This window comes from Chryseobacterium flavum, assembly GCF_003385595.1.
Classification (GTDB): Bacteria; Bacteroidota; Bacteroidia; order Flavobacteriales; family Weeksellaceae; genus Chryseobacterium; species Chryseobacterium flavum.
Map to the genome: position 1 here is coordinate 230,687 of NZ_QNUE01000007.1, position 44,328 is coordinate 275,014.

General features: G+C 36.7%; 43 protein-coding genes and 1 pseudogene (1 of these 44 running past the window's edge). 36 read left to right on the forward strand and 8 right to left on the reverse strand.

The annotated features are described in order from the left end of the window. On the reverse strand, positions 1–1,349 hold the 5' portion of the coding sequence (locus DRF59_RS11215) for a flavin-containing monooxygenase (protein ID WP_115959692.1). 307 nt of this gene lie to the left of the window's left edge; the window shows 1,349 of its 1,656 coding nt (coding positions 1–1,349); the start codon lies at positions 1,347–1,349; its stop codon lies off the left edge, out of view. A 30-nt stretch (positions 1,350–1,379) separates the two neighbouring features. Next, positions 1,380–2,303, reverse strand: coding sequence for an alpha/beta hydrolase (locus DRF59_RS11220; RefSeq protein ID WP_115959694.1), 924 nt, complete (start codon positions 2,301–2,303; stop codon positions 1,380–1,382). Between the two features lie 174 nt (positions 2,304–2,477). Here DRF59_RS11220 and DRF59_RS11225 point away from each other — a divergent pair, with 174 nt between their 5' ends. The 4 genes and pseudogenes from DRF59_RS11225 to DRF59_RS21115 all read left to right on the forward strand — a co-directional run bounded on the left by DRF59_RS11225 (position 2,478) and on the right by DRF59_RS21115 (position 4,524). After that, positions 2,478–3,365 (forward strand): helix-turn-helix domain-containing protein, encoded by an 888-nt coding sequence (locus DRF59_RS11225; protein WP_115959696.1) that lies wholly within the window; start codon positions 2,478–2,480, stop codon positions 3,363–3,365. Between the two features lie 13 nt (positions 3,366–3,378). Beyond that, positions 3,379–3,896: pseudogene (locus DRF59_RS11230) on the forward strand (DNA polymerase III subunit alpha); the annotation flags it as partial. Between the two features lie 29 nt (positions 3,897–3,925). Further along, positions 3,926–4,150, forward strand: a complete 225-nt coding sequence (locus DRF59_RS21110) for an alpha-ketoglutarate-dependent dioxygenase AlkB family protein (RefSeq protein ID WP_241505555.1) — start codon at positions 3,926–3,928, stop codon at positions 4,148–4,150. A gap of 83 nt (positions 4,151–4,233) precedes the next feature. Then, complete coding sequence (locus tag DRF59_RS21115) at positions 4,234–4,524, forward strand: alpha-ketoglutarate-dependent dioxygenase AlkB (RefSeq protein ID WP_241505564.1); 291 nt, start codon at positions 4,234–4,236, stop codon at positions 4,522–4,524. On the opposite strand, the gene DRF59_RS11240 is transcribed toward DRF59_RS21115, so the two are convergent. Continuing rightward, positions 4,521–5,687: an NUMOD4 domain-containing protein gene (locus tag DRF59_RS11240; protein WP_115959698.1), complete on the reverse strand. Its 1,167-nt coding sequence runs from the start codon at positions 5,685–5,687 to the stop codon at positions 4,521–4,523. The two genes, DRF59_RS21115 and DRF59_RS11240, sit on opposite strands and share 4 nt — an antisense overlap. A gap of 284 nt (positions 5,688–5,971) precedes the next feature. Between DRF59_RS11240 and DRF59_RS11245 the strand changes: the two genes are divergently transcribed. From DRF59_RS11245 to DRF59_RS11280, 9 genes are all read left to right on the forward strand, one after another. Beyond that, a complete protein-coding gene (locus tag DRF59_RS11245; protein ID WP_115959700.1) occupies positions 5,972–6,595 on the forward strand; it encodes a hypothetical protein in 624 nt (207 codons plus the stop codon). Beyond that, positions 6,585–6,716 (forward strand): hypothetical protein, encoded by a 132-nt coding sequence (locus DRF59_RS21190; protein WP_262510622.1) that lies wholly within the window; start codon positions 6,585–6,587, stop codon positions 6,714–6,716. The genes DRF59_RS11245 and DRF59_RS21190 overlap by 11 nt, the downstream gene beginning before the upstream one ends. 1,333 nt (positions 6,717–8,049) lie before the next feature. Then, the gene (locus tag DRF59_RS11255) at positions 8,050–9,675 is read left to right on the forward strand and encodes a T9SS type A sorting domain-containing protein (protein ID WP_115959704.1); all 1,626 of its coding nucleotides are present in this window, start codon (positions 8,050–8,052) and stop codon (positions 9,673–9,675) included. 3 nt (positions 9,676–9,678) lie between these two features. Continuing rightward, positions 9,679–12,777, forward strand: coding sequence for a hypothetical protein (locus tag DRF59_RS11260; RefSeq protein ID WP_115959706.1), 3,099 nt, complete (start codon positions 9,679–9,681; stop codon positions 12,775–12,777). A gap of 6 nt (positions 12,778–12,783) precedes the next feature. Further along, positions 12,784–16,131, forward strand: a complete 3,348-nt coding sequence (locus tag DRF59_RS11265; protein WP_115959708.1) for a DUF6443 domain-containing protein — start codon at positions 12,784–12,786, stop codon at positions 16,129–16,131. Positions 16,132–16,133: 2 nt separating this feature from the next. Further along, positions 16,134–16,856, forward strand: coding sequence for a DUF4262 domain-containing protein (locus tag DRF59_RS11270; protein WP_115959710.1), 723 nt, complete (start codon positions 16,134–16,136; stop codon positions 16,854–16,856). Positions 16,857–17,260: 404 nt separating this feature from the next. After that, positions 17,261–17,398, forward strand: coding sequence for a hypothetical protein (locus tag DRF59_RS20780; protein ID WP_157967452.1), 138 nt, complete (start codon positions 17,261–17,263; stop codon positions 17,396–17,398). 63 nt (positions 17,399–17,461) lie between these two features. Beyond that, a complete protein-coding gene (locus tag DRF59_RS11275) occupies positions 17,462–18,049 on the forward strand; it encodes a hypothetical protein (RefSeq protein ID WP_115959712.1) in 588 nt (195 codons plus the stop codon). A gap of 1 nt (position 18,050) precedes the next feature. Then, positions 18,051–18,602, forward strand: a complete 552-nt coding sequence (locus DRF59_RS11280) for an Imm26 family immunity protein (protein WP_115959713.1) — start codon at positions 18,051–18,053, stop codon at positions 18,600–18,602. 633 nt (positions 18,603–19,235) lie between these two features. Here DRF59_RS11280 and DRF59_RS11290 read toward each other — a convergent pair. Both DRF59_RS11290 and DRF59_RS11300 read right to left on the reverse strand, forming a co-directional pair. Then, positions 19,236–19,670, reverse strand: coding sequence for a transposase (locus DRF59_RS11290; RefSeq protein ID WP_115959717.1), 435 nt, complete (start codon positions 19,668–19,670; stop codon positions 19,236–19,238). 455 nt (positions 19,671–20,125) lie between these two features. Then, a complete protein-coding gene (locus DRF59_RS11300) occupies positions 20,126–20,767 on the reverse strand; it encodes a hypothetical protein (RefSeq protein ID WP_123873677.1) in 642 nt (213 codons plus the stop codon). Positions 20,768–21,370: 603 nt separating this feature from the next. Here DRF59_RS11300 and DRF59_RS11305 point away from each other — a divergent pair. The 6 genes from DRF59_RS11305 to DRF59_RS11325 all read left to right on the forward strand — a co-directional run bounded on the left by DRF59_RS11305 (position 21,371) and on the right by DRF59_RS11325 (position 26,695). Next, a complete protein-coding gene (locus DRF59_RS11305) occupies positions 21,371–22,804 on the forward strand; it encodes a tetratricopeptide repeat protein (protein WP_115959721.1) in 1,434 nt (477 codons plus the stop codon). A gap of 128 nt (positions 22,805–22,932) precedes the next feature. Then, complete coding sequence (locus DRF59_RS21285) at positions 22,933–23,097, forward strand: bacteriocin-like protein (protein WP_407643391.1); 165 nt, start codon at positions 22,933–22,935, stop codon at positions 23,095–23,097. Between the two features lie 162 nt (positions 23,098–23,259). Continuing rightward, positions 23,260–23,967 (forward strand): hypothetical protein, encoded by a 708-nt coding sequence (locus tag DRF59_RS11310; protein ID WP_241505566.1) that lies wholly within the window; start codon positions 23,260–23,262, stop codon positions 23,965–23,967. Positions 23,968–24,209: 242 nt separating this feature from the next. After that, entirely contained in the window at positions 24,210–25,145 is a 936-nt protein-coding gene (locus DRF59_RS11315) for an alpha/beta fold hydrolase (protein WP_115959723.1), read from the forward strand. A gap of 163 nt (positions 25,146–25,308) precedes the next feature. Further along, a complete protein-coding gene (locus DRF59_RS11320) occupies positions 25,309–26,097 on the forward strand; it encodes a PhzF family phenazine biosynthesis protein (RefSeq protein WP_115959725.1) in 789 nt (262 codons plus the stop codon). 376 nt (positions 26,098–26,473) lie between these two features. Then, a complete protein-coding gene (locus tag DRF59_RS11325) occupies positions 26,474–26,695 on the forward strand; it encodes a hypothetical protein (protein ID WP_115959727.1) in 222 nt (73 codons plus the stop codon). A 95-nt stretch (positions 26,696–26,790) separates the two neighbouring features. On the opposite strand, the gene DRF59_RS11330 is transcribed toward DRF59_RS11325, so the two are convergent. Both DRF59_RS11330 and DRF59_RS11335 read right to left on the reverse strand, forming a co-directional pair. Beyond that, entirely contained in the window at positions 26,791–27,078 is a 288-nt protein-coding gene (locus DRF59_RS11330; RefSeq protein ID WP_123873678.1) for a hypothetical protein, read from the reverse strand. A gap of 187 nt (positions 27,079–27,265) precedes the next feature. Next, positions 27,266–28,321 carry an SDR family oxidoreductase gene (locus DRF59_RS11335; RefSeq protein ID WP_115959731.1) on the reverse strand — a complete coding sequence of 352 codons (1,056 nt, stop codon included), beginning with the start codon at positions 28,319–28,321 and terminating at the stop codon, positions 27,266–27,268. Between the two features lie 89 nt (positions 28,322–28,410). Here DRF59_RS11335 and DRF59_RS11340 point away from each other — a divergent pair, with 89 nt between their 5' ends. Both DRF59_RS11340 and DRF59_RS11345 read left to right on the forward strand, forming a co-directional pair. After that, positions 28,411–29,199, forward strand: a complete 789-nt coding sequence (locus DRF59_RS11340) for a helix-turn-helix domain-containing protein (protein WP_115959733.1) — start codon at positions 28,411–28,413, stop codon at positions 29,197–29,199. A 327-nt stretch (positions 29,200–29,526) separates the two neighbouring features. Then, a complete protein-coding gene (locus DRF59_RS11345; protein ID WP_115959735.1) occupies positions 29,527–29,895 on the forward strand; it encodes a hypothetical protein in 369 nt (122 codons plus the stop codon). A 37-nt stretch (positions 29,896–29,932) separates the two neighbouring features. Here DRF59_RS11345 and DRF59_RS11350 read toward each other — a convergent pair whose 3' ends face one another. Further along, positions 29,933–30,568 carry a hypothetical protein gene (locus DRF59_RS11350; RefSeq protein WP_115959737.1) on the reverse strand — a complete coding sequence of 212 codons (636 nt, stop codon included), beginning with the start codon at positions 30,566–30,568 and terminating at the stop codon, positions 29,933–29,935. A gap of 160 nt (positions 30,569–30,728) precedes the next feature. On the opposite strand from DRF59_RS11350, the gene DRF59_RS11355 reads away from it, so the two are divergent. The 15 genes from DRF59_RS11355 (at position 30,729) to hisIE (ending at position 44,109) form a co-directional block, all read left to right on the forward strand. Then, positions 30,729–31,301, forward strand: a complete 573-nt coding sequence (locus DRF59_RS11355) for a C40 family peptidase (RefSeq protein WP_115959739.1) — start codon at positions 30,729–30,731, stop codon at positions 31,299–31,301. An 86-nt stretch (positions 31,302–31,387) separates the two neighbouring features. Next, positions 31,388–32,005 carry a methyltransferase family protein gene (locus DRF59_RS11360; RefSeq protein WP_241505568.1) on the forward strand — a complete coding sequence of 206 codons (618 nt, stop codon included), beginning with the start codon at positions 31,388–31,390 and terminating at the stop codon, positions 32,003–32,005. Positions 32,006–32,080: 75 nt separating this feature from the next. Beyond that, complete coding sequence (locus tag DRF59_RS11365; protein ID WP_115959745.1) at positions 32,081–32,893, forward strand: 2,3,4,5-tetrahydropyridine-2,6-dicarboxylate N-succinyltransferase; 813 nt, start codon at positions 32,081–32,083, stop codon at positions 32,891–32,893. 25 nt (positions 32,894–32,918) lie between these two features. Further along, complete coding sequence (locus DRF59_RS11370) at positions 32,919–34,082, forward strand: glycosyltransferase family 87 protein (protein WP_115959748.1); 1,164 nt, start codon at positions 32,919–32,921, stop codon at positions 34,080–34,082. A 3-nt stretch (positions 34,083–34,085) separates the two neighbouring features. Continuing rightward, positions 34,086–35,015, forward strand: coding sequence for a glycosyltransferase family 2 protein (locus DRF59_RS11375; RefSeq protein WP_115959751.1), 930 nt, complete (start codon positions 34,086–34,088; stop codon positions 35,013–35,015). A 1-nt stretch (position 35,016) separates the two neighbouring features. After that, the gene (locus tag DRF59_RS11380) at positions 35,017–35,793 is read left to right on the forward strand and encodes a polysaccharide deacetylase family protein (RefSeq protein ID WP_115959753.1); all 777 of its coding nucleotides are present in this window, start codon (positions 35,017–35,019) and stop codon (positions 35,791–35,793) included. Then, entirely contained in the window at positions 35,790–36,887 is a 1,098-nt protein-coding gene (locus DRF59_RS11385; RefSeq protein ID WP_115959756.1) for a glycosyltransferase family 4 protein, read from the forward strand. Before DRF59_RS11380 ends, DRF59_RS11385 begins: the two co-directional genes overlap by 4 nt. Before the next feature lie 248 nt (positions 36,888–37,135). Then, on the forward strand, positions 37,136–37,993 hold the full coding sequence (gene hisG / locus DRF59_RS11390) for an ATP phosphoribosyltransferase (RefSeq protein ID WP_115959759.1): 858 nt from the start codon (positions 37,136–37,138) through the stop codon (positions 37,991–37,993). 11 nt (positions 37,994–38,004) lie between these two features. Continuing rightward, positions 38,005–39,285, forward strand: coding sequence for a histidinol dehydrogenase (hisD, locus tag DRF59_RS11395; protein WP_115959762.1), 1,281 nt, complete (start codon positions 38,005–38,007; stop codon positions 39,283–39,285). A gap of 67 nt (positions 39,286–39,352) precedes the next feature. Next, entirely contained in the window at positions 39,353–40,378 is a 1,026-nt protein-coding gene (gene hisC / locus DRF59_RS11400; protein ID WP_115959840.1) for a histidinol-phosphate transaminase, read from the forward strand. 1 nt (position 40,379) lies between these two features. Next, a complete protein-coding gene (gene hisB / locus DRF59_RS11405; protein ID WP_115959765.1) occupies positions 40,380–41,474 on the forward strand; it encodes a bifunctional histidinol-phosphatase/imidazoleglycerol-phosphate dehydratase HisB in 1,095 nt (364 codons plus the stop codon). Between the two features lie 2 nt (positions 41,475–41,476). Then, positions 41,477–42,055 carry an imidazole glycerol phosphate synthase subunit HisH gene (hisH, locus tag DRF59_RS11410; protein WP_115959768.1) on the forward strand — a complete coding sequence of 193 codons (579 nt, stop codon included), beginning with the start codon at positions 41,477–41,479 and terminating at the stop codon, positions 42,053–42,055. Between the two features lie 2 nt (positions 42,056–42,057). Further along, a complete protein-coding gene (gene hisA, locus DRF59_RS11415) occupies positions 42,058–42,780 on the forward strand; it encodes a 1-(5-phosphoribosyl)-5-[(5-phosphoribosylamino)methylideneamino]imidazole-4-carboxamide isomerase (RefSeq protein WP_115959771.1) in 723 nt (240 codons plus the stop codon). Continuing rightward, the gene (hisF, locus tag DRF59_RS11420) at positions 42,773–43,525 is read left to right on the forward strand and encodes an imidazole glycerol phosphate synthase subunit HisF (protein ID WP_115959774.1); all 753 of its coding nucleotides are present in this window, start codon (positions 42,773–42,775) and stop codon (positions 43,523–43,525) included. The genes hisA and hisF overlap by 8 nt, the downstream gene beginning before the upstream one ends. Further along, entirely contained in the window at positions 43,522–44,109 is a 588-nt protein-coding gene (gene hisIE, locus DRF59_RS11425) for a bifunctional phosphoribosyl-AMP cyclohydrolase/phosphoribosyl-ATP diphosphatase HisIE (protein WP_115959777.1), read from the forward strand. The genes hisF and hisIE overlap by 4 nt, the downstream gene beginning before the upstream one ends. Positions 44,110–44,328 lie beyond the last annotated feature (219 nt).

Sequence of the window (44,328 nt, forward strand, 5' to 3'; positions counted from 1 at the left end):
GAAGGGCTTCCGGCTCCGGCTATCATAAACATATTCGGAAAATTATTGCTCATCAGCCCGAGATATGTTCTTGGCCCCTGACTCCATTTTTCTTTTAAGATTTCTCCCTGTTTGCCTGCAATGTCGATCTTATTAATTGCTCCCGTCATGGCATCAAATCCTGTAGCACAGACAATGACATCATATTCATAATCTCTCTCTGTTGTTCTTATTCCATTTTCATAAAATTCAGTGATGGGTTCTTGATTGACATCCACTATATCGACATTTTCCCGGTTAAAGGTTTGGTAATAGTTGGTGTCAATGACAGGTCTTCTGTCTGCATAATGTTTTGACTTTGGAATCAGTGCTGCAGCTTTTTTTGGATCTTTTACAAGCTTTCGGATTCTTTCGTTTAAATATTCGCGCAATCGGGCATCTGTGTTTTCGTCATATTGGATATCAGGAAAATTGGTTACAAAGCCCAGACCAGTTCCCAGATACTTTTCTTCCATCATCTGATGCACTTCTTCTTTCGAAAACGAGCCTAATGTTCTGTCCGGTTCTTTTTTATTTTCAGTCAGCGCCTCGGTTACAGATTCCACGGTAGGGTTTGAATTAAAAAGTATTCCACCCCAGGTTTCACGGGCTTTTTTCCGGATTCTGGAATAGTTCTCTTTCACTGCTTTTGTAAATGGTGGTGTCAGAAGCTGATTTCCGGCCGGAAGAGTGTAATTGGAATCCTTGATAAATACTGTTAGCTTTTCAGCATCTTGCGCAATGACAGGAATGGACTGAATCCCTGAAGAACCTGTACCAATGACAGCGACTCTTTTTCCTTTAAAATCTACCGGTGTAACAGGCCAGTCACCGGTATGATAAAATTCGCCTTTAAAGTCATTCATATTTTTAAAATCAGGGAGCCGCGGAACCGATAAACTTCCAGTGGCCAGGATAAAGTATGAGGCTTCAAAGATCTTACCGTCGTCGGTGTGCACTGACCATATTTTTTTCTCTTCAAGATATTCTGCCTTTACAACTCTGGTGTTGAAAAGAATATTCTTTTTAACATCAAAACGATCTGCTACATGCTGGATATATTTGAGTATTTCCGGCTGGGCCGAATATTTCTCCGACCAGGTCCATTCCTGTTCCAGCTCCTTAGAAAAAGAATAACTATATTCCACACTGGGCACATCGCAGCGTGCTCCGGGATATCTGTTCCAGTACCAGGTTCCTCCTACATCCTCTCCGGCCTCTATTGTCTGAACGGACAATCCGTTTTCTCGAAGTTGATATGTTAGATAGACACCGGCAAAGCCTGCGCCAACAACCAATACGTCAATTTTTTTCACATTTAGTTCATCCATGATTTGTTATGTTTTATTATTAATGACAATTCATTTAATATTTAATATCTGACTGGAAATAATGTCATGGGCATTTTGGCTTGAAGGAGAAATATCTACCCATGTAAAAAATCCGTGCATCTGTCCCTCAAACCTCTTATAAGTTACAGGAACCCCTGATTTTATGAGTCTTACGGCATAATCTTCACCTTCCTGACATAAAGGATCGTACTCAGCTGTGATAATAACCGTTTTAGGCAGTCCGCTCAGATTCTTCGCATAAATGGGAGAAACATAGGGGTCTTTCCGCTTGTTTGGATCAGGAACATAATGATTCCAGAACCATTTCATATCTTCTTTGGAAATGAGAAGCTGGGCTCCATAAGCGTTGTAAGATTCATTGTCAAAATTATCTCCAGTAACGGGACATGCCAATATCTGACAGGCAATTTCAGGGCCTCCTGAATCTCTGGCCCGAAGAGCAGTAACGGCAGCCAGGTTTGCACCGGCGCTTTCGCCACAGATAATTAGGGGAAGAGTTTCTCCGGCAATCTTTTCCATATTTTCTGTTACCCATAAAAGAGCGTTATAGGCGTCATCAGCAGGAATAGGATAAGGGTTTTCAGGGGCTTTACGATAATCAGCCACAACAACAATGCTTTTTGTTTTTTTTGCCAGATACGAAGCATAGGAAATATAACCTGAAGCCTTTCCAACGACCCAACCACCGCCATGATAGAAAATAATTACGGAAGTGGGCTTTTCAAAAGGTGTAATGACGTAAACTTCATTCTGGCCGCCAGATACAGGAATAAGATGTTTTTTGACTGTTTTTATCTGGGACTCATGATCTACTGCTGATGAATTGGAGTCGTAAATGAGCCGTGCCTGCTCCGGCGTACATGTATGGAAGGGAACAGCTCCATATGCTCTCATTTGAGCCAGCACATTTTGGGAAATAGTGTCTAAGTTCATAATTCAATCTGTATTAATATCTGATACAAATTGAATCAATTAATCCTCTTTTTGTTTGACATTTTTTCCTCAATTTTTGATATTTCCTCCTCAATTATCCTTCATTTTTTTTTACTATTTTTAATAGTACAATCCGTATATCCATATGAGAAATAACAATTTAAGTAATCAATTATGAATAATGTAAGAAAAATTCCTTCCCTGAAAATGGATGATTTTATAATGCGATTGATGAAACGCTGGAACACGAAAGGCTTTTTTATCAATTGTCAGGATATTCATGATACTTTTAATCCGCGTCCTTTCAGAGCTGAGTACTATGCAATTGGGGTCTGTACAGCTGGGTTTGCCAGGGTTATGATTAATGGGGAAGAATTGCTCTATGATAAAAACTCATGTGCTGTACTTTTACCCAGTACGGTCTCAGAAGTACTTGAAGTCTCGGGGGATTATCAGGCAATGAGTGTTTATTTCGAAAAGGAATTTCTGCTGAATGATACAAACGGATATTTGTTTGACAAATACCAATTGATGAACAGAAAAGGAATTCCATATATAAAAATTGAAGATCAGGAAACTCGTCTGGTTACTGAATATCTTCAAAGGTTACGCTCAAAAATGGAGGATATTGATCATCTCTTTAGGGATTCTATCATCAGGAGCCAGCTGGTGAGTTTGATAAGTGAACTGGAACACATGTATCTGTTGAATGATATGTCGGCTCCCAGATTAAATCCCCGGATAGGAAGGGAGAAAATTTTATCGGACTTTAAGAAACTCTTAAAAGAATGTTTCAAAAAAGAACATCACACTTCTTTTTATGCAGATGCTCTAAACATCAGTACAAAATACCTGAATGAAATACTTAAAGAGACGACAGGGAAAACAACCAAGAACCTGATCAGTGAGGCCCTGTTAACAGAAGCTAAAATTCTTCTTCGTACCGGACGCTTTAATGTATCGGAAGTAGCAGTCGCCCTGGAATATGATAATCTTGAAGTTTTCAGCCGTTTCTTTAAAAAGCATACCGGGATGAGTCCTTTACAATATAAAAGGTCTTAATCTTTCCAGTGATCTAAAACGGGAACAGTTTGAGGATGCTTTTGATGAAATTGAACTCATTGGTTTTCCTGTTTCATGCAGCCCTTTTGATCTGTTAAAGACCCGATACAGAGGTTCTGTTTTTGTAAAAGATTTATTGAAATTTCATAAGCAGCAGGTTAAAATGCTGGCTTACCTGATCTCAAGAAAGCATGTTCCGACAAAAAAGGGGACTATGTATTTCGGAACCTGGATTGATGTGAACGGAGATTATTTTGACACGGCTCATTTCCCTGACAGCCTGAAGCAGTATGACTTTCAGGGCGCGGATGTTATTTGCTTCTGGGAACCGTGGAAGTCGATTTTCATTTTCCAACCGTTACCATTCATAAAATGGCAAAGATGTCTATGTTTCCTGATCCCCGTTATGCATATGATAAAGAAAAACAATACGATATCCACAGGCAGATTAAGGAAGATGTAAGCATGACTTATAGAAAATCTTATCCGCAGGCGCATGAGATTAGGCTGCCAAGACATAGGATACAATAATAATTGTAAAATTTTTGAGAGTAAGAAGTATGAATCAGTTGAGTTTATTTGATACAGAAGAATTCTATGAATTTCCAAAAAACCTTTTGGAATATAAAGAACATTTTCTAAGTAAGACAGAAGCCGATCAGTTAAAAGATAAGCTGCTCAATACCGCTCCCTGGGAACAGCGTACACAGAAAATGTATGATAAAACGGTATTGACACCACGATTAACAACTTGGTACGGAGATTCAAAAGATTATGGATCTTGAGAAGAGAAAAGACCAACGAATCTGTGGACTCCTGAACTGTTATCACTGAAGAACAGGAGTTTGGCTGTCAGTTTAATGGAGTCTTGCTGAATCTCTACAGAAATCAAAATGATTCGGTGGCATGGCACAGGGATAAAGAAAGCAGATATGGAAAACGGTCTGTTATTGCCTCTATTAGCCTCGGACAAACCAGAAGTTTTGATTTTAGGAAAAAAGACCACCATGCCAGTAAATATAGCTTACCGCTTCCTCACGGTTCACTGCTCATTATGAAAGGTGATTTACAGGAAAACTGGGAACATCGGATTGCCAAATCACCAATACCCATGAAAGAGCGGATTAATCTGACATTTAGATTAGTTCTTAATTCTTAGTTTTTTGATTTGAGTACTGAATAAATTGTTTGCAATGTAAGTTTTGACGGATCCATATTCCATAAAGGCTGGCTTTTATTAACAATGACCCATGTTTTACTATGGATGTCAAATTGCTTAATAAAGCAGTAATATACCCATTTGGTAATAGTTATGCAGGTATTCTTTCCTTCATGGCGCACTAAACAATAAAGCGAGTAGGTCGTTTCAGTGTTTGGTGACAACATTTGAGAAAGAATCTGCTCCCTAAGGTAAACTGTTCTTCCGTAGGAAGTCCATCCAGCCAATCGTTTGACACGTCCTTTATTGGAGATAACAAATCGGTTGTCAAAGCCCGGAATAGTTTTCCAGTGTTCACCCGGAAGGTCTTTCAGAGACAAATTCAAACATGCAGGAGGCATATTCTGATCAATAGCGGGCTTCCCTAATTTTTTCCATAGAGAAGTATTAAGCAGCTTGGCTGTAATATCTGGTTTACCTGTTACCACAAAATCCTCTTTGGTTGGAGTGTAGGATTTTAAAAACCAGCGATATCCGCCTGCTGTTAAAAATTCTTTATTGATAACATCCATAATGCTCTCCGGAGCAATACCCAGCTTTTTTTCTGCTGCATACATGTTTTCAAAATCAGAAAGCAACTTTCCTTCAATATTATACTGGCTGACGGCCTGCATATAGATAACTTTACGATTTTTTGTTCTGTTCTTCTCAAACTGTTTGAGCCGCAACTTATGGGATGAAATTTTCTTTAAATTCCGGTAATGTGTATGAAGTTTGTTTTCATCTTTGGTGGTAATAAGAATAGAACGGTCATAATAATCAAATTTTTCTATAAAATGATAATAGACAAGCCGAATTACAGACTTTCTATGTTTGTGGCCGTCTAATGATAGAGAGCAATGGACACTATAATTATAATTCTGTAGGTAATTATTGGTATGCTTTACAAAAATCAGTTTCATGATCAGTTCCGGCAGTTTCCATTCTTTACCACTAGGAAGAGAAGTAAACCGTTCACGACTTTTTATACGGCCATAGTTAGAAATCATATAATTTTCGTAGTTCTCAATAAGCTTCCATTCTTCGTCCGGGAGATCTTGTAGAGAAGTATTGTATAAAACTTCTTCTACGTATTGATCCTCAAATTCAGCAGGTAATGTCATATGCAAACAATTATAGGGAAAATATTGTGATAATATCTATTTAATAACAAAAATAAAAAACAAATGTAAGCTCCTTTTTTTGGAATTGTGCGCATATTTAAAAATGAGCTTTTTACATTAAGTAAATTGTCAGTTTTACAAAATCTACAGCTAAATCAGTAGATGTAAATGAATACCGTTTCAGGAAAAAACTAAACATACAACTTAGTGTGAATTATTTTGTTTTATTTCAACATTTTAAATTATTATATTTGTGGAAACTAATACTACGTTTATTAATAAGAATGAAAATATTTGAAGTTGAAAGTAAACTAGAAACTAATTTAAAACAGTTGGAGTTTTATTATGAACTGTTCGATAAACTTGAAAGTAAATATTCCTTTTTGATTGTAATTTATTCCTTCATATTTCTGTACACAATTGAATTATTTAAATTTTTTATTGAAGTTAAATTTCTTGATATAAATATAATATTTACTTTATTATTTGCGTTGTTTGTAATTTTGTTAACAGTATCATTAGTCCTCACATACCAATTACAGAAACCGATTGATATTTATTATACTCATGAACCTAATTATTATTATAATGATATTTTAAATGAATACAAAAAAAAATTAAATATCGGAGACGACATAAATGAAGATCAGGAATATTTATTGAATGAGTATGTAAATATCACATACCTTCAAGAGCAAGAAATTGCGCTTTCAAAGAATATTAAAGCTTATAGAAGTAAACGAAAAAAGTATTACCATAACTTCAATGTAATTTTAGTTACATTGATTCTATATGTTATTACATCGAGTTTTGTTATATTTGAAAAGAGAAAAGAAAACAATTCATTTGATCTTAAAAATTATAAAGAAATTATTAACTATTTAAATTCAAGTAAAGATGGCAGATAAACCAAAAGTGGATCCTAAAATGATTATTACAAGTGATCCAATAGCAATAAAACAAGGTGGTGTAACATCTACTCCAAAGGAAACTATTAGACAAATTCCTAAAATTCCTAAAACAAAATAATAAAAACAGCCTTTAGTTAAAGGCTGTTTTTATTATTTTGATAGTTATCGGAAACTGTTTTCCAAATATGTTCTTACCTTCATTATTTAATGGAAGTTTAAATGATGTTAAATCGATGCCATGTGTATGGTTTATATTTTTAATTCTTCATTGATCTTGGCTCTCCGAAATAGATCTTTATATTATCACTTAAAAAGTTTAATTCATGAGGTTTCTCAATGCCGATTAAGTACTTCTTAAATCAATGTGTTCATTGTCTTGGACAATAATGGTTCTATTTCGAAGTTAACTCTTTTCTTTAAGTGCAAACTAACGTACTTTATACTAAGAAAATAATCAGAATAATCTTAAATAATCCCATTGATAGGATAGATAATAATCTTGAAATTTCAAAATCATTAATGTAATTGCCCGAAATGCAAAATAAAATCATCCTCAAATTTAATACTATAAAATATCATTCATTAAAACAAGATATTTATATAACATTCTGATTTTCAGATAATAATGTAATGGTTTAATCAATTGTTTTTCTTATTTTTGAAAAAAACAAGAACATGAAAAACTTTAATGTTGCAGATTTGTGGAGCAGGGATAAAAGGAGCTTGATCATTTTATTCTATATTCCTGCTTTAAGTATGGTTTACCATATCTCTGCTATTTCATTTAAGGTATATACCTTCTTTTTTATTATGGGAATGTTATGCCTTACTGTATTAAATCTAAGTAAGAATACTACTTTTAAAAGACTTGCATTTTCATTTATAGGTGGATTATTCTTATTTTTGCTAGGATTTTTACTTTATAGTATGTAAAAGTTTATGTAAAGTATTGATAGGCTGATCTGAATAGATCACTGCTAAAGCCAATAATGAATTTCCGTAAAAATACGGTGACTAATGTCTTTAAGGATTCATTACTTTTGGTTCATGATTTTAACGATACACAGCGTAAGCTATCATATTGGTTACTGAAAACCGCTAATTTTCAAAAGGAAACCCAATAGATAGACTTACGCCCGTGCCCTCATATGGGCGTGGGCTGAGTCTTTCTGGTTTCCTGGTTCTTAGCGGTACCACAGTAACAGATTGGCTTCAGTTCCACGCCTTTCGTTTTTGATCATAAAATTTGTAGGATGCTAAGCAATTATATTTAAATGCGACACAATTTGTCGCTATGCGTTAGTAGTTTTGTATTAGATCACATTTAAAAACTATTTCTATGAAAACACATTGTTTATTATGGTGGAACCGGCCACCTTAAAGCCCATACATACAAATGGTATTCCCGTTTTTGGGAATTAAATCTTTTTAATCACATTAAATTACAGACAATGAAAAAAATTTATCTTGGTGCATTGACGTTATGCACAGCCCTGGGTATGTCTGCCCAGGAAACGATCTGGCAGAAAGACATCAAATCCTCCACACAGGATTTTTTGAGCCAGGTAACCACGACCATTGACCAGCAGTATTTAATTACAGGAAGCAGCATTCAAAGCGATAAGCTTCAGGCTCCGGGAAGTAAGCAGAATAACGGCTATGACTTCCACCTGGTGAAACTGAACCAGCAGGGCGAACAAGTCTGGGAGAAATACTTTTCCGGCCAGAACCATGACTATTTATCCGCAACAGTAGCCACGCAGGATGGTGGATTTTTAATTTCAGGAACCTCCTATTCCGGGAAAGGACTGGATAAGAAAGAAGCATCCAAAGGTGGTTCAGATATCTGGCTGATCCGTTTGAATGAATTCGGGGATGAACTCTGGCAGAAAACCTTGGGCACATCTTCAGATGAAGAAGCCAGGGCAGTAATCCAGACTACAGATTTAGGCTTTTTTGTAGCAGGAAACGTACACAACTCACCCAAAGGCTATGGTTCCAAAGATGCCTGGATCATCAGATTGGATAAAGATGGAAAAGAACTGTCACAACTTATTTTAGGAGGAAAAGGCCTGGATGAGGTAGAGAAAATGATTCCCACGAAAGACGGTGGAGTCTTATTAGGAGTGTATTCCAGAAGCTCCGGGATCCGTGATTCGGAAGTAAGGAATCCGGCTGATCCATCTGCCCACCGGAACTTGTCCTCTGCAGCTTCTACAGCCATAAGCTATTTGCCAAAATCCAGCAGCAACTTCGGTGAAGGGGATTACTGGATCATAAAGTTAGATAAGAACGGAAAGGTGGAATGGGAAAAGAACTATGGGGGAGCCGGAGATGACCATTTACGGACCCTTTCTCTGAAATCCGATGGATATATTATCGGTGGCGAATCAAGATCAGAGAGATCCGGTAACAAGACTACAGGAATAGAAGAAGGCACGGACTTATGGCTGATTGCCCTTGACGAACGTGGCAATGAACAGTGGCAGAAATCTTACAATTTTAAAAACCGTGATATCCTGATGGGAATGAATGTTCTTCATTCAGCAGATGATAAAGGAACCAAGGGAATTCTTTTAGGAGGCTACACCCAGGCAGAAGGAAGAATAGAAACCGGGGATGAAACCTTCTGGATGCTGTACCTGGATGGCAATGGCAATGAACAGTGGAGAAAGCATGTAAAAGAGGAATCTAAAAAGAAGGAGGAAAGGCTTTCAGATCTGAGGCTTAACCGGGATGGCTCGATAATCCTTGCAGGAACCAGTGCAGAAGAGCTGGGGAAAGAAAACTGGAAGATTGTAAAGCTTGGTGACAGACAGGTAGACCAGCTGATCGAGAAACGTGACATTAAGATCTATCCGAACCCGGTATCTGATTATGCTTATGTGGAAATAGGTTTTGCCTTTAAAGATGCTCAAATTACAGTTTACGATATGAGCGGAAGACAGCTCCAAAGCCTCACAACAAAGAATTCTGTAACCAAGATCAATACTCAGGCTTTGATACAGGGAGCTTACCTGGTGACTATAAAAACAAATGATAACAAAACAGCGAATGCTAAACTGATTAAGAAATAACAAATGAAAAAATATTTTACTTTTTCCGCATTGACTTTAGCGGTGTATTTTCTGCATGCACAGATCAACAGCGGAAAACCATACAGTCCTATAATTTTTAGCAACAGTCCTATTGCGGCGAGCTTAGGACAGTATAATCCGACCTCAATAGATTTATTTTCCGGACAACCCAATATCAGCTTTAATCTTTTTAGCTTTTCGAGAGAAGGATATGATCTGAGCCTGGATCTCTCCTATAACCTGGCATCAATAAAGCCTGATATTTTACCTACATGGACAGGCGCGGGATGGAACCTTAATGCAGGTGGAGTGATCACCCGTTCCGTGAACGGCGGAGTGGATGAAGTGATGGTGGGAATGAATGGTGAGACGGTACCAAACAGATATTCTTATTATGATAATTTTAGCTCACTGGATAATGACCAGTGGGATTCCACCACAGCACTAGCACAATTTATCAATAACAACCGTTCCATTGGAGGTGGAACCAGGACAGCATATCCTGCACCTGATGAATTCAACTTCAATGTGAATGGAATGTCAGGGTCTTTCTACAAAGACCATAAAGGAAAATGGGTGATCGCATCCGGAGATTTTAAAGACATTAAAATTGAAGATGAACTGGCCACAGACTTTTCTTTATATGAAGATGGACGCCATGCCATTAATAGTAAAACCCATAAAATCAAAAGGATTATTTATGGTTTTACATTGACTGACCAAAAAGGAATCCGCTATATCTTCGGTAAAACGCCTCAGTCCATTGAATTTTCCGCAACACCTTATATTTCGCCCGCAGATCCCTATAATCCACATTTTATCGCTAATTCATGGTTTTTGACAAAGGTTATCCTGCCAAGTAATTTTGAGATCACCTTTAATTATTTGCGGGAAAATAAAGCCTTGTTTAAAATGCACCATACTTTTGCATCAATGGATTATAAGGTAGGCAATGTAAATGCTGGCGGGCAGCAGAAAATAACTAAAAATCCTGAACGTACTTTTGTGGTCTATCCAAAAGATATTAATATCAATAATATTTATACGATAGAGTTTCTTAAAAGTACAGCAAATGTTGCGCAGTATAATTTTACTGGTATAAGCAATACCCAATGGAATTCTTCTTTCGGATATGACCATCATTTCGGTGTGGATCTCATGGCTGCCAAACAATTTTACAAACTGGATAAAATTTCTATTAAAAAGGATTCAGTGATTGAAGAGGTAAGCTTTTCCTACCTGGAGGATCCTGCTAAAAAATTATTCCTGACAGGCTTTAACAGAAATGGACAGTCATATCAGCTGGAATATTACTCTACGGACTTACCTGGGTTTAACCTGATGAAAAATGATCATTGGGGATATTTTAACAACAAAACTTACCTGGGTACAGTTACTCCGGCCAATGGACTCAAATATTCGCTTGATCAGATGAAAAATGTACTGCCTGCCTATAAGGAAACTGATCCGGCCCAATTAACCCTGGGAGTACTGAAAAAAATTATTTACCCAACAAAAGGTTCTAATGAATTTGTGTATGAACCACATGAATACAGCAAGGTCATTGATGTACAAAACACAACGCCTTATGAATTTGTCCTGGAATCTTCTGTCAACAAAATTGCCGGAGGTCTCCGGATTAAGAAAACCATAACCGCCCCCGGGGATGGCCAGAATATTGTAAAGGAATATTTTTATACCGATACAGGAACCACGACGGGAGTGTCCTCAGGGATATTGTCTGCTAAGCCCGTTCATTTTGAAGAGGACCGGAACAGTACTGCATATCAATACCGCTTTGCTGACATGCCGGTTCTTCAGGATAATAATACAAAGGGGAAGCATGTGGTTTATAGTAAGGTGACAGAAAGAGTGGGGGGAACAGATTTGGGAGGTACCACCGAATATGTTTTTTCCAACAGTGATAACGGGTTTATCGACAAACGGGCCAATACCATTTCCTTTATGTCTTTTGGAAACCAGGCTACCTATAATAATCTGAGACACCTTAAATACAATTCCCTGGAATCTGAAAGAGGCAAGCCCCTGAGTGTGACCAAAAAAGACAAGGATGGCAAAATAGTACAAAAAACAACCTATAAATACAACGATGCCCCTGCCAGGTTTAACAGTACAGTCAGGGCTTACGATTTTCAGGACAATGTGTATGGTGAACCTTATTATCACGGAGCATTTACCCATCTGAACGGAATGGCTGAATTGATCCGGTTATCTGCCTATAATATTTACAGCTATAACCCTTACCTGAGTGAAAAACAAGATGTGTATTACAAAGATAATGTTGCCAGCTTAACAGAAACAACAAAATATACCTACGGAAGTGCGCAGCACAATCAGGTTACCAAAGAAGAATTTCTTGATGGGTCAGGTGTTACCACAACTACGGCATTTAATTATGCCCATGAAAAGGGGAATCAGTTCATGATCCTGAAAAACATGATTGGTATTCCACTGGAAACGACCATAACAAAAACAGACGCAGGAACGTCAATGACAAGCTCAAAAGAGGGAACCGTATACCCAGCCAGCCAGACTGAAGCTGATACTAAAACCGCAGGTTTAGCATTGCCAATGTCCATTTTATCTTATAATCTGCATACCAGTCCTATATCAGAAGTTCAGGAAGTGAGTTTTGATAAATACAATGCAAAAGGTAACCTCACCCAATATACACCGAAAGGAGGTTCTCCGGTGACTGTGATATGGGGCTATAATGATACGGTACCGATTGCAAAGATTGAAGGAGCTGCCCTTGCTAATATTTCCCAAGCATTAATTGATGGGATTGTGACTGCATCAAATACGGATGCTTCAGCAGGCGCAAATAATGATGAAACCTCTTTTATTTCTGCATTGGACAGTTTTAGGAAAAACAGCAGCCTGTCTGCATTTCAGGTTACAACCTATAGCTATGATCCGTTGGTGGGACTTAGGAGCCTGACTCCTCCATCTGGAGTAAGGGAAGTTTACTTCTATGATACATTAAACAGATTAAAGGAGGTAAAGCAGCAACAGAAAGATGATGCCGGGAACCTTGTCTATAAAACCGTAAAAGAGTATAGCTATAACTACAAGCAGTAATAACCTATGAAAAGATATAATTTATTTAAATCACGAATATTGACCCTGTTAGGGTTAACCATACTTGGTATTGCCAAGGCGCAAACTTTAACTGAAAACTACATCCGGTCACAAACTTGCTTAAGTTCAGACTGTATCAAAAAGACAGAGACCTTAACTTATTATGATGGTCTGGGAAGACCTAAACAGGTGGTTAATGTTAAAGCAACGCCTACCGGTAAAGATTTTGTTACGCCTGTTGTATATGATGTTTTCGGTCGGCAGGCAAAAGAAATTTTGCCCACTCCTGTAAACACCTTAAACGGGGGAATCCATACAGGAATTATAAATGAAAATAATGCAAATATTTACTATGGTGTAACAAATGCATTTTCGGAAACGCAGTTTGAGAGTTCACCCCTTGGAAGAATTGAGCGCCTGGCACACCCGGGAGAACCGTGGAAAATGACTGGAGGAAAAGTGCTGCAATATAGCTATAGCTTTAATGTTCAAAATGAGGTCAAAAAGTTTATAGCTACTTCATCCCTAAGTAATGGGAGTACTATTTCTACTTTAAAATTATCCACTGAGAATACAGCATATGCCTCAGGGGGAGTATATAAACCTGGAACATTGTATAAAACCATTGCTACAGATGAGGATGGTAATCCAGTAACTGAATTTAAAAATGGAAGTGGACAGACCCTCCTTATCCGTAAAACTGATGGTAGTCAAAATTTAGATACTTATTATGTATATAACGAATATGACCAGCTGGCATTTATTGTTCCTCCAAAAGCAGTAAAAAATATCCTGACCAGTCTTATCGTTACGCCTGAAATTGTTGATGAGTTTTGTTTCCAATATCGATATGATGGAAAAGACCGGCAGGTGGAAAAGAAAATTCCCGGCAAAGGTTGGGAACATATGGTGTACAATAAGGCAGACCAGTTAGTTATGTCACGTGATGCCGTATTGTCCCAACAAGGAAAATGGTTGTTCACCAAATACGATGAATTTGGCAGGGTGGCCTATACAGGTATTTCTAATAATGCCGCATCACGCCAGACGGTGCAAAATAGTATAGATGCTAACACCAATCTATTTGAAAAAAGAAGCACAACGGCTTTTACAAATAGCGGCATGGCCGTGTATTACACAAACCTGAGTGGACCTACAACAGTAACCCATGTGCTTACAGTCAACTATTATGACACGTACCCTTCGGGTGCACCTGCCGTCCCTGCCGAAGTATTGGGACAAAAAACAATGACCGCAACAGTGGGAACAGACCCATTTTACACAAAAGGACTTCAGACAGCATCCTATGTTAAAAATATCGAAGACGACAGTTGGACAAAAACTTTCAGTTACTATGATACAAAAGGCAGGCTTATCGCTTCTAAGTTAACTAACCATCTGGGAGGTTACACCAACCGCGATATAAAATTAGATTTCACGGGTCTTATTGAAGAAAATTACACCTATCATAAAAGAACTTCAGCGGATACGGAGACTAAAATTAAAGAAACGTTCGTATATGATTCCCAGAACAGGCTTGTAAAACAATATCACCAGGTCAATTCTTTGGCTGAGGAACTTTTATCTGACAATACCTACAATGACTTAGGGCAGCTTATCAATAAAAAAACAGGAAATACGACTGGGACTCCACTCCAGTCAATCGATTATACCTATAACATCCGCGGTTGGCTAACGTCGATAAACAACCCTAATAAAGCAGGAGGTTTTACAGGGAAACTGTTCGGCCTGGAATTGAAGTATGATAATCCTGTTAATGCTTTTGCAGGTGCCGCCAAATTTAACGGCAATATTTCCCAAGCGGATTGGAAGACGGCTAACGATGGAGTATTAAGAAGGTATACTTACGAGTATGATAAAATAAACAGGCTAGTTCATGGTGCATATTCAAAACCCGGAGCTACGGTTGAAAACACTATGGCCTATACGGAATGGCTAATGTATGATGAAAATGGGAATATCGTTCATATAGACCGATATGGAGGTAGTGACGGGAATCAGCCGGAAATGATTGATGAACTGGAATACACCTATAATGGAAACAGGCTTATCAATATTAGCGATAATACGTTCAATCCATCCGGATATCCCGTAGGTGGTCAGAACATTGGTTATGATCTGAACGGCAACATGACAGATCATAAGGATAGGAAGATTAACAGCATTTCCTATAACCATCTCAACCTTCCTGTAACCGTTAATATGGTTCAGGGATCGGGAATTGGAACTTCTAGAAATGGAAATATCATCGACTTTAAGTATATGGCAAATGGTAACAAAGTTGAAAAGATAACCGATTATGTAAATCCGTATACAACGGATCTCACTTATACTGATTACCTGGGAGAGTTCCAATACGAAAGAACCTATGTCAAATCGAATACCGCAACCAATCCCTCTGATTCGGGATATTTGCTTCAGTTTTTTCCAACAAGTGAAGGCTATTACGATTTTCAAAAGAAACGTTATATTTACAATTATGTAGATCAGGTTGGAAATGTAAGGCTCAGTTACTACAAAAATGCTTCCGGAGCTGCTGTAATTGACAAAGAAACTAACTACTATCCATTCGGATTGGAACATATGGGGTACAATGGAGGGTTGTCCCAGCTTCAGACCTATCGTTATGGTTTCCAGAATCAGGAAAGACAATCAGAGACAGGATGGAGTTCTTTCAAATGGCGGAATTATGATCCTGCAATGGCCAGGTTCTTTAATGTTGACCCGTTAAGTGAAAAATATGGCTATCAGTCACCTTATAATTTCTCAGAGAACAGGGTTGTCGATGGCCGAGAACTGGAAGGGTTAGAATGGATACCCATACCAATTTATCGAGGGGGTGCTGCTGTACCGCCCCCACCGCATGGAGGAGGCTCGGGAATCTACGAGCAGGCGAAGAGTAATGCCATTAATAATTACAATGGATTATTACGAGTTATTGGTACTCAGATAAATGTCGCTGCCACAGTAGGTTCTACCGGATTAGTGATTGCAAAAAGTGTTCTAAACAGCGAAGGAAACAGTAAAGCTGAAAATAAAGGAAGTGATACAAATAATAAAAATAATAATGAAGGATTATCTAATATACCTAAACCCGGGAAAGGAAAAGGAACTGTAGATAAAAAAGATAGAGATCCTAAGAGAACTTTATCAGAAAAAGATAAAAAGAAGTTGATTGAAGAAAAAGATGGCAAGTGTGAAGGTTGCGGTAAGGAAGTAGATAGTAAAACATCTGATGCTCATCATACTAAAAGACATGCCGATGGTGGTGAAACAACAAAAGACAACACTAATATCCTTTGTAAGGACTGTCATAAAGAAATACATAGATAAAAATGAAAAAGCAAGAATTTATTAATTTGATCGGTGAACATATAAGAAATTATGGCTACCATTTAACAATTGTGGCAGGAAAATCACCTCTGCCTAGATACTGCTATTCAATTGGTTTATTAGAAAAATTTGGATTTGAACTAGCATTTGCGGGGGGAGACATATACAAGGCAGATGAGATAAAAGAGATTATAGATAAAATCATTGAGCAAATTAAAATAGATCAACTTTTAATTAATTTTAGCTTAGGTGAACTAGGTAATTTTAAATTACAACTTATAGATGAATCATGGAGTACAATTATGTTTGATGGAATTTATGATTTTTATAAAAGTTCAAAAATTAAAGTTTATCAAATTATGCCTGATGAAAAGCATAAAACTTTAGAGGTGCCGAACATGTCTTTAAAATTTGATGCAAAAAATGAACCTATTTGGAAATGGTTAACAGAAAATTGGATTTATCCAATAAGCCAAGATTCTATTGTTTTTACGGATGTTGATGCTTTGTTTGGTAAAAAGATTTTGGAAATTATGAGATGGGAAGAGCTGGAATGGGAAATGTTTACAAGTGATGGAACAGAAATACCCACTGATAAGAAAAGGGTAGTGTCTTTTGGAACTATTTTAGGCATTGATAATACCATAGCGCCAGCTATGAATCTAAATCTAGAAAAAGGCCTTTTTCGGGATGAAGAAGAGCTTGAATGGAACGATTGGGGATAGTTACCGAAATAGTATAAATTGCCGATGAAATATTAAATAGTAATAATTTTTAAGGTTTTAACTTAGGGTATTGGTCTCAATACCCTAAATTTTATACTAAGGGGGGGCTGCTGTACCGCCACCACAGCAAGGAGGAGGCTCGGGAATCTACGAACAGGAGAAGAGTAATGCCACTAATAATTACAATGGTATACTTAAGGTACTTGGGAATCAGATTAATGTTCTTGCAGCAGTTGGTACCACAGGAATAACCGTAGCGAACCGTGTCCTAAATAGTAAGAGAGATAGCAAATCAGAAAAGGGTAAAGCCAAAAGTGGCAAGTCGGAGGAAAAAGGAGTTGTATATGAAGTTCCTGAAGACGGAACCGAATCGGGTGCACCATATGTAGGTAGAACAAAAAAAGGTGACCCAAATAAAAGAGGAGGTAAAGATGATGGCAGGGATAGAAAAAAAGCAAAGGTCATTGATGAATATGATCCTAAGAATCCGGAAGAAGGAGCATTTAAAGAGCAGAAAGCTATTGATGAAAGAGGCGGGATAGATAAATTGGATAACAAAAGAAATGAAATGAACCCAGAACGTTTTAACAAAGCAAAAGTAAAATATGAAGGAAAAAGAATTCAATAATTTTTGGAATTGGATTGAAAATAACATTGAGTATTTAACTCCAAAAAAAATTACAGCAGAGTATATCGACCTATTAGACGCAGAAATTGAAAAGATTGGTGATTTCTCTTGGGAAATTGGATTTGATAATAGAGTAAATAAGAATTTTTTAACAATTTCTCCAGAAGGCGATGCTGAATTATTAAAACTTTCAAGAACTATAATAAATGAGGCACCTGCAATTGAAGGCTGGATTTTCTATTCTTCTAAGCCCCCAAAACAATGGAAACTAATATTTAATCTTTTAATAAATGATGAAAAAGTTCAGTTCAATGCAACCGAATGGAAATATATTCTTTATAAATATCCTGACAATGTCTATGATGTCGTGATACAAGTTCCAAAATCATATATGCCTTATGATGAATATTTTCATGAAATAGGTGACATTGCTGTCACTGGTGAACTAGGAGAAGCCTTTGTAATTGAGTATATTAATGAAATTGATGTAGTGTATGAATTTGATAAAGAAGATATAGGTAAGGAAAAAGATTTTATTCATTTAAAAACAGAAATATTAATGTAGAATGACAATGGCTAAAAGATTTAAATTAAACTTGGGTGATGTTTTTACAATTCCCCTTGAGAATGATGAATTTGGGATAGGACAAATTGCTTATATGCCAAACCACAAGCATAATTTTATAGTGATCGTTTTTGATAAAAAGTATAATATAAAAGAAGAAGTTGACTTAGATTGGTTACAAGATTTAAAATTACTTTTCTTAGGATATACTGTTGATGCAAAACTGTATCATAAACATTGGGAAATAATAGGAAATACTTTGTCTAATTTATCATCAGTAAAGTTTCCTTGTTATAAACTAGGCTTACCAAATGATGATTATCCTGACGGAGCAAGGCTGGTTGACCACAAGGGAAATGTTCTGGCAAATATTGATAAAGATACATTTGACAATCTTTCATATCAAAATGAAGTCGGTCCAATTCGATTTCAAAATGCATTGAAAGCTCATTTTGGTTTGCAAGAATGGATTCCAGAGGACTATGATAAAATTCTGTATGAGAAAACCTTAGAGTCAGTAAAAATTGCTGAAGAGATATTAAATAATGAGTAATTTCTAAACTTGTAATCATTTAGGGTATTGGAAACAATACCCTAAATTTTAATAAACTATCCCGATCAGGTTGGAAACATCAGATGAGCGTATTGCTAAAATGCTTTCGGAAACCCAAATTTATAGTGACTAATATATAGGCTATGTCTGAGGGAATAAGTTAGTACAACTTTTCATTTGGTCGTATTCAATTTCAACTTTAACGGATATCAACCGTTTCAATCAGTATAGAATAAATTACCTGAACTTGTTTCTATACTTTAATAAATTTTTATTGTAGCACATGCCGATTATCGCCAGGAAAAATTCTTCTTTTTCGGAAAAACATTTTTTATCCTTAAAAAAATCATGTGTACTTTTTGCGAAGTATTCCTGCTCAAACTTTTTAAATTCCTGACTGAATGTGATCTGGATGAATGCATTGAAATAGAATTTAATTCTGGGCATTGTAGTAGTTATTAATGTTTAAAGTGTTTGGCTGCCAGCTTTGTTATAGCAAAAAGTGAAAAGAAAAATCCTGAATCTATAATAAGAGACAGGATTAATAAAAAATTCAATGAAAATACTTAACTCAAAACACTTCTTGTTTTAATTTTATCTTTCCTTTTGCAGAAATTGATTTTTTTCAAAACTCTATTTTTTCTTGTTATGATGATATTTTACAAGCCATTTATATAATGTCGTTTTGGGAATTTTATACCTTTGAATAATATCTCTTTTTGTCATTACTCCGGAAGAATATTGTTCAATGACGAAATCAATAATTTCGGATGTGTATAGCTTTTTTCTAAAGGTATATGACATGTTGCTCCGGCTTTGAAGTTCAATATTTGTTCTTTTTACAGGGGCATACAAAATCAGATGTTGAGAGTAAACCCTAAAAAAATCGTATTCTAATAGCTTTGACCATTTCAGTAAAAGATGGCAGTCGATACTTTTTTCCATATAATATTTTTGTATTTCCTGCTGGTCATTTCCTAAATATTCACATATTCTTTCGAGGGGGATCTCAAGTTCTTCAACTCTTGTTTTTATTAGTTTCCTAATATTTATTTCCCTAAAATCCATAGCAGAAATGATATTTTATTTCCTGACTGATAAGAATTTTCTCTTCCAATTTGTAACAGTATTGCGGCTTAACTTAAAGTGATCTGCAAGCTGAGTATTTGTTAGATGGTACTTATTTTGAAAATCCAGGATTTTGAATATAGTAACACTATCATAACTGCGGAATTTTTGGTTTTTCTTTATATTAAGATCCCCGAATAACTGCTTATTAAGATATAAGACATCCATAAAACTCATTTGTTTTTGCAATATTGAACGAAATGTTTTTAATTTTTCCGGAAATTTTGATCGAATAAGATCACTATAAATCATATTGTAATCAGGATAATTTTTTTTTCTCATATTATTTAAAGCTATTACAGCATTATATGTTTTTAGAATCTTTGCGTTTAAAATTCTTTTGGATAGATTAGAAGGGAACATTATTCTCTAATCCAGCCTCATTACCTATCTGATTATCTGAATGAACTTATTGCATACCAGTAATCTCCATTGGAATGGAAGGTTAAACATTTATTGTTGGTATCAACTAAAGTAACCTGAATTGGTCCATGTAATGGCATATATATTTGCGATCCGGACGAAGAATAGATGTACCTTGCACCTGAATTTGTATTACATACGTTAATAATCCTATTTTTATTGGAGCCTCCCGGAGAAGGTAATGTTATATTTCCTGTAAGAATTATTGTATGGTCATCAGTCAAGACAGGGCCGGCTCCTCTTCTTATCTTGGCATGTACTCCTGTAGCAAGGCTGGATGTAGTATCTGTACCTGATATTGCATCTCTAAAGCCTACCCAAACACTGCCATCAAAGTAATAATATCCGTCTGCTGTTACATTTTTAGTTTGCAGTGTAGGATTGACAGCTGCTGAAGTGGCATACACTATTGCTCCTTTCTGGGCAACGGTATAATTTTTGGCGGAAAGCTGGTTGCCTGTAAGGCGGGGAGCAATAATACCATCAAAAACTGTTGTGTTTTCAGGTTTTCCCAGAACATCCAATGTTGCTTCAGGGTGTACATTGTTAATTCCAACCTGACAAAAAGAATTTACTGATAAGCATAAGTTTATCAACAGGACAATTTTTTTCATTTGCATAAGTATAAATTATATTAAAGGGTTTTTCTGGTTTAATACTATATTAATCAGGAAATACTGAATGGGTTCCTATATCTCCATACTTTACTTTTTTTGACAGTAAACACTTCAAAGAACTGTTGAAGATTGTATGACGATGCAAAGATTAAAAATCCAAATTGTCTGAAAAAAATATATGATTTACCGGAAATACTCAGAAATACTCACATTTAACCGTATTGGTTATTGTGTTGAAAATCATAAAAATGGGTTGAGATGAAATTAGTATACAGAATAGATATGTAACCAACAAGAATCAGATTTTAAACTACGCGGAACAACACGTAAATCCTTAATATTACCTGGTTGACTTATATTTCACTGGTTACAAATTAATTTTGTGCAACTTGATGGTTATTTTTTAAAGTTAATGTTTAGCAGCTATTGAAGATAAGAATGGCTGTCTGCAGTAGGGGTGGGGCAGGCTTAACCAACCCACCCCTCATCATAATGACATAAGGTGGTGCCTGTTTAATTTCTGTATTATTTATAAATTTGCAGTTCTGATAAGCAGATTTTGCAATAAACACAAATTATTTATTCTTATAAAACTGGATTATGAAATTTTTTGGTTTATTATTTTCATTTACAATCATGATTGTAAATGCTAAAAGTCCATTCCAACGCAAGCAAATTGATAGCATCATTAATATTACAAATAAAAGGAATGCATATTCGGATCTCGGAGATAAAGAAATGCTCAGATTGGCTACTGAAGCTTATTATCTTTCAAAAGAAGAGGGGTATGATAAAGGAAGACTCGAATCTTTAATAAAATTCCTGGAAATATATTTCAATACAAATAATATAAATGGGGTATCGGATAAGTCAGAAGAAACTATTGTGCTGGCAAAAAAGATGGATGATCATTATATATTGAGCAGGGCCTTAAGGTATAATGCCTGGATGTATATTAAAATTGGAAAATATAATCTGGCCAGATGTAAGTTAGAAGAAGCAACAAGGGTTTGTTCAGGTATCGTTGATTCAGATAAAAGAAATAAAATCCTGATGAATATTAATTCTACTATGGCATCATATTATGAAGCCAGTGCTTCCGATACCGAATCTATGTTATTATATGCATTCAATGCTTACCGATATGCAGCCGCAATTAAAAATTCAAATCCGGATAAGAGAAAATACCTTTCAGCAACAGCAACTGTTGTAGGTCATATTTTATTATATAAAGGAGACCTGAAAAGAGCAAAAATATATATTCTTAATGCCGAACAGAATCTTATAAACGATCCTGATAAAGCAACTCTGGTAAAAATATATAAGGCACTGGGTATTATAGCTATGAAAGAACGCGAGTATATACGAGCCGCCGATTATTATAAAAAAGCTGTCTTTTTTGCAAAAAAATATAACCAGAATGATGAACTGAAAAATATTTATCCTATGCTTTCTGCTGCTTATGAAGCATCGGATGACTATAAAAATGCCCTTAATATCTATAATCAATATAAAAGGATTACTGACAGCTTAACTTTTGAAACCCGAAAGGTGATAAACAAAACGAAAGATATTCAGAGTAAAAAGGATGAAAATTTAGATTCGTTCGACTATAGTATATTCGGAATTTGCTTAGCCATGTTAATGTTATATAGTAAACGTAAAACGGGTATTAAAAATCCGCGAAAAACAAAAATAATAACAGAAAGTAAAGGTGAACCTGAGGTATTTCATACTAAAACAGAACAGTTAAATCAGCTGACAGAGCTTGCCATCGAAAATGAACAGGCTTTTTATACTATGTTTCAGGAAATTTATCCTCATTTTATTGAAAATATGCTGGCAAAGTATCCAAAATTATCAACGGCCGATCTGAGATTATGCGCATATTTAAAAATGAATTTTGATACCAAACAAATTGCCAGTTTTACAAATTCTACAATCAGATCAGTAGATGCAAAAAAATACCGCCTTAGGAAAAAACTGGACATAAAACCTGATGAGGAATTGTATAGCTTTATTGCGATATTTTAGTAATAATGTTGTTATGTACCTCTCTCAAATAGTTGCTGCCCAACCATGGTATTTATATTTTGTTTTTATGTTAAATCTATATATGGAGAAATAATTCTATCTTTAAAACGAACTAAAAAAATAAAACCATGAAAAATTTCAAAAAAATTTCCAGAGACCATCTAAAAACAATTAAAGGCGGAAACATAGAAGGTGTTTGTAGGCCTGGTTATAAATACATTTGTGAAGCTACAGGTGTTTGCGGGCCGGAGCCGGACGCTGCCTGCAATTGCTATTGCATTCCGATTATTTAGAAATATATCCCTCACTTAGAGGGATTTTTATTAAAGTATATCAGGTATTATTGTATTTATTATTGAAGCATGCCGTAGTCCAGTCATTACGGATAGTAAGGTTTTTATTCAGTATCTTTGCAGCCGGTCAGCTTCTGGTCCGCAGAAATAATAAATACAGTTATGATGAAAATTACTTTAAGCTTCGGGATGTTATTATTGTCAGCGATGGGGTATTCACAGGCGAAGGAATATCAGCTTGAAAATGTGACAACCTATCGGGCAAAAACAGATTTTTATTCTAATTTTCTCCATATATATTCTACTGCGGATTACCGGACGAATTTATTTGTCCTTGCCACTCCGATGGGTAATTTTTCCACCCTGAAATTGGGGGAGAAAATGTATGCGGTTTATTCAGAGGATGGAAAAACTTTTCAGATTGATACAGAAGAAACCCTTGATCGGAATAAATACCGGCTCAATAATGAACCGGATCTGGATATCCGTTCAGTCAGCGTTCCTGTCATAAAACAAACCGGTAAAAAAGAACATCTGAATTCTGTTGCTTGTGAGGTATTCACGATGAAAACAGGAGATCTTGTGGATACACTATGCATTGATACGAGGTCAGAGGTGAATACCGTTCCTTTTTTAATACCGGAAGCAAAAGGTCTGAAAGGCTTGGTGTATCGGATTGGCAATACAATGGAGTTGGTAAAAACCGGGCGTTATACAGATGTAGTGAAAGAAGAATTGGAAAAGGAGCCTGAGCAGGTGCAGGAATCCGGGGCCCCTATACAGACTTCTGAAAAATTTGTTATCTGGTTTGATGAAAAAGCTGAAGGTGAAAAATACAAAGCGGAATATAAGAAAAGAAAACAGCCTTAATCATAACATACATGCAAGCTGACTTTCCATCTGGAGTTCAGGCTTATTAATCACTCAATACAATGACTCATTTTTGTTTTTTTATATTATGTATTTGCAGTTCATGAAATATTGACAAAAATGTTGCGACTTACCGAAAGTCAGCATGTCGCTATCTCCCCCTATAATTGTCGGATATCCAATATATACGAAATAAAGGAACCATATATCTTTGTTTTATACTAATTAACAATGATATATCTATGAAAACGACAGCAGTACTAGGATATATAACAGCAGTTTTTCTTGCTTTACTGATATCCTGCCAACAAGAAACAAAAGATAGAAAAAACCAAACGGCTTCTGCGAAGGCTACCTCGGATGGGAAAGCATTAAAGCCGTCCGAAAGTGGTTATGCGGAAGTCAATGGATTAAAGATGTACTATGAAGTATATGGTGAAGGAAAGCCTCTTGTCCTTCTGCACGGAGCCTATATGACAATTCCCTTAAACTGGTCTGAAATCATTCCTATGTTTAAAGGCCGGAAAATAATTGTTGCTGAAATGCAGGGACATGGACGGACCCGGGATATTGACCGGAAAATAAGTTATGAAGCAATGGCAGATGATGTATCCGGCTTACTGAAACATCTTAAGATAGATCGGGCAGATATATTGGGGTATAGTATGGGAGGGGGAATAGCTTTTCAACTGGCTGTACGGCATCCTGAGCAGGTACGCCGGCTTATTGTATTATCTGGCAGTTATGCACACGACGGATGGTGGCCTGATGTGGAAACATCCTTCTCCACAATCAATGCAGAGGTATTTAAAGGTTCCCCGATAGAAAAACAATATGACAGCCTGGGTAATGATCCGAAACATTTTCCCGAATTTGTAAAAAAGGTAATCAGCGTCGATCTAGAACCTTATGACTGGTCCCGGGATGTAAAAAATATAAAAGCACCTTTATTTATGGCAATCGGTGATGCTGATGGAATACAATATGAACATGCTTTGGATTTATTCAGGGCGCTTGGTGGTGGAAAAATGGGGGATATTCATGGGCTGCCACAATCCCGTCTGGCTATTATACCGGGAACAACCCATATAGGAATGATGTACCGGATGGATTGGCTGGTTCCGATGATTGATGATTTTTTGGATTCTGATCTTAAAACGGCTCCTCCGACATTTTAATGGAACATGAAATGAAAAGCCTTCACATCTCAGGATTGGAGGTTTTTTTATATACTATCAATTATTACCAAAAATAAGAAAGTAACATGATCAGTAGCTTATATAGAAGACGGTATAGCTAAATTGGTTATATTTATTGTTTAATTGAAAATGAATTTGTGAGATGAAGTTAACACTATATCAGATCGACGCATTTACAGAGGAGATCTTTAGAGGAAACCCGGCTTGCGTTGTTCCTCTTGAAAGCTGGTTGCCAGATGAAACATTACTGAATATAGCAAAAGAAAATGCAGTAGCTGAAACGGCATTTTTTATAGATAACGGGAAGGAAATACAGTTACGCTGGTTTACTCCCGAATTTGAGATGGACCTATGCGGTCATGCAACTCTGGCAACCGCCCATTGCCTGGTTTCAATTTTGAATTATTCCCATAATGAAATACTTTTTGAAACCAAAAGTGGTCAGCTTAAAGTAACTTTTAAAGAGGATACTTATTATCTGGATTTTCCATCAAGGATGCCGGTAAGTTCAGAACTGCCGGAAATTATTGCCCGGTCACTGAATATTCAACCCAAAGAAGTATTACAATCAAGAGATTTTGTACTCGTTTACGATACAGAAGAAGATATTAAAAACATTAAGATAGACCAGTCTATATTTAACCAGATCAATTTAGATCCCGGTGGAGTGGTGGTAACGTCGAAAGGTGCTGATAGTGACTTTGTATCAAGGTTTTTTACACCCCAGGCAAGTATTCTTGAAGATCCGGTTACAGGCTCCGCCCATTGCTCACTTGTTCCTTTCTGGGCGGAAAGGCTGGGAAAAGATGAATTGTCAGCCGTTCAGCTTTCCGAAAGGCAGGGAAAACTGTTCTGTAAGAATCAGAAAGAAAGAGTGATTATTGCAGGTAAGGCAAAAACATACCTTATAGGGCATATTTGGACAGAGTAAATAAAGCTCCTTTACTAAACGAGCTTATTTTAAGATTGCATGTATGACATATGTTAAATGCTAAATAAGCCTTCCAACGGGAAGGCTTATTTGAGCGGGTTATCGATGAAAATATTAGGAATTAAATGTTGATCAAAAATACTTGCCGGTCTGTTAATTTAATTATGATTTTAATCATAATGAGTTAAATGAATTGAATAAAATTATTTTTCAGGCAAATTCAGACCGTAAATACCCGCTATATTATAAGACAATGCTTACAAATACCACTTTGCACGATTGTTGATTGAACAATTAAAGAAAGCCAAAAATCCTACAATCATCGTTGGTGGAAAAATACAATTGTTTATTCTGTTAATAATTTAATAAGAAGTATATGAATTATAATGAAGCATTGCAGCATAAAAAAGAAGCATTAAAAAAAGCGGATGAGTCTGTTCTCAATAATTATCACATTATTATTGTTCCGGCGGATACAGCTGAAAGTGCCAGGTATATTGAAGAATATTCTAAAAAACCTGATCATTTTAAAGACAGTGATTGCAGAAAATATAGTTCAAACGGAGAGTTTCAGGTTGTAAGTTTCAAGAAGTCATGAACAATGCTGATGATAAATAAAAGAGTAAGCAATGTTAAAAGCTTACTCTTAAATGTCTCTCCGGTGAGATGTTATACTATATAATACTGAGTATGTTATCTTTTTGGATGTGCTGAATCAGAAACCGCAGCATTGATATTGCCTGTACTGTTGCCTGTATTGTTATTACTGGTTTTTCTTCCTCCTATATGAGTTTTCGTATTTATACTGTCACGATCTGTGAGGCTGTCCTGAGAGTTGGGCGATGCTGTTGAAGCAGAATCAGGATAATTGTTCTGTATATGTGTTGAATCAACAGTAACAGAATTTTCCTGAGATTCTTTTTTTGTACAGGCTGAAGTTAAAAAGCCGGCAACGGTCATTAATAAGAATAATTTTTTCATAACTATTTTGTAAATGGGTTAAATACAATACTTTGGTATTCAAAATTATTCATTCATCATCATTATTTATTATGATTGAAGTCATACAGCATGAATATTAATATGGAACTGTTACCCGGATGATGGCTATCCTTTATAAAAACAATCAATAATTATCAGATGTTGGACTTATAGCAGAAGCTTTTTATTACGGGATGATTTTTTTAACACGCATTTCATCAAACAGTTTATAAAACATCTGTTCCGTGTCTACAAATTCATGGAATCCCATTCTTCTTGCCTTAGTACCGTCTGCAAAAAAATCATAATCCCAGGAGAATACAAAGTCACCAAATCCCCATGAAGAAACTTCATTGAAACGGTACTGCAGTCCATATTCTTCTCTGATCAATTCCCAAACGGCTTCTTTGTCAGCCATCATGGTCTGTAATGGCAATTGCAACGGGGGAGCAGTTTCCATATGAAAGTATGAAGCAATTTTCGGCCAGAGCTCGTTCCATCTGAACAGGTCTCCGTTATTAATATTAAATGCCTGATTGGCACATTGAGAGTTTGTAGCAGCCCATACAATGGCCTTGGCCAGTAACGTAGAATCAGTCATTTCCATAAGGGTATTATAAGCACCTGCTTTTCCGGGAAAGCGTAAGGGTATTCCAAGTTTTTTTGAAATAGTAGCAAATACAGCAATTAGCATCGCTAAGTTCATCGGATTTCCTGTCGCGGTACCTCCAACTACCGAAGGACGTATTGCGGACCATGTCCAGTTTTTACCTTGCTGTTGTTTTTCCAGATATTGCTGCTGGGCTGTATTGAATTCAGGAGGCATATGTCCGGCATCTGTTTCTTTTGCAGGAGTTTTAAAAGGGCCAAGATGTGCGCCATACACTTTGTATCCCTGCATTAAGCTGACATGTTGCAGGTTTTCAGATACGGATTCAATAGTACTGACGACATTCATTAACATGTTCAGGTTGGGCTCAACAAGTTCAGACCAGCTTTTCCGGTCCTGATAAGCCACATAAAAAATGTGTGTAACCGTAGTTAAAACTTCCAGCTTACTTTTATAATCATTTATATTTAGCAGATCTACAGCAATATAACGAACATTAGCAGTGTTGGTTCCGCCTCTCCGCGAAAGACCGATAATATTCCATGTACCGAGTTCCGTTAAATAATCGATGAGATTTGTTCCTATCACTCCGTTAGCTCCCACGATGAGGGCTGTATTTTGTATGGGGTCCATATAGTTATATTTAAATTCGTATTACAAAATTAGGCAGGTTAAATCAGAGTATTATGTAAAAATCAAATATAATATTGTAAATTAACAACATGAAACGGTACCAACAATTTGAACCTGTTCTTATTTCTGACTTTAGCGTATCACAATGGGAACATCCTGAGCATAATCATAATCATTATGAACTTATTCTGATCCGCAAGGGCTCGGGTAAGCATATTGTCAACGGAAATCCCATATCCTATGAGTCAGGTATGGTATTCCTGCTTGGTCCGGAAGACTGCCATCACTTTGAGACCGGGGAAGAAACTCATTTTACCTATATTAAGTTTACAGATGCCTATCTTTATCGTAAAACCGGCGATCATCAGAAAGTAATACATGATCTGGAGTATCTTATTAAAAGCAGGGAGACCCATCAGACAGGATTTAAGCTTCCCGATGATGAGCTTCATACGGTACGGTTAATTTTTAATGTTATAGTTGCCCTGAAAGATCATATTCTTTATAATCAGGATCTGATATGGTATCAGCTTCTTACACTTTCCAGGATTTTAAAAAGGAATATGCCGGAACTCAAAACTTCCGGTACACAGGTAAGAAATCTTCAGGCTATATTCTGCTATATTCATAAAAATATTTATGAACCGGATCTTCTCAGAACGAGGGTTATGGCAAACCACTTTAACCTTGCTGCAGACTATTTCGGGAACTATTTTAAAAGAAATACCGGAACTACATTAAGAAATTATATACATCAGTATAGAAATACTCTAATCAGCCACCGTATGACAAGTGGGAAAACGAGCCTTAAAGAAATTGCAGCGGAATTTGGATTGACCGATGCCAGTCACCTGATGAAAATTATTCAAAAGAAATAAGTAGATATTTTCTTTAGCGGATTTGCTAACCCTTTATTATCTTGATCTGGATATTCTTATTACATTACTCTATAAATGAACAAATTCAGATCATCCCAGATGATTCTCTTCTCAATCTTTGTTTGAAAAATATTTGTATTTTAGCCGGAATATGTTGTTTTTTAATAAACATATTGTCTGCTGATTAAAATTCAGATAATTTGAAGAAAAAATTAGTAGATTTGCACGAAACAAAAAAAATAATACATATTAAGAACTATTCTCTGTAGCAGCACAGAATGATGAAACAGGGAATAACAGGATTTTAGGTTATAAAACTACTGAACTATGAAGAAACTTTTTTTACTTTTATTAACGGCATTTTTATTTATCGGTTGCAGCTCTGATGACGATACTATTTATGATTATGTAGGGACCTGGTCCGGCACTTATGATGGCAGCGACAAAGGAGTTTGGAATTTTGTAGTGGATGATGCCGGTAAAGTTGTAGGAACCATGCATTCCGATGTAAATAATGAGAATTACAATATTTCCGGTAATTTAAGTACTACAGGAGATCTGAATGCAGTAGTAGGACTTCCGTCAAAAGGAGAATTCAGAGGAACCCTGAATACAGATAAGAACGGAAGCGGAAACTGGTCTAATGCTCTTCCGACACCGGCAAAATCAGGAAGCTGGCAAGGAACAAAAAAATAAAATATAAAGTCTGTAGAATATCTGCAGACTTTTTTATTTAAGCAAATCCCATGTGGGTAATTTCCTTGTTTTTTCTTAATACCACAAAATACAGCAAAGAATCATTTTCTGAAAACTGCTTTTTAAAATTCACTTTACCATTATCACTTAAAGAAATGTTTTCTTCAAAGCATTCTGTCTTGTAATTTTCAAAATCTATACAGATGGTTACCAGTGTGATGGTGTCTGCCGAAACTTTTTCATCCACATACAGGATATGATCCAGAATCTGGATGCCATCCGGCAATTTCTTTTTTTCTCCAAACTGAAACCTGTTCAGAAGAGCTTTGCCTTCCTTAGTCTGTAGTCCTTTATCTACTGTTCGGCTCCCTCTTCCGGACACGGGGTCCAGATCTTTTATTTCAGTCATCAGTTTTGCAAATTTCTGGTAGAGGAGGGGGTCACCTGCTTCCTTAATGTAGCTATTCAGGTTTGTACGTATGATTTTTCCTGTCTTGGAGCAATGTCCGAATTCGGAGCTGTTCTGTCTTACTTTTTCATAAGACGGCGCTTTTTTAAAGGCTGCTTTATTAAAACCACTCTTTTTCCGGACCACATTTTTGCCATTCAGGTCATAAAAAACGAGGTCGCCGACAGCTCCTTTGATTTTGACTATACTTTCATACGTTGCCATATTGCTATTGCTCAAATTGAAAGCCAAATATAGTAATAAATAAATGAAAATAAAATTTTAACATATATTTATAATATAGTTGTAGTATAGTTATAATATAATTAAAATATAAAATGTATATTTGTAAATAATATCTTAATGGAGTAAAAATCAGAGGTATATGGTATCGGGATTAAATATTAAAAGAATAGGTATAAAGCAGCTGTCTGTATTGCTGGTTATTTCTGCGGTAGCTGTTTCATGCGGATCATCAAAAAAAGTTTCTGCAACTAAAAAACCGGGTTCCAAAATAGTGGCAAAATCCGAAAACCTTAGAAAACTTGATTCTAAATTTGACGGAAAAGTTCCAAGGTCTGTCAATGATATTTTAAAAGATGCTGAAAAATACCTGGGAACACCTTATAAGTTTGGTGGAAATACTTCTTCCGGGTTTGACTGTTCCGGGTTTACGGTGAAAGTGTTTGAAGAAAATTCATTCACTTTGCCAAGAAGGTCTTCAGATCAGGCAGAAGCAGGAAAGAATATCAGTATTACCGATGTAAAACCAGGCGATTTGCTTTTTTTTGCAACAGCAGGAGGAAACAGGGTTTCGCATGTAGGGATTGTTCATGATATCGGACCGGATGGGGAAATTAAGTTTATACATGCTTCCACCTCCAAAGGCGTTATTATTTCATCCCTCAACGAGAAGTATTGGAACAAAGCCTATCTTCATGCTCAGAGAGTCTTATAATTTGGTAGAGCAGGAGAAAAATCTTAAAAAGAATTATGCAATAGCATTGCAGCAAATAACGGCTGAAATTTGTCAAAACGTATACTATGACAGATTTCATAAGATTTTTTATACCATTTTACTTTATTTTCTTCTTTGGTGTTTCTTTTTTAGGGATTAGTATTTTAGTCGCCCGGAGAATCGGCAAGAATCCTGATGTTCTTCCTAAAGATGATTCTGCCTACGGACTGATTGGTCTTTACTTTAAGATCACGATTTTTTCTTTATTCATTTATGCCTTATTCATACTCATATTTCCGGATGCCGTTTTCTCTATATTTCAGATCCGCTTTTTGAATATTGCTCTGCTAAAGTATTTGGGAATATCACTGATGGTTATTGCTTTTATCTGGGTTTTTATTGCTCAGATTCAGATGAAGAATTCATGGCGGATAGGAATTGATGACGAACTGAAAACACCACTGATTACCCATGGATTATTCCGCTTCTCAAGAAATCCGGTATTTCTGGGAATGACAATGAGTCTTACAGGTTTTTTCTTTACATTTCCTACGATGATTGCCTTCTTGTTTCTCATTACCGGCAGTATTCTGATGCAAATTCAGATCCGGCTTGAAGAAGCTTACCTTCTGGTACAACACGGATCAGCCTACAGCGTTTACAAAAAGTCTGTTGGACGCATGTTGGGCTTTATTAAAACATAAAGTTAAAACCTGTTTTGCTGAACTTTTTTGTATCTTTGGCCAGTATAATTTTTCAAACTAATTTAAATAAGAAACATGTCGTTACAACAAACAATTGAAAACATTTGGGATAATAGAGATTTATTGCAGAATGAAGACAGCCAGAAAGCGATCAGAGAAGTAGTTTCTTTACTTGATTCGGGAGAGCTTCGTGTAGCTGAGCCTACAGAAAACGGATGGCAGGTAAATGAGTGGGTGAAGAAAGCAGTCGTAATGTATTTCCCAATCCAGAAGATGGAAACTATTGAAGTAGGTCCATTTGAATTTCATGACAAAATTCCTTTAAAGAAAAATTATGCAGAAAAGGGAGTAAGGGTTGTACCTCATGCAATTGCGAGAGAAGGTTCTTTTGTAGCTTCAGGCGTAATTATGATGCCATCTTATGTAAATATCGGTGCTTATGTGGATTCAGGAACCATGGTAGATACGTGGGCTACAGTGGGTAGCTGTGCGCAGATCGGTAAAAATGTACATTTAAGTGGTGGTGTTGGTATTGGTGGAGTATTGGAACCATTACAGGCTGCACCGGTAATCATTGAAGATGACTGTTTCATTGGTTCAAGATGTATTGTTGTAGAAGGAGTTCATGTAGAAAAAGAAGCTGTTTTGGGAGCTAATGTTGTATTAACAGCATCTACAAAAATTATTGATGTTACAGGTAGTGAGCCTGTTGAGATCAAAGGAAGGGTTCCCGCCCGTTCTGTAGTAATCCCAGGAAGTTATACCAAGCAATATCCGGCCGGAGAATATCAGGTTCCATGTGCTTTGATCATTGGTCAGAGAAAAGAATCTACAGATAAGAAGACTTCACTTAATGATGCCTTGAGGGATAATAATGTAGCTGTATAATTTACAACCACAAAAACAGTGACCATTGAAGGAAAAAATTTCATCATTTATTGTAAACCCTAAATATATATTTGGGGTTTATATTATTACTGCTATTGCTACCGCATTATCAAAATATTCGAGAGGAGAGCGTGCCTATAATAACTATTTGATTTTCAAGAATGTTTTTTTTAACACCCTGAAAGAAAGAAATCTGTATCTGTCCTATCCTGAATATCTGGATGTTAATCACTACGGAATTTTCTTTAGCTTTATCATAGCTCCCTTCGCGATGCTTCCTGACTGGGCAGGGCTGGTTTTGTGGAATATAGCCAATGTACTGGTCTTTCTGCTTGCAGTAAAAAAGCTGCCTTTCTCAGAACGGAATAAATCATTTTTCTTATGGCTTTGTTTACAGGAATTTATTACGTCCAGCCTCCATCAGCAGTTTAATGTTGCACTGGCAGGACTGATTATTCTTTCAGCAGCCCATATATACAGGAAAGAAGAAGTACAGTCAGCATTATCAATCTGCATAGGCTTTTTTGTAAAAATATATGGAATCGTAGGGCTGTCCTCATTCTTTTTTATAGAGAACAAGAAGAAATTTATCCTTTCTTTTATAGGAATTTCTCTTGCATTTCTGACAATTCCCATGCTATATTCATCTGTACACTTTGGTCTGCAGTCTTATGTTGACTGGTTTGTAGAACTTAAACATAAGAATATGAAAAATCAGCAGCTTGGAAATTTTCAGGATATTTCGCTGATGGGTTTTGTGAGAAGAGTATTGGGAAACCCGGCAATTCCCAACATGTTGTTTTTAGCAATAGGAGTTCCCCTTTTCTTTCTGCCTTATCTGAGAATCAGCCAGTATAAATACCTGGGCTTTAAACTGTCAGTGTTAGCATCTTCATTATTATTCGTAGTATTGTTCAGCTCAAGTTCAGAGCCGCCTACCTATATTATAGCAGTAGCGGGTGCGGTAATCTGGTTTCTTATCCAGGAAAAGAAAAGTCCGTTGGTGATTGGCATGTTGGTATTTCTTATCCTGTTCACATGCTTCTCAACATCTGATCTGTTTCCGAAAAGTGTAAAAGATAATTTTATTCTTAAATATTCAATTAAGGCGCTGCCATGCATTGTCATTTGGTTCAGGTTAACCTGGGAGCTGTTAACAAAAAAGTATACTGATAAACTATCATACTAATTCATGAAGAAAATTTCAATTGTAATTCCGGCCCATAACGAAGAAGGGAACGTTGCCTTAGTCCATGAAAGAATCAGGGATGTGTTTTCCGGGTTGGAAAATTATAATTATGAAGTCATTTTTGTTAATGATGGGAGCAGGGATAATACTCAGCAACAACTGGAAGAACTGTCCCAACAGTTTGAAGAAGTAAAATACATTGAGTTCTCCAGAAATTTCGGACATCAGCCTGCTGTAAAAGCAGGAATGGATCATGCCAATGGGAATGCTGTTGTATCTATGGATGGAGATCTCCAGCATCCGCCGGAACTCATTCCTGAGATGATCAAAAAGTGGGAAGAAGGATTTGATATCGTTTTTACGATCAGGACATACCCTAAGGAAATATCTTTTTTTAAACGGAAGACTTCTGACTTTTTTTATAAGATTTTATCAAGTTTATCCGATGTTAATTTAACAAAAGGTGGCGGGTCAGATTTCAGGTTGATGGATGCCAATGCAGTGGATGTGATGCGCAATTTTAATGAAGATGATCTTTTTTTAAGAGGGCTTACCAGCTGGATGGGTTTCAAACAGACCGGAATTGATTTTAAGGCAGATGAAAGATTATGCGGCGAAAGCAGTTATAATTTTAAAAAAATGCTCACTTTTGCATTTACGGGAATTACTGCCTTCAGTGTAAAGCCTCTTTATCTGGCTGCATATTTAGGGTTTTTGTTTTCTGCAGTTTCTATTATCGGATACGGAATATATGTAATTCATTCATTTATTGCAAAAACAGAGATTTCAGGCTGGGCCTCATTAATCATGACGATTGTCTTCTTTGGAGGCCTTCAGCTGATCATCATGGGGATCATGGGAATTTATTTAGGTAAAATATTTAAGCAGGTGAAAGACAGACCTAATTATATTATTAAAAACAAAAATTTTTAGAATGGTTTTATTGAGTTTTGACATCGAAGAATTTGATATGCCATTAGAATATAAAGGTGAAATTCCTTTTGAAAAGCAGATTTCAATTTCACAGACAGGATTGGAGAGAATTCTCAATATCCTTAAAAAACATAATGCCAAAGCTACTTTTTTTTCTACAGTAGTCTTTGCAGAAAACAGCAGACACCTTATCGAAAGGTTATTAAAAGAAGGACATGAACTGGCTTCCCATACCTGGTTTCATTCAGAATTTGAAGACAAACACCTGAAAGAATCAAGAGAAAAACTGGAAGAATTATTTTCGGCAAAGGTTACCGGATTAAGAATGCCGAGAATGATGCCTGTAGACGAAAAAGAAGTTGAAAAGGCAGGGTATACATACAATTCATCTGTAAATCCTACATTTTTGCCGGGAAGATATAATAATTTAAAAGTATCCAGAACTTATTTCAAAGAAGGAAATGTAACTCAGATTCCGGCTTCTGTATCTCCTAATTTCAGAATTCCACTGTTCTGGCTTAGTTTTCATAACTTTCCATTATCATTTTATAAAAAGCTGGCTTCAGATACTTTAAAGAAAGATCAATATCTGAATATTTATTTTCATCCGTGGGAATTTGCAGAAATTAAGGATGAAGCATTTAAGCTGCCTGGCTTTACTGTAAAAAATTCAGGAAATGATATGGTGGCAAGATTTGATTCATTTGTAGGATGGCTGAAAGATAAAGGCCATACATTCGGGACCTTTCAGGAATTTCAAAAACAGATACAACGATGAAGATTGCCTTTGATGCAAAACGGTTCTTCCACAATACCTCAGGTCTGGGAAATTACTCAAGAGATCTTATAAGGATTCTTTCTGAGTATGAGCCGGATAACGAATATCTGCTGCTCAACAAAAATAAATCTGAGCGTGGAAAGGAGATCCTGAAACGCCCGAATGTTCAGTTTATTGAAACCTCAAAAGGAAACTTTTCGCGACAACTTAAAATGGGTAGGGAGGCCCAGAAGCATGGCGCCGATATCTTTCACGGTTTATCCGGCGAACTTCCCTTAAAATGGGATCAAAAGCCTATTAAAAAGGTAGTTACGATCCATGATCTGATTTTTGTAAGATATCCGCAGTATTATTCTTTTTTTGACAGAAAAATCCATTTCTGGAAGTTTAAAAAAGCAGCTGAAACAGCAGATAAGATCATTGCCATTTCAGAACAGACCAAAAGAGATATTATTCAGTATCTGAAAGTTCCTGAGACTAAGATTGAAGTTATTTATCAGGGATGTCATCATGCATTTAAAGAACAGCAGTCTCCTGAGCTGATGCAGGCTGTAAAAGAGAAGTTTAAGCTTCCCGAAAGATTTGTACTCAATGTAGGAACAATAGAAGATCGAAAAAATCTTCTGAACGTTGTAAGAGCAATCAGCGGAACAGAAATTCCTCTTGTTGTAGTGGGAAGAAAAACAAAATATTATCAGAAGATAAAAAGTTACCTGAAAAAAAATAAAATGGATGAGCAGGTTGTGTTTCTGGAAGGTGTTTCCATGGATGAGCTGGCTTGTCTTTATAAACTGGCGGATATTTTTGTCTATCCAAGCTTCTTTGAAGGCTTCGGAATTCCTGTCATTGAGGCACTTTTCTCCAAAACGGTTGTTGTTACCAGCAATACCAGCTGTCTGCCGGAAGCGGGCGGAAAAGACTCTGTGTATGTGAATCCGGATAACGATCTTGATATCCGGGCCAAATTAAAATTTCTATGGGAAAATGAATCTGAGCGAAAACGTCGTGAAGAAAAGGGTCTTGAGTTTGTTCAGAAATTTAATGACGAACCGATTGCAAGGGAGCTGATGAACTTTTATCAAAAAATTATTTGAAAAATATTTGTATTTTAAAAATAAACCCTACATTTGCATCATAATTCAATACAATGAAACCAACTTTTTTAGCATTACATCATTATCATCATCATCTCTGCTAGACGGAATTGATTGATATAAGTATGTGCTAAAATCAAAAATAATTAAAACCGTCTGAGTAAATAGACGGTTTTTTTGTTTCCTGAATTCTCCTCAGAAGTTTCAACAGATCAGTTTTTATTTGCTCGGACCCAAAAAAAGGCAAAATGAGTAAATTAAAAATTGCAATCCAAAAAAGTGGCCGGCTTTACGAAGAATCCCTTCAGCTTCTCAAAGACTGCGGAATTTTTGTCAACAACGGTAAAGATCAGCTAAAAGTTTCAGTGGATAACTTTCCGATGGAAATCATGTACCTCCGGAACTCAGACATCCCGCAATACCTTGAAGACGGAGTGGTAGATGTGGCTATCGTAGGCGAAAATCTCCTAATTGAGAAAGGTAAGAATATCAGAACAATCCAGAAACTTGGGTTTTCAAAATGCCGTGTTTCTCTGGCCGTTCCAAAAGAAGTGGAAACTGATGAAATCTCTTATTTCCAGGGTAAAAAAATTGCCACTTCATATCCTGATACCCTCAAGAAATTTTTAGAAAAAGAAGGAATCTCTTCGGATATTCACGTTATTTCCGGTTCCGTTGAAATAGCGCCTAATATTGGTCTTGCAGACGGAATATGTGATATTGTGAGCTCCGGAAGTACTCTATTCAAAAACGGATTAAGAGAAACGGTTACTTTACTGAAATCGGAAGCTGTTTTGGCTCAAACCCCTCAGTTGTCGAATGAAAAAGAAGCCATTCTTGAAAAGTTTGTTTTCAGAATCAAGGCAGTCCTGAAAGCAAAGAATTCGAAATACATTCTGATGAATGTCCCTAATGAAAAAATACAGAAAGTAGCCAATGTTCTCCCCGTATTAAAGAGTCCTACGGTCATTCCACTTGCAGAAGAAGGGTGGAGCAGCATTCATTCCGTTATCGATGAAGAGCGCTTCTGGGAAGTAATTGATGAACTGAAAGATAGCGGAGCACAGGATATACTAATCATTCCGATTGATAAAATGGTTATTTAAAAAATGATACAATGAAAATATACAGATATCCCACAAAAGACAGCTGGAAAGACTTAGTAAAACGTCCTGTCCTGGAACAGAAAGAAATCTCAGCGCTTATTACAGAAATTTTTACTGAAGTTAAAAAAAATGGGGACAAAGCTTTAATAGAGTTCAATCATAAATTTGATAAAGCAGACACTCAAAGCATTTCAGTGACCAGAGAAGAAATTGAAAATGCAGAAAAACAGGTTAGTGATGAATTAAAAAAGGCTGTCCAGCAGGCTAAAGAGAATATTTCAAAATTTCACGCTTCCCAAAAGCAGGAAATTCAGAAAATTGAGACTATGAAAGGTGTCGTTTGCTGGCGTGAAAACCGTGCTGTAGAAAGAGTCGGGATTTATATTCCTGGAGGAACAGCGCCTTTGTTTTCTACGGTGCTGATGCTCGCAGTTCCTGCTAATCTGGCCGGATGTAAAGAAATTATATTGTGCTCGCCGCCGGATAAAAATGGAAACATCAATCCAGCGATCCTGTATGCGGCAAATCTTTGCGGTGTTTCAGAAATCTTTAAAACAGGTGGAGCACAGGCAGTTGCTGCGATGACTTTTGGAACAGAGAGTATTCCTGCTGTCAATAAAATTTTTGGACCCGGAAATCAGTTTGTAGTTGCGGCCAAAGAATATGCCCAGCGATATGGAGTTGCCATCGATATGCCTGCTGGTCCAAGTGAAGTTCTTGTGATAGCTGATGAACAGGCTGTTCCTGAATTTTGTGCGGCAGATCTTCTCTCACAGGCAGAACACGGAAGTGACAGCCAGGTGGTTTTTATCACTACAGATCTTAAAGTTTTTACTGAAACAATCAGTGCTGTTGAGCAGCAAATCAGAGACTTGCCAAGAAATGAACTGGCCGCTCAGGCTTTGGAAAACAGCTCTTTTGTTTTAGTGAATGCTTTGGAAGAAGCTCTTGAATTCAGCAATCTTTACGCTCCGGAACACCTTATTCTGGCTATCGCCGATTTTGAAAAATATATTTCGTTGATTGAGAACGCAGGCTCGGTCTTCCTGGGAAATTATTCCTGTGAGAGTGCGGGAGATTATGCCAGCGGAACCAATCACACGCTTCCTACCAATGGTTATGCAAAGAATTACAGCGGAGTATCCCTGGATAGCTTTGTGAAGAAAATCACATTCCAGCACCTTTCAAAAGAGGGGCTTCAGAACTTGGGAAAAACAATAGAGCTCATGGCAGAAGCGGAAGGGCTGTTTGCGCACAAGAATGCAGTATCCATAAGATTGGAAAAAAATTGAACCATTAAGAAAAATAAAGCTTTTAAGCAGAATAAGATTCAATCAGTTTGAAATGAAAATCAATGCAATGAAAAATAATAGTATCAAGACTCTGGTAAGAGAAAATATATTACAATTACAGCCCTACATCAGTTTCAGGGATCAAAATGAATTCAGCTCCCCGGTAATACTGGATGCGAATGAAAGTCCTTTTGGAGAATGCAACCGTTACCCGGATTCTACACAGAAAAAACTTAAAAGCAGGCTTGCGGAGTTTAAAAACGTTTTACCTTCACAGATCGCCATAGGAAACGGAAGCGACGAGCTCATAGATCTTATCATCAAAATTTTCTGTGAGCCTAAAAAAGATGCCATTCTGATGATGAATCCGTCTTTTGCTATGTATGGTTTCTATGCAGCAATCAATGAAAACAGAGTTTTGAAACTGGATCTGGATGAAAACTTTGAAATCGTAAAAGACAATTTCTTAAAGGTGGCAGATGACTCTTCACTTAAAATTTTCTTTTTATGCTCTCCCAATAATCCTACCGGAAACAGTGTGGATGATATTGAATTTTACCTTCAGAATTTCAACGGAATTGTAGTGGTAGACGAGGCGTACATTGAATTTTCCGGAAGAAAGTCAGGTATTGAACTTCTGAATAAATATCCCAATCTGATTGTCCTGCAAACGTTTTCCAAAGCCTGGGGAATTGCTGGAGCAAGGGTCGGTATGGCCTATGCATCAGAAGAAATTATTAGCCTGATCAATACAGTGAAAGCACCTTATAACGTGAATGTATTGAGCCAGGAACTGATTTTAAAGACATTGGAGAAGGAAGGCAGACTTCAGGAAAACCTAAGCCGTATCCTGCAGGAAAGAACGTGGATGAAGCAGCACTTTGAAGGAATTGCATGCATTACAAAGGTTTTTCCAACGGATGCCAATTTCTTTCTGATTAAAATGGAAAATATTGATGCCGTGTATACAAGAATGCTGGGAGAAGAAATTCTTACCAGCAGAAGAGACCCTGCGATTCCCGGATGTATAAGAATCAATGTGGGAAACCGTGAAGAAAATGAAAAATTGATTAACCTTTTGAAAAGTATCTAAAATGAAAAAAGTACTCTTTATAGACCGCGACGGAACATTAATTATTGAACCTCCTGCAGATTTTCAGGTAGATTCTCTGGAAAAGCTTGAATTTTATCCGGGAGTTTTCCAGAACCTGTCAAAAATTGCCAATGAACTGGATTACGAATTGGTGATGGTTACCAATCAGGATGGATTGGGAACGGAGAGTTTTCCCGAAGAAGATTTTATAAAACCACAGGAAAAAATGCTGCAGGCATTTGAAAACGAAGGAATCGTTTTTAGTGATATTTTAATTGATAAAAGCTTTGAATCCGAAAATCTTCCTACCAGAAAACCAGGTATTGGAATGCTTGGGAAATATATGTATGGCAATTACGACCTTGAAAATTCATATGTAATTGGTGATCGAAGTACTGACGTGCAACTTGCTAAAAATCTTGGGGCTAAAGCTATTTATCTTAATCAGAACTTAAACAGCGAAGCAGAGCTGTCTGCATCAAAATGGTCAGAGATCTATCAGTTCTTAAAATCAGGAATGAGAAAGGCGAAAGTATCCAGAAAAACCAATGAGACTGATATTGAAATTGAAGTTAATCTTGATGGTAACGGAAAATCAGATATTACAACCGGACTTCATTTTTTTGATCACATGCTGGACCAGATTGCCAGACACGGAAATATGGATCTTACCATCAAGGTAAAAGGAGACCTTGCAGTAGACGAGCACCATACGATAGAAGATACCGGAATTGTTCTCGGAGAAGTCATTTTAAAGGCATTAGGAAAGAAAAAAGGAATTGAAAGATATGGTTTCCTGCTTCCCATGGACGACTGTCTTTCTCAGGTGGCTATTGATTTCGGAGGAAGATCATGGCTGGTTTGGGATGCTGAATTTAAAAGAGAGAAAATAGGAGATGTACCTACGGAAATGTTCTTTCACTTCTTTAAATCATTTACAGATTCCTCAAAATCAAATCTGAATATCAAAGCAGAAGGCGATAACGAACACCACAAAATTGAATCCATTTTTAAAGCCTTTGCAAAAGCCATTAAGATGGCAGTGAATCAATCGGATGCTAATTACAGTTTACCTTCTACAAAAGGAAGTTTATAAATATGATCGCCATAATAAAATACAACGGAGGAAACGTAAACTCCGTTCAGAATGCCCTCAACAGACTGAATGTTGACTCGATAATAACGGATGATCCTGAAAAGATCTTAAAGGCGGATAAAGTGATATTTCCAGGCGTAGGAGAAGCTTCATCCACAATGAAACTGCTGAAGGAAAAAGAACTTGATCTTCTGATACCGGAGCTTAAACAGCCGGTTTTGGGAATATGCCTGGGCATGCAGCTGATGTGCGGCGAAAATGAAGAAGGAAATACAGAAGGAATGGGAATTTTTAACATCAATGTCAGAAAATTTCCATCAACGGATATTGTTCCGCATATGGGCTGGAATACACTTTCGAAACATGCTTCACCATTGTTTTCGGGGGTTGAAAGGGGTAATGATGTGTATTTTGTTCACAGCTACTATTGTGAGCTTTCTGACTTTACAACTTCTGTCTGTGATTATATACTGCCATTCAGCGCGTCTCTGCAGAAAGACAATTTCTATGCAGTACAGTTTCACCCTGAGAAATCGGGAATAGTAGGAAATCAGATTGTTAAGAACTTTATAAATTTATAATCATGAAAATAATTCTGGCTATTGATATTATCGACGGGAAATGTGTCCGCTTATCAAAAGGAGATTACAATACAAAGAAAATATACAATGAAGATCCTGTAGAAGTGGCAAAAGAATTTGAAAGCTTCGGCATTCGGTTCCTTCATTTGGTAGATCTTGACGGGGCAAAATCAAAGCATATTATGAATCAGAAGGTACTGGAAAATATTGCCGGGTCTACCTCGTTACATATTGACTTTGGAGGTGGTTTAAAAACTCAGGAAGATATTGAAACAGCTTTTAATTCCGGAGCAAAACAGATTACTTTAGGAAGTATTGCGGTTCAGAACCCTGAGTTTTGCTTTAGAATGATAGAAAGGTATGGTGCTGGGAAAATTATCCTGGGTGCTGACTGTGAAAACAGAAAAATTAAAACCTCCGGATGGTTGGAAGAAAGTGACAATGATATCATTGATTTTATCCTTCAGTATCAGGAAAAAGGGATACAAACCGCTATTTGTACTGATATTGCAAAGGATGGAATGCTGGAAGGCCCTTCAACAGCGTTATATATTGAGATTTTACATAAAACATCAGTTCAGCTGGTAGCAAGCGGAGGCATTTCAGGCATCACCGATGTCTATAAAATGAAAGATATCGGATGTGCCGGAACAATTATCGGGAAAGCGATTTATGAGGGAAAAATAAGCTTACCACAACTTCAAAATTTTATTGAAAATGCTTAAAAAAAGAATTATTCCATGTCTGGATATTAAAGACGGATCTACCGTGAAGGGAGTCAATTTTGAGGACCTTAAAAACGCCGGGGACCCTGTAGAACTTGCTAAAAAATACGAGCAGGAAGGAGCCGATGAACTTGTTTTCCTGGATATTACGGCCACTATTGAGAATAGAAAGACCTTTGAACAACTGGTAAAAGATATAGCAAAAGAACTCAGTATTCCCTTTACTGTAGGAGGCGGAATTTCGTCTGTAGAAGACGTCAGAAAGCTTTTGGAAGCGGGCGCGGATAAGATCAGTATCAATTCTTCAGCAGTAAAGAATCCGGTGCTCATTTCTGACCTTGCCAAAGAATTCGGAAGCCAGTGCATTGTGGTAGCCATTGATACAAGACAAGTTGGAGATAAGGATCTGGTTCATATCAGAGGTGGAAGAGAAGCAACAGAACTTAATACTGTAGAATGGGCGCAGGAAGCTGCTCGTCTGGGAGCAGGAGAAATTCTGCTGACTTCTATGGATGGTGATGGTACTAAAAACGGTTTTGATCTTTGCATTACCAGGCTGGTTGCTGAAACAGTCAGTATTCCTGTGATTGCATCCGGAGGGGCAGGTACAACAAATGACTTTGTTAAAGTGTTTAATGAAACAAAGGCTACAGGTGCATTGGCTGCCAGTATTTTCCATTTTAATGAAATAGGGATTCAGGAATTGAAACAACAATTAAAAACACAAAAAATTGAAGTACGATGAAAATAGATTTTAATAAAGATAACGGCCTTGTGCCTGTAGTTATTCAGGATAGCAGAACGTTACAGGTACTTATGCTCGGTTATATGAATGAAGAAGCCTTTGAGAAAACAAAAAAAGAAGGAATTGTTACTTTTTTCAGCCGTTCCAAAAACAGACTCTGGACAAAAGGTGAAGAATCGGGTAATTTTTTAACGGTAAAAAGTATTGATACAGATTGTGATCAGGATACAGTTTTGATTAAAGCTGTTCCAAAGAATGTAGTCTGCCACACGGGAAGTTTCAGCTGTTTCGGAGAAAAAAATACCAAAGGATTTTTATATGAACTGGAAGAAAAAATAGCGCAGCGAATAGATTCCAAAGCTGAAGATTCTTATACCTATTCGCTTTACCAGAGAGGAATCAATAAAGTGGCCCAAAAGGTAGGAGAGGAAGCTGTAGAACTGGTGATTGAAGCTAAAGATAATAATGATGATCTATTTAAAAACGAAGCTGCAGATCTGCTGTATCACTTTTTGATCTTATTAAAAGCGAAAGGGTTTTCGATGGAAGAAATTGAAGAGATTCTTAAGGACAGGGACAAGTAGAACCTTAGAAAGCATATGGTTTCTCTCAACTAAAATAATAATATTTAGCAATTCAAAGACCGGATAAAGTCTGAAATAAAAAAACAGCAGAAATATCCTGCTGTTTTTTTATCATTAGTATGTCTCGTCCTGAAATAGCGATACACAAAAAAGAATCGTTATGGCAGAAACATTAACATCCACGTACATTAAACGTACCCAGAAGGATTACAGTTTAAG

Coding starts and splice junctions, on each gene's coding strand:
- DRF59_RS11220 (WP_115959694.1), bottom strand. CDS start 2,303: ATGAACTTAGACACTATTTCCCAAAATGTGCTGGCTCAAATGAGAGCA.
- DRF59_RS11225 (WP_115959696.1), top strand. CDS start 2,478: ATGAATAATGTAAGAAAAATTCCTTCCCTGAAAATGGATGATTTTATA.
- DRF59_RS21110 (WP_241505555.1), top strand. CDS start 3,926: ATGAATCAGTTGAGTTTATTTGATACAGAAGAATTCTATGAATTTCCA.
- DRF59_RS11240 (WP_115959698.1), bottom strand. CDS start 5,687: ATGACATTACCTGCTGAATTTGAGGATCAATACGTAGAAGAAGTTTTA.
- DRF59_RS11245 (WP_115959700.1), top strand. CDS start 5,972: ATGAAAATATTTGAAGTTGAAAGTAAACTAGAAACTAATTTAAAACAG.
- DRF59_RS21190 (WP_262510622.1), top strand. CDS start 6,585: ATGGCAGATAAACCAAAAGTGGATCCTAAAATGATTATTACAAGTGAT.
- DRF59_RS11255 (WP_115959704.1), top strand. CDS start 8,050: ATGAAAAAAATTTATCTTGGTGCATTGACGTTATGCACAGCCCTGGGT.
- DRF59_RS11260 (WP_115959706.1), top strand. CDS start 9,679: ATGAAAAAATATTTTACTTTTTCCGCATTGACTTTAGCGGTGTATTTT.
- DRF59_RS11265 (WP_115959708.1), top strand. CDS start 12,784: ATGAAAAGATATAATTTATTTAAATCACGAATATTGACCCTGTTAGGG.
- DRF59_RS11270 (WP_115959710.1), top strand. CDS start 16,134: ATGAAAAAGCAAGAATTTATTAATTTGATCGGTGAACATATAAGAAAT.
- DRF59_RS11275 (WP_115959712.1), top strand. CDS start 17,462: ATGAAGGAAAAAGAATTCAATAATTTTTGGAATTGGATTGAAAATAAC.
- DRF59_RS11280 (WP_115959713.1), top strand. CDS start 18,051: ATGACAATGGCTAAAAGATTTAAATTAAACTTGGGTGATGTTTTTACA.
- DRF59_RS11290 (WP_115959717.1), bottom strand. CDS start 19,670: ATGGATTTTAGGGAAATAAATATTAGGAAACTAATAAAAACAAGAGTT.
- DRF59_RS11300 (WP_123873677.1), bottom strand. CDS start 20,767: ATGAAAAAAATTGTCCTGTTGATAAACTTATGCTTATCAGTAAATTCT.
- DRF59_RS11305 (WP_115959721.1), top strand. CDS start 21,371: ATGAAATTTTTTGGTTTATTATTTTCATTTACAATCATGATTGTAAAT.
- DRF59_RS21285 (WP_407643391.1), top strand. CDS start 22,933: ATGAAAAATTTCAAAAAAATTTCCAGAGACCATCTAAAAACAATTAAA.
- DRF59_RS11310 (WP_241505566.1), top strand. CDS start 23,260: ATGATGAAAATTACTTTAAGCTTCGGGATGTTATTATTGTCAGCGATG.
- DRF59_RS11315 (WP_115959723.1), top strand. CDS start 24,210: ATGAAAACGACAGCAGTACTAGGATATATAACAGCAGTTTTTCTTGCT.
- DRF59_RS11320 (WP_115959725.1), top strand. CDS start 25,309: ATGAAGTTAACACTATATCAGATCGACGCATTTACAGAGGAGATCTTT.
- DRF59_RS11325 (WP_115959727.1), top strand. CDS start 26,474: ATGAATTATAATGAAGCATTGCAGCATAAAAAAGAAGCATTAAAAAAA.
- DRF59_RS11330 (WP_123873678.1), bottom strand. CDS start 27,078: ATGAAAAAATTATTCTTATTAATGACCGTTGCCGGCTTTTTAACTTCA.
- DRF59_RS11335 (WP_115959731.1), bottom strand. CDS start 28,321: ATGGACCCCATACAAAATACAGCCCTCATCGTGGGAGCTAACGGAGTG.
- DRF59_RS11340 (WP_115959733.1), top strand. CDS start 28,411: ATGAAACGGTACCAACAATTTGAACCTGTTCTTATTTCTGACTTTAGC.
- DRF59_RS11345 (WP_115959735.1), top strand. CDS start 29,527: ATGAAGAAACTTTTTTTACTTTTATTAACGGCATTTTTATTTATCGGT.
- DRF59_RS11350 (WP_115959737.1), bottom strand. CDS start 30,568: ATGGCAACGTATGAAAGTATAGTCAAAATCAAAGGAGCTGTCGGCGAC.
- DRF59_RS11355 (WP_115959739.1), top strand. CDS start 30,729: ATGGTATCGGGATTAAATATTAAAAGAATAGGTATAAAGCAGCTGTCT.
- DRF59_RS11360 (WP_241505568.1), top strand. CDS start 31,388: ATGACAGATTTCATAAGATTTTTTATACCATTTTACTTTATTTTCTTC.
- DRF59_RS11365 (WP_115959745.1), top strand. CDS start 32,081: ATGTCGTTACAACAAACAATTGAAAACATTTGGGATAATAGAGATTTA.
- DRF59_RS11375 (WP_115959751.1), top strand. CDS start 34,086: ATGAAGAAAATTTCAATTGTAATTCCGGCCCATAACGAAGAAGGGAAC.
- DRF59_RS11380 (WP_115959753.1), top strand. CDS start 35,017: ATGGTTTTATTGAGTTTTGACATCGAAGAATTTGATATGCCATTAGAA.
- DRF59_RS11385 (WP_115959756.1), top strand. CDS start 35,790: ATGAAGATTGCCTTTGATGCAAAACGGTTCTTCCACAATACCTCAGGT.
- hisG (WP_115959759.1), top strand. CDS start 37,136: ATGAGTAAATTAAAAATTGCAATCCAAAAAAGTGGCCGGCTTTACGAA.
- hisD (WP_115959762.1), top strand. CDS start 38,005: ATGAAAATATACAGATATCCCACAAAAGACAGCTGGAAAGACTTAGTA.
- hisC (WP_115959840.1), top strand. CDS start 39,353: ATGAAAAATAATAGTATCAAGACTCTGGTAAGAGAAAATATATTACAA.
- hisB (WP_115959765.1), top strand. CDS start 40,380: ATGAAAAAAGTACTCTTTATAGACCGCGACGGAACATTAATTATTGAA.
- hisH (WP_115959768.1), top strand. CDS start 41,477: ATGATCGCCATAATAAAATACAACGGAGGAAACGTAAACTCCGTTCAG.
- hisA (WP_115959771.1), top strand. CDS start 42,058: ATGAAAATAATTCTGGCTATTGATATTATCGACGGGAAATGTGTCCGC.
- hisF (WP_115959774.1), top strand. CDS start 42,773: ATGCTTAAAAAAAGAATTATTCCATGTCTGGATATTAAAGACGGATCT.
- hisIE (WP_115959777.1), top strand. CDS start 43,522: ATGAAAATAGATTTTAATAAAGATAACGGCCTTGTGCCTGTAGTTATT.